The following is a 57,451-nucleotide window of genomic DNA, read 5'->3' on the forward strand; positions in this document are numbered from 1 at the left end:
GCCGTGGCCGTCCTCCTCGGCGTACCGCGCGCGCTGCTCCGCCGTCAGACGGGACAGCAGGCGTTCGGCCGCGCCGATCTTGTCCTGGATCCTCGCCTTGTGCCTGCGCAGGTCCGCCTGGTGGGCCTTGAGTTCGGCCAGGCGGCCGCCGGCCTCCTCCCGCAGCTGCGCGATCCGGCCGAGCTGCTGCTGGATGCCCGTGACGGCGGCGGCCTGCCGGTCGCCCGCGCGGTCGGCGATCGAGGCGCGTTCCAGGTACTGGTCCGGGTCGGACGTCAGGGCGAGCTGCACGGCCGGGTCGATGGCGCCGGTGCGGTACTGCGAGGTGGCGAGCGAACCGAGCGCGTTGCGCGCGGTGTTGAGGCGCTCGGTCCTGCGGGCGGCCTCGTCGCGCAGCGAGTCCAGCGCCTCGGTGGCGGCCCCCGCCTTCTCCTTCGCGCCGTTGTACTTCTCGGTGGCGATCTCGGCGTCGTGGTAGAGCCGGTCGGCCTTCGCCTTCACCTGAGCGGGGGTGAGGGCGGGCTCCGCGTGCCCGATGCCGTCGAACGCGGTGGCACTCGCCGCTCCGGCCAGCACGATCGTGAACGCGGTGCGGGTGGTGCTGCCGGTGAGCGTGCGTTGTCTGGGCTTTCGGTGCGTGGCCACGAGGGCGTCCACGTCCTTCCGTCCTGTACGTCGCTGTACGTCCAGCCGCTCGCATCCGGCGGCGCCCCGCACAGGGGGACGGACCGCCGCCGGACTCTCGGCGGGGCGGCCGACTGCCGTTCCGGGGCGGAGCGGCGGTGGGGAGTCGGCCACCTGGGGAAGGACGCTAAACGCGGCGGTCACGGGGCAGTGGCGGAATGACCGACAGTGGTCGAAACAGGCCGCCGTATGAACGGCGTTGAGAAGCAGGTCTGCTCCGGAAGCGAGCATTCCGCTGTTCCGCGACCGATACACCGATGGCGCGGCAGCCCGGCCGCCGGGCCTGCTATGGCCGGAGCTAGGCTCCGGTTCATGGACGTACTCATCAATGTCTTCGTCGGCCTGCACATCATCGGCATCGCCGCGCTGCTCGGCGGCTTCCTGACCCAGATGAAGGCGATGAGCGCCGGCGCCGCCCGCTTCACCCCCGCGATGCTGCACGGCGCGCTGACCATGCTCGTCACGGGCGTGGCGCTGGTGGGCCTCAACCAGGCGGACGACCAGACGGTGAACAACCTCAAGATCGGCGTCAAGCTCGCGGTCCTGGTGGTGATCCTCGGGCTGGTCTACGTGAAGCGCGACGAGGAGAAGGTGGAGAAGGCCCTGTTCGGAGCCGTCGGCGGACTGACCGTCGCCAACATCTTCATCGCGGTGCTCTGGACCTGACCCGGCCTGACCCGACCGGCTCGACCTGACCTGGCTGCCCCGGCGTGCCCTGGGCCGGCCCAGGCCGGTACCGCAGCCGCCCCGGCTCCCGCCGGTCGTGGCAGCCGGTGAGCCGTACCGCCACCGCGCCGGGCCTTGCGCCCGGGGCGGTGGCGGTACGCGCTCGGAACTACGCGGGGCGCACGCTGCCGTAGATCGGCATGTAGTAGATCGACTCCTCGCGGACGTTCGTGCCGGGCTTCGGGGCGTGGATCATCTTGCCGCCGCCGATGTAGACGCCGACGTGGCTGATGTCGTCGTAGAAGAAGACGAGGTCGCCCGGCTTGAGATCACCGGTCGCCACCCGGGTGCCGACGTTCACCTGGTCCCAGGTGGTGCGGGGGAGCGTGACGCCGGCGGCCTTCCAGGCGGCCTGGGTCAGGCCGGAGCAGTCGTAGGAACTGGGTCCCGCCGCGCCCCACACGTACGGCTTGCCGATCTGGGCGCGGGCGAAGGCGAGGACCTTCTCGGCCTTGGCGGCGTACGCGTCACCGGCGACGGGGGTCGTGCCGGTGCCGGTGCCGGTCCCGGTGCCCGTTCCGGTACCCGTACCCGCATCGCTCTCGTCGTTCTGGGCGGCTTCGCGCTCGCGGTCGGCCTCCGCCTCGGCAGCGGCTTCCGCCTTGGCCGCCGCCTTCGCCTCGGCCGCCGCCTTCGCCTCTGCCTCGGCCTTCGCCTCTGCCTTGCGCCGGGCCTCCGCCTCGCGCTTCTCCTCCAGCTCCGCGAGCCGGGCCTTCTCCCGCGCGGTCAGCCGCGACAGCAGGTCACGCGCCTCCGCGAGCTTCCTCTGCACGTCCTGCTTCGAGGACTTGAGGGAGTCCTGCGACTCGGCCAGGCTCTCCAGGCTCCTGGTGGCCTCGGCGCGCTGCCCGGACGCCTCCGCCTGCTGCTCCTGAAAGTCCGTGACGTCCGCCTTCTGGCGTTCCGTCATCCGGTCCATCAGCCGGTTCTGGTCGAAGTACGCCTGCGGGCTGTCGGCGAGGAGCAGCGCGGCGGTCGGCGTGACCGACCCCGACCGGTACTGCGCCGCCGCGTACGTGCCCAGCTTGCGCCGCGCGTCGTTCAGTCTCTCGGTGCTCCGGGCGACCGAGTCGAGCAGGCCGTCCACCGACTTCCGCTGCTTCTCGGTGGCTTCCTTGGCGAGGTTGTACTTCTGCGTGGCCGTGCCGGCCTGCCGGTAGAGGTCGTCGACCTTCTTCTGTACTTCCTCGACGGACGGCGTACGGGCCGACGGGTCGGAGGGCGCGGCTCCGGCCGACTGGGCGAGCAGACCGACTGAGGCGAGGGCCGCCGTCGTGACACCCAGGGCGGGTGCGGTGGTGCGTACCCGGGTACGCGGCTTGCGATGCGACGCCAAGGCCGGCATCTCCTTCCGTGGACCGCCTACCGGGTTAGCTGTCGGGTTCGGGCGGGACAGACGGAAGGTGCCCTACGGTCCGTGGGACTGCGGACCGATTCACCCCAGGTGATGCGCGTGGGTCCCCGGTTCCGAACCGCCCTGGGGCAGGCCGGATTCGGCGTGGGCCACCCGCTCCGGCGCTGTTCGCCGGCTGGGGTACGAGCAGCCCGAGTCGGCACGCTAGCCAACAGTCGTGACCGCTGGGAAGCCCGATGTTCGATATGCCCGATACGTGTTCGTTACCTGGCCGAGCCGGTTCCGTTGCGCGCCCCACGAGCCGGCTCGCGGGGTCCGGTCGCGGGGCGTGGGCAAGCTCACACGGGGTGAACGGGGGTGCGCCGGCGTGCGGTGCGGCGGCTCCGGCCGGTCGTCTCGCGCGGGCCCGGCGGAATCCGGGGCGGGCTGTCGGTGGTCCCGCCTAAGCTTGGTAGACGATGAGCAGCCTCTTTGACGACAGCTTCCTGGCCGACCTCCAGCACACGGAGTACGCGAAGGACACCGCCCCGCCGCCCCCCGAGGACCACGCCCCGGAGGAGGTCCCGCACGACCTGTTCGGGGGTGCCTTCGACGCGCCTCCGGCGCCCAGGGACGCGCACTACAGGGACGGCGCGCCGCGCCCCGTCGTGGACGCCGCCGCGCTGCTCGAAGGGCTGAACGAGGAGCAGCGCGCCGCCGTCGTGCACTCCGGGTCGCCGCTGCTCATCGTGGCCGGCGCGGGCTCGGGCAAGACCCGCGTCCTGACCCACCGCATCGCGTACCTGCTGGCCAAGCGGGGCGTGCACCCCGGCCAGATCCTCGCGATCACCTTCACCAACAAGGCCGCCGGCGAGATGAAGGAGCGCGTGGAGCAGCTCGTGGGCCCCCGCGCGGGCCACATGTGGGTCTCCACCTTCCACAGCGCCTGCGTGCGCATCCTGCGCCGCGAGTCGAAGAAGCTCGGCTTCACGTCCTCGTTCTCGATCTACGACGCCGCCGACTCGAAGCGCCTCATGGCGCTCGTCTGCCGCGATCTGGACCTCGATCCCAAGCGCTTCCCGCCGAAGGCGTTCAGCGCCAAGGTCTCGAACCTGAAGAACGAGCTGATAGACGAGGAGACGTTCGCCGGCCAGGCCGCCGACGGCTTCGAGAAGACCCTGGCCCAGGCGTACGCGATGTACCAGGCACGGCTGCGCGAGGCCAACGCCCTGGACTTCGACGACATCATCATGACCACGGTGCACCTGCTCCAGGCGTTCCCGGACGTCGCCGAGCACTACCGGATGCGCTTCCGGCACGTCATGGTCGACGAGTACCAGGACACCAACCACGCCCAGTACACGCTCGTACGCGAACTGGTGGGCCCCTCGGGTGAGGGCCGGGCCCCGGGCGAGCTGTGCGTCGTGGGTGACGCCGACCAGTCGATCTACGCGTTCCGCGGCGCGACGATCCGCAACATCCTCCAGTTCGAGGAGGACTACCCGGACGCGAAGACGATCCTGCTGGAGCAGAACTACCGCTCGACGCAGACGATCCTCACAGCGGCCAACGCCGTCATCGAGCGCAACGAGAACCGCCGGCCCAAGAACCTGTGGACGGAAGCCGGCGCAGGCTCCCTGATCACCGGGTACGTCGCGGACACCGAGCACGACGAGGCGCAGTTCGTCGCCGAGGAGATCGACCGGCTCACGGACGCGGGCGACGCGAAGGCCGGCGACGTCGCCGTCTTCTACCGCACGAACGCCCAGTCCCGCGTCTTCGAAGAGATCTTCATCCGCGTCGGGCTGCCCTACAAGGTCGTCGGCGGCGTGCGCTTCTACGAGCGCAAGGAGGTGCGGGACGTCCTCGCGTACCTGCGCGTCCTGGCCAACCCCGAGGACACCGTTCCGCTGCGCCGCATCCTGAACGTGCCCAAGCGCGGCATCGGTGACCGGGCCGAGGCGATGATCGACGCGCTGTCGCTGCGCGAGAAGATCAGCTTCCCGCAGGCGCTGCGGCGCGTCGACGAGGCGTACGGCATGGCCGCCCGCTCGGCGAACGCCGTGAAGCGTTTCAACACGCTGATGGAAGAGCTCCGTACGATCGTCGAGTCCGGCGCCGGGCCCGCCACGGTCCTCGAAGCGGTCTTCGAACGCACCGGGTACCTCGCCGAGTTGCAGGCGTCGACCGACCCGCAGGACGAGACGCGCATCGAGAACCTCCAGGAGCTCGCCGCCGTGGCCCTGGAGTTCGAGCAGGAGCGCGAGGGCGACGAGCCCGGGACGCTGGCCGAGTTCCTGGAGAAGGTCGCGCTCGTCGCCGACTCCGACCAGATCCCCGACGAGGACGAAGAGGGATCGGGCGTCATCACGCTGATGACCCTGCACACCGCCAAGGGGCTGGAGTTCCCCGTGGTGTTCCTGACGGGCATGGAGGACGGCGTCTTCCCGCACATGCGCGCCCTCGGCCAGACGAAGGAACTGGAGGAGGAGCGGCGGCTCGCGTACGTCGGCATCACGCGCGCCCGCGAGCGGCTCTACCTGACGCGCGCTTCCATGCGCAGTGCGTGGGGGCAGCCGTCGTACAACCCGCCGTCGCGGTTCCTCGAGGAGATCCCGGACACCTACCTGACCTGGAAGCGCAAGGGCGCGCAGGCGCCGGCCGGGCCGGTGTCGGGCGTCGCCTCGTCGCTGTCGGCCTCCCTGGCGTCCCGGTCGCGGGGCGGGGGCGGCGCCTCGGGGTTCGCCACGCGGCGGACGTCGGACAAGCCGGTGGTCGCGCTGTCGGTCGGGGACCGGGTGACGCACGACCAGTTCGGGCTCGGCACCGTGATGACGGTGACGGGGACCGGGTCGGACGCGCAGGCCACGATCGACTTCGGCGACGAGCGGCCGAAGAAGCTCCTGCTGCGGTACGCGCCGGTCGAGAAGCTGTAGAAGGCCCGGGAGGGCGCAAGCCCTCCGCCACCGCGCCCCGGGGCCTCGTCGCTCCGGGGCCGGGGGCTTCGCCCTGCGCCGGATCCGGCTTCGTGACTTCCGGGTTTCGCGCCCGGACCCGGGGGCACCCGGAGCTTGGGATCAGGTCGGGCTGAGGCCGTGACTGCGGAACCAGGGCAGGGGGTCGATCGCAGAGCCACCGCCGGGGCGCACCTCGAAGTGCAGGTGCGGGCCCGTGGAGTTGCCGGAGTTGCCCGCGTACGCGATGACGTCGCCGGCCTGCACCGAGCCGGAGCGGATCTTGGTGCTGCTGAGGTGGCAGTACCAGGTCTCCGTACCGTCGGGCGCGGTCACTATCGCCATGTTCCCGTAGGCGGTGTTGTACTGCGTGCGGACCGTGCCGTCCGTCGCGGCCATCACCGGGGTGCCGTACCCGACGGGGAAGTCGATGCCGGAGTGCACGGACATCCAGTTGATGCCGGCCTGGCCGTAGTACGCGCTGAGGCCGTGCTGCTCGACCGGGAGCGCGAACTTGGGGCGGGCGGCCTCCTTGCGGGCGGCCTCCTCGGCTCTGCGCTTCTTCTCGGCGGCCTGGCGGGCTTGGAGGTCGATACGTTCCTGCGTGCGGCTCGCGCGGTCGGCGAAGTCCTCGGCGTCCGTACTGAGGTTGGCCAGCTGGGTGTCGAGCTTGTTGTTGACCGCGACGGGCTTCACCGAGCCGGGGTCGGCCGCCGACGCCGTCGTGGTGGTGTCCTTCTTCTCCTCGGCCGGGGCGCCGCCGCCGACGCTGCCGACCGATGCGGCGGCGATGCCGGCCACGCCCATCACGCAGGCGGAGGGGACGGCGACGGTGAGGAGCGCGGAGCGCTTGGCCGGTGTACGGCGGCGGCCGCGGCCGCCGGAGGCACCGGTGCCGCGGCGGGCCGAGCGGGGGCCGGGGGCGGTGACGGACACGGCTTCCGCCGGGGCGTGTTCGAGGTCTGTTTCGGTTTCCGTGCCGGGTTCAGGCTCGTGTTCGGACTCGTACTCCGACGTGTATTCGTGTTCCGCGCCGGGCGTGTTGCCGAGCTCGTCCGGCGTCGCCTCGTGCGGTGCGTCGGACGCTTCCGGTTCGTAGTCCGCCAGGGCCTCGGCCAGGTCGACCTGCGGGAACTCGGCCGTCTCGTAGGAGACTTGCTGCGGCGAAACGGTCTCGTGCGCGCCGGTCTGGCCGCCGGAGTTCCAGGCGGTGGCGTCGTACGCGCCGGTGTCGTAGGCCGGCGTCGTCCACTGGCCGGTCGCCTGAGCGGTCTCGGCGGCCTGGGTGAACTGGGCGGCGTCGTACTGGCCCGTCTCGTACGTTCCCGTGCCGTACTGGCCTGTCGCCGACGCGTACTGGCCGGTGGGGAAGTGGCCGGTGTCGAACTGGCCTGTCTGGTTCCAGGTGTTGGAGTCCCACTGGCCGGTGGACTGCGCCGGGATGTCGGCCGCCGTCTGATAGGCCGCCGCCGGCCACGTTCCCGTGCCGTCGTAACCCTGGTGCGCGCCGTACGCGTCGTAACCGGCCGCCTGCTGGGCGCCGGTGGCGTCCCAGTGGCTGGTGTCGTACTGGCCGCTGTGGCCCGCCTCGTAGCCGCTTCCCTGGCCGGGGAGGTCTCCGAAGAGGGGGTCTGTCTGGAAGCTGCCGGTGGAGTAGCCGTCGTACCCGGCGTGGGCGTGCTGGTCGTCCACCAACTTCTCTCTCGCCTCGGCAATGCGGGACCTGTGGGGGCTGGGGTCCGGGTGGGGACCCCAGAGGCAAAGCAGTGGCGCGACTGTACCCGGCGGTAAGGGACGACGACAATCTTCGCCAGATTTTTCGCGTTCCGGAAACGGGCATTCGGCCGCCTTTCGGCGGACGACGGGCACAGCCTTTGTGCTGCGTTCGACCGGTGTTCGATAGCGGTGCCGGAATGTTCAGGCGACGGAGGCCGTGTCGGAGGCGCCCGCCGCCGTGTCCTGCTCCTCGAGTGCCTGCCGGATGCCCGCGGCGACCGCGGGATGGACCGGCAGCGCAAGGTGGCCGATTCCCGTCACCCGGATGTTGTGCACGAGGAGATCCGGGTGGCTGAGGCGTGCGGTGGTGACCGGGAGCATCAACTGGTCGAGATCGCTCCAGAAGCTGACGAACCGCGTGCGGCACGAAGGCGCCGGCCTGCGCAGCTCCTCGATCACGTCGGAGCCGGGGCGCATCTGCCGCACGAGCGGGTGCGCGCTCATCGGCGGGGCGACACCGGTGCCCGCGTGCGGGGTGCCCAGGGTGACGAGGGTGCGTACGCGCACGTCTCCGCCCAGCCGCTGGACGTAGTAGCGGGCGATCAGCCCGCCCAGGCTGTGGCCCACGATGTCCACGCGGGTGTGGCCCGTGCGCGATGAGATCTCCTCCACGTGGCGGCCGAGCAGCTCGGCCGCCGTACGGATGTCGCACGTGAGCGGCGAGTAGTTGAGGGACTCCAGGTGGTGCCACCCGTGCCGGGCCAGGGAGCGGCGCAGCACGACGAAGACGGAGCGGTTGTCCACGAAACCGTGGAGCAGCACGACGGGCGGGCGGTCCGGACCGGTGGCGGGAAGCTCGGCGGCTTCGGTCAGGGGTTGCCCGGGCTGTTCGGCGGCGGCTTCGGTCAGGGGTTGCGCGGGCTGTCCGGACCGGCCGGGCTGCACGCGCGCCGGACCGCAGGGCGCCGCCCGGTGGTGACGGCGCTCCTGGGCGATGCCGGAGGGGTACAGGACGAGGTGCCCGGCGAGGATCGCGACTTCGAGGGCGGTGGCTCTGAGCAGCGCGGCCGACAGGCGCAGCCGGGGCGGCCAGGGCGGAATGGAGAAGGGCAGGACCCTCATGGCGGACCTCCCGAACGGCGCGCGGGAGGCGGCTCCGTCCCCCGTGTGCCCTCATGGGGTGCCGTATCGAGGAACGCGGCGGCCGTTCCACCGCGCCGTGCGGCTGACGGCACGGTGGAACGGCGGCCTCGTCGCGGCTCCCCTCGCGGCCTCCCGGCTGCTGCGGCTGGTCGCCGTAGCGCCTGATGTGGCAGGAACGCCGCATAGCGAACATGTCCCATGTGTGATTTCCCCCTCCCTGCACACCGTGAAACGAGCGGGTGCGGGATGCTGTCGATAACGTTCGTTCACTTCCCCGTCCGCATCGGTGCGGGGCGCGTGCCAAAGACGGCGCAGTCGGTACATGGAGGCAGTGATGGGTGTGACCGGGCCGATCCGCGTGGTGGTCGCCAAGCCGGGACTCGACGGACACGATCGCGGGGCGAAGGTCATCGCGCGGGCCCTGCGCGACGCCGGTATGGAGGTCATCTACACCGGGCTTCACCAGACGCCCGAGCAGATCGTGGACACCGCCATTCAGGAGGACGCCGACGCCATCGGGCTGTCCATCCTCTCGGGTGCGCACAACACGCTCTTCGTGAAGGTCATCGAGCTGCTCAAGCAGCGCGACGCCGAGGACATCAAGGTCTTCGGCGGCGGCATCATCCCCGAGGCGGACATCGCGCCGCTGAAGGAGAAGGGCGTCGCGGAGATCTTCACGCCGGGCGCGACGACGCAGTCGATCGTCGAATGGGTCAACGCGAACGTCCGCCAGGCGGCCCAGGCGTAAGGCTCGCTGCTGGGGTGTCCGTCCGGGCCCGGGCCGGGCCCGGGACACCCTCGCAGGGGTGAGGCGCACCAGCGGCCCCCGCACCGGCTTCCGGCGCGGCCGCTCGAGGCGACGGGCGTCGGCTCAACGCATCGGGCCGGCCTGCTCGGGTCGGACCGCCGGGGTTGCCCGCTGGGGGTCGGCCCGCTCACTGCGGGGGCCGCTCGTTGCGGCCCGCTCGGCCTGGCGCGGCCCTGTGGGTCGACCCGGGCGGTGGTGATCGGCCGGGTCGAGCCGCCCCGCTCGGTTCAGGCGGTTCGGCCCCGGTCGGGTCAGTCCGCCTGCGGGTGCTCCGACAGTTCCGCGAGCATCGCGGCTCTCAGGCGCAGCGTGCCGACCAGGCGCTGGAACGCCTCCGACCAGTAGCCGGCCGCGCCGGGCGCCGCGTGCTCCTGCTCGTCCGGCGTCGTCGTGAGTATCTCGAGGCGGTCTGCCTCGCCGGGATCCAGGCAGCGCTCCGCCAGGCCCATGACCCCGCTGAAGCTCCAGGGGTAGCTCCCCGCGTCCCGCGCGATGTCCAGCGCGTCGACCACGGCGCGGCCCAGCGGCTCCGACCAGGGCACCTTGCACACCCCCAGCAGCTGGAACGCCTCGGACAGGCCGTGGGCCGCGACGAACGCCGCCACCCACTGGGCCCGTTCGCCGTCCGGCAGCGTGGCCAGCAGTTGCGCCCGCTCGGCGAAGGACGACGTACCGGGGCCGGTCGCCGGCGGGGCGGAGGGTGCGCCGAGCAGTGCGCGGGACCACTCGGCGTTCCGCTGGCGCACGGCCGCGCGGCACCAGGCGGCGTGCAGCTCCTCCTTCCACTCGTCGCTCACCGGCAGGGCGACGATCTCCTGCGGCGTACGGCCGCCCATCCGCTTCGGCCAGGCGTGCAACGGGGCGGACTCGACGAGCTGCCCCAGCCACCAGGAGCGCTCCCCGCGCCCGGCCGGAGGCTGCGGCGACACGCCGTCGCGCTGCATGTCCGCGTCGCATTCGTGCGGGGCCTCCACTGCGACGCGCTCGCCGCCGGCCGCCCGTCCGGAACGGTCCAGGCTGACGCAGCTCACGGCCCGCGCCGCCATCCGCGCCGCGAGAGCCGAGTCCGGCAGGGCGGAGAGCAGCTCGGCGGCGGTGGCCCGCACATTGCGGCTGCGGTCGGCCAGGGCCTGTTCCAGGAAGGGCTCGTCGGCGGCACACAGGCCCGAGCGCAGGGAGTCCAGGAACATCAGGCGGTCCTCGGCGCGCTCGGTGGGCCAGGTCCCGGCGAGCAGGGCGAGCGCGGCCGCCGGGTCCTGGGCGCGTACGGCGGTGAGGAGACCGACGCGCTCGGCGAACAAACCCTCCTCCCACAGGCGTCGCACCGCTGCCACGTCGTCGAGGTCGGGCAGCGCGCCGCCCCCGGACGCGCCGCGCAGCGCGAACCGCCAGTCCGGGTTCAGCCGGGCCAGCCACAGCCCGCGCGAGCCGGCGAAGGCGAGAGCCTGGGGGCGCAGGTCGGTACGGGCGCGGGCGGCGTCCAGCAGCGCGGGGAGCAACGCGGGCGGGGCCTGGAAGCCGCTCCGGTTCGCGGCGGCCAGCCACTGGGGGAGGAGCTCGGTGAGATCGGGCGCGGTGCCGCGCCTGCCCCCGGCCGCTGAGGGGGACGCGGAGCGGCCGGCCAGCAGTTGCGCGAGCCGGCGCAGGGCTGCCGGTGGCAGCTGGGGGCGAGGGTCGTGCGGTGCGGGCGTGGGGCGCGCCGCGGCGGACGCGGGGACCAGGGACGCCCTGCGCCGTACGGTCTGGTGTGCGGCGGCGTCCAGCAGCGCGATGGCGGCGTCCTTGCCGGGCACGGCGAGGCGCGGCGGCAGCGTGCGGCGGTCGGTGCCCAGCAGGGCGGTGGTGACGAGCTCGTCCCAAGCCGTCGCGGCGGCGGCTCCGGGAGCGTCGGGGCCGGCGCCGCACCGGTGCGCCTCCGTGGGCGCCGAACCTCCGGGTACGTCGACCCGTTCGGCGTGGTCGGGTCCGGCGTGGTCGCGCTCCGCGCCCTGGGGGGAGCGCCCCGGCGCGTCCCCGCCCGGCATCGTGGCATCTGACACGGTGGCGCGTCGTGCCGTGGTGGGCTGTGTGCTGTTCATGGGGCCCTCCTGCGGTCAGGCTTCGGTCAGCGGGACGGTTTCCGTGGAGCCGGCGGACCAGGCCGTCAGCGGGGTGAAGCCGCGGTGGCCGCACTCGCCGAAGACCGTGACGGGGCCGCCCCCGGACAGGGCGACGAGCTTCCACAGCCCCGGGCCGGCCAGTGCGGCGGGGGTGAGGGGCAGGGCGAAGCCGGCCTGTGCGTCGCCGAGTTGCCAGGAGTCGGCGGTGGGAGTCGGGACGACGCGGCCGAGCGTCACGGGGTACGAGTCGAGCCACGGGTCGTCGCGCAGGGCGGTCCCGTAAGCCCGGATCGCCGTGGTGGTGTCGACCCCCGGCGGTGGGGAGGCGAACGGTGCGGGCACCACGGACGGGTCGCTGCCCAGGTCGGCCCTGAGCCGGCCCGGGTGGAAGGTGAGCTCCGTGTCGAGCACCAGGCCGGGGGGCAGCGAGACGTCCGGCGCCCGGCCGACCGCGCCGAAGGACAGGAGCAGCGCCGTACGCCGGGACTCCTCTCCGTACAGCCATATGCGCCGCGTGACGAGCTTGCCGTCCGGGGTGTCGTACTGGGCGAGCACCAGCCAGCGGTCGCGGACCGGCGGGCCCTCGGCGGACGCGGTCAGGCCGACGCGGCTGCGCACGGTCGCGGCCAGTGGCTCCGGCAGCCGCTCGCGCGCCGGCCACGCCGCGTCCAGCAGATGCAGCAGCGCGCACTCCTCCAGCAGCCGCGCCGGCCAGCCCGGCCCCGACGCCGGTACGGCGCCCAGCTCCCGCACCCGGGCGGCTAGCCCCGGCGCCTGGGCGTCGACCATGCGGCGGGCCGTCTCCTCCCACAGCCCGTAGCCGCTCTGCTCGGCCGAGGCCAGACCGCCGCGCAGCAGGTCGGCCAGGCGCTGCTCCAACTCCGCGGCGCCCATGGTGATCCGCTCGGCGCGCTGCTCGGCCCGGCGCCGCGCCGCCCCGGGGTCAGCCGTCCGGTGCGCCGCGGTGTCCGAAACCGCCGCCTTCGCCCGGCGCGCCGCCAGCCACTCCTCGGCCCAGTCCGGCGGCTCCCCGTTCCGCACGGCCGGCTCGTCGGCCGCCCAGAGGAGCAGGAGCCCCAAGGCGTGCTTGCACGGGAACTTGCGGCTCGGACAACTGCACGTGCAGGCGGGGCTGCCGCCCGCCGTGTCGACCACCGTCCGGTAGGGCGTGCTGCCGCTGCCCTTGCAGAGCCCCCACACCGCCCCCGCGCCGCTGCTCCCCGCCTCCGACCAGGGTCCGGCCGTGCCGAGCCTGTTTCCCGTTCTGCGCGACGCGTCGTCAGGAGCCAAGGCCAGCACCTGTTCCGCAGTCCAGCGCACCCCCTGCTGATTCATGGAACAGACGCTACGGGGCACCACTGACAATCACCCCTACCTGCGCGTTTGCCGCCGGGCCCGCGCTTGACTCCCCTTCGGCATTGCGATTGGCTGCGATTCCTGACACGCGCTTAGATCCGGGGGGATCCCACATGAACCGCTTCATCCGTACCGCCGCCTGTGCCGTCGCGGTCACCGGCCTCACGTTCGGTCTGGGCGCCTGCGAGGCGACCGAGGCCGCGAAGGACGAGGCCGTCGAGCAGGTCGACAAGTCCATGGACGAGAAGTACGAGGTCACGTACGAAGTCACGGGCAAGGGCGTCGAGTCCATCGAGTTCGCCGGGGGCAAGGGCTCCGCCATGGACCCGAAGATGGAGTCGGTCAAGAACCCCACGCTGCCGTGGAAGAAGACGGTCACCCTCCGCGGCATCATGCCGCCGGCCGTGTCCCCGATCAGCATCCAGGACACCGCCGACCTGACCTGCAAGGTCGTCTACAAGGGCGAGACGATCAAGGAAGCGAAGGGTGAGAAGGCCCTGCTCGGCTGCATCGCGGTCTCGCCGATCGTGAAGTGACGCCCGCGGCGGGCTGATTGCGGGCTTTCCGCCCCTGACCTGCGGCGACGGCCGATTGTCAGTGGCGTGGTGCACGGTGGATCCACATCCGGGACATCTGGAGGGGGATCCATGACCGTGTCCGAGAACAAGGGCGAGGCCCTGCGGCCGCACGCCGAGGACGCCTTCGCCGACGAGCTCAAGGCGCTGGCCGCGGCCGACGACCGGCCGCGGCCAGCCAAGTGGCTGCTCTCACCGTGGGCCGTGGCGACGTACCTGCTCGGCGGGACCCTGCCGGACGGCACGGTGATCACACCCAAGTACGTCGGGCCGCGCCGGATCGTCGAAGTCGCCGTCACCACGCTCGCAACCGACCGCGCGCTGCTGCTGCTCGGCGTCCCCGGCACCGCCAAGACCTGGGTGTCCGAACATCTCGCGGCCGCTGTCAGCGGCGACTCGACCCTGCTGGTGCAGGGCACGGCGGGCACGCCCGAAGAAGCCATCCGGTACGGCTGGAACTACGCCCGGCTGCTCGCGCACGGGCCCAGCCGCGAGGCGCTCGTGCCCAGTCCGGTCATGCGGGCGATGGCCGACGGCATGACCGCGCGCGTCGAGGAACTCACCCGCATCCCGGCGGACGTGCAGGACACCCTGATCACGATCCTGTCGGAGAAGACGCTGCCCATCCCCGAGCTGGGGCAGGAGCAGCAGGCCGTCCGCGGCTTCAACCTCATCGCCACCGCCAACGACCGCGACCGGGGGGTCAACGACCTCTCCAGCGCGCTGCGCCGCCGGTTCAACACCGTCGTGCTGCCGCTGCCAGAGACGGCGGAGGCCGAGGTCGACATCGTGGCGCGGCGCGTCGACCAGATCGGGCGCTCGCTCGATCTGCCGCCCGCGCCCGACGGGTTCGACGAGATCCGGCGCGTCGTCACCGTCTTCCGCGAGCTGCGTGACGGCGTCACCTCCGACGGGCGTACGAAGGTGAAGTCGCCCTCGGGAACGCTGTCCACCGCCGAGGCGATCTCCGTCGTCACGGGCGGCCTGGCCCTGGCCGCGCACTTCGGCGACGGCGTGCTGCGGTCGGGCGACGTGGCGGCCGGCATCCTCGGCGCGGTTGTGCGCGACCCGGCGGCGGACCGCGTCGTCTGGCAGGAGTACCTGGAGACGGTCGTCCGCGAACGGGACGGCTGGAAGGACTTCTACCGCGCCTGCAGGGAGGTCTCGGGATGACACCACGCCCCCTGCTGCTGGGCGTGCGCCATCACGGGCCCCGTTCGGCCCGGGCGGTGCTCGCCGCACTCGACGCGGCGCGGCCCCCGGCCGTGCTGATCGAGGGGCCGCCCGAGGCGGACGCGCTGCTGCCGCTCGCCGCCGACGAGGCGATGCGTCCACCCGTGGCCCTGTTGGCGCACGTCACGGACGACCCCGGCCGGGCGGCGTTCTGGCCGCTGGCGGAGTTCTCCCCGGAGTGGGTCGCGCTCCGCTGGGCGCTCGGGCACGGCGTACCGGTGCGGTTCATCGACCTCCCGGCGGCCCACTCACTGGCGCTGACGGAGGAGCGGGAGACCACGGAGGACGCGGGGGAGCGGCAGGACACGGAGGACACGGAGGGGCAGACGGCGCCGGACGAGCAGCCGGCCGTCGCCCTGGATCCGATCGGCGCGCTCGCGGAGGCTGCCGGTTACGACGATCCGGAGCGGTGGTGGGAGGACGTGGTCGAGCACCGGGGGGCCGGGACCGCCGATCCGCTCGCGCCGTTCGAGGCGCTCGTGGACGCGATGGGCGCCCTGCGCGAGACGTACGGGGACGGAGGGCACAGCCGCGACCGCGTCCGCGAGGCGTACATGAGGCTGAAGCTGCGGGCCGCGCGCAAGGAGTTCGGCGACGACGTCGCCGTGGTCTGCGGCGCGTGGCACCTGCCGGCGCTCGGCGAGAAGGTGGCGACCGCGACCGCCGACCGCGCGGTCCTCAAGGGCCTGCCCAAGGTCAAGGCGGAGATGACGTGGGTGCCGTGGACGAACCGGAGGCTGGCCCGGCGCAGCGGGTACGGCGCGGGCATCGACTCGCCCGGCTGGTACGGCCACATCTTCGGCGCACGGGACCGGCCCGTCGAGCGCTGGATGACGAAGGTCGCCGGGCTGCTGCGCGACGAGGACCGGACCGTTTCGCCGGCCCACGTCATCGAAGCCGTACGGCTGGCCGAGACGCTCGCCGTCATGCGCGGCCGGCCGCTCGCCGGGCTCACCGAGACGACCGACGCGGTGCGGGCCGTGATGTGCGAGGGCTCCGACGTGCCGCTCGCTCTCGTGCACGACCGGCTCGTCGTCGGCGACGTGCTCGGTGAGGTCCCGGACGAGGCGCCCGCCGTGCCGCTGCAGCGCGACCTGACCCGCGCGCAGCGCGCGCTGCGGCTCAAACCCGAGCCACGGGAACGCGAGGTGGAGCTCGACCTGCGCAAGCCGACCGACGCGGCACGCAGCAGGCTGCTGCACCGGCTGCGGCTGCTGTCTGTCGGCTGGGGGGAGCCGGCGCAGGCGCGGGGGAGCACGGGCACGTTCCGGGAGACCTGGCGGCTGCGCTGGGAGCCCGAGCTGTCGGTGCGGGTCGCGGAGGCGGGCGTGTGGGGCACCACGGTGCTGTCCGCCGCCACCGCGAAGGCCGGGACCGACGCCGCTTCGGCCACCGTGCTCGCCGACGTCACCGCACTCGCCGAGCGGTGCCTCCTGGCCGAGCTGCCCGACGCCCTCCCGGTGGTCATGCGGGCCCTCGCCGACCGCGCGGCGCTGGACGCGGACGTCGGCCACCTCGCCCAGGCGCTGCCCGCGCTCGCCCGCTCGCTGCGGTACGGCGATGTGCGCGGGACCGGCACTGCGGCACTCGGCGAGGTCGCGGCCGGACTCGCCGAGCGGATCTGCGTGGGCCTGCCGCCCGCCTGCACGGGGCTGGACGCGGACGGCGCGGCGGAGATGCGCCGCCATCTCGACGGCGTCCACGCGGCCGTCGGCCTCCTGGCCGCAACCGCACCGGGCGAGCGCCACGACCTGAGGGCACGGTGGTCGGCGGTGCTGCGCCGACTCGCCGAACGCGACAGCGTGGGCGGGGTGATCCGCGGCCGTGCCGCGCGGCTGCTGCTGGACGACGGGCGCCTCGCGGAGGACGAGGCGGCGCGCCTCATGTCGCTGGCCCTGTCGCCGGGGACGCCGCCGGCCGACGCCGCGGCCTGGATCGAGGGCTTCGTCGGTGGTGCGTCCGGCGGCGGGATGCTGCTCGTGCACGACGAGCGGCTCCTCGGCCTGGTCGACGCCTGGCTGACCGGCGTGCCCGGCGATGCCTTCACTGGCGTACTGCCGCTGCTGCGTCGCACGTTCTCGGCGTACGAGCCGGGAGTGCGGCGCACCTTGGGGGAACTGCTCCGGCGCGGCCCGTCCGCCGCCGACCCGGCCCGGACGCAGGCCGGGGCGCCCGGCTTCGGCCCCGGCTACGACCAGGCACGGGCCGACGCGGTGCTGCCGGTGCTGGCCCTGATCCTCGGTGCGGCGGCCCCGGCGGACGAGGACCCGCCGGTGGCGCGCGCGACCGCGGTGGAGGGGGCCGCGCCGGGTCGACCGCCGGCCCGTCCGGCGCTCGCCGGCACGGCCGGTGGGCATACGGCCGCCGGCACCCGCTGCCTGGCGGCGGACCCACCCCGTGCCCCGGCGATACCAGCCGGGACGGCGGCGCGGCCCGCCGCGGGCCCGGCAGGGACGCGTCGGCCGGAGCGCCCCGAGGGCTTCGACGCGGGCGGCCCCGGCTCGGGTCGGCCGGAGCGCGTGGGGGGCTTCGGCGTGCGCGTGGGTGGGCCCGGTGACGGGGAGCGGCTGCGGCGGTGGCGGCTCGTGCTGGGCGGGGAGGCGGCCGACGGGACCGGGTGCGTCCTGGCCGGCCAGGACGCCGCCATGGACGGGGCGTTGGCCGCGCTGTACGGCGACGGGCGCGCAAGCGGCCGTCCGTCGGGCCGCACGGCCGGACTCGGCGCCTCCGCCCCGTCGGTCGCGCGCTGGCTCGGCGACATCCGTACGTACTTCCCGACATCCGTCGTCCAGGTCATGCAGCACGACGCCATCGAACGCCTGGGCCTGTCGGCGCTGCTTCTCGAACCCGAGATGCTGGAAGCCGTCGAGGCGGACGTGCACCTCGTCGGGACGCTCCTCTCGCTCAACAAGGCGATGCCCGAGACGACGCGGGAAACGGCGCGCGCCGTCGTCCGCAAGGTCGTACGGGACCTGGAGAAGCGAATCGCCACCCGCACCAGGGCCACCCTCACCGGCGCGCTCGACCGCAGCGCCCGCGTCAGCCGCCCCCGCCACCGGGACATCGACTGGGACCGGACCATCCGCGCCAACCTCAAGAACTACCTTCCCGAGTACCGGACGGTCGTCCCCGAGCGGCTCGTCGGATACGGGCGGGCGTCGCAGTCGGTGAAGAAGGAAATCGTCCTGTGCATCGACCAGTCCGGGTCGATGGCCGCCTCCGTCGTCTACGCGTCGGTCTTCGGCGCCGTCCTCGCTTCCCTGCGCGCGGTCGACACCCGACTCGTCGTCTTCGACACCGCCGTCGTCGACCTCACCGACCAGTTGGACGACCCGGTCGACGTACTCTTCGGCACGCGGCTCGGCGGCGGCACGGACATCAACCGCGCCCTCGCGTACTGCCAGTCGCGCATCACGCGGCCCGCCGAGACGGTCGTCGTACTGATCAGCGACCTCTACGAGGGCGGCATACGCGACGAGATGCTGAAGCGGGTCGCGGCGATGAAGGCGTCGGGCGTGCAGTTCGTGACCCTGCTCGCGCTCTCCGACGAAGGCGCCCCGGCATACGACAGGGAACACGCGGCGGCTCTGGCGGCCCTCGGCGCGCCCGCGTTCGCCTGCACGCCGGATCTCTTCCCGGAGGTGATGGCCGCGGCGATCGAAAAACGACCCCTGCCCGTACCGGATGTGGAGACCCATCAGTAACATCCGACTTGCGTGACCCCAGGAGGCTCATGCGAGCATCACCCTCTCGTCACATCCCCCCTCGATCCGTCCTCCCGATCCGTTCTGCCGATCCGTCCCCCTGTGCGAAGGCGCCGTTCTCCCTTGACCGCCCTGGTTGTCGCCCACCCCCTCGCCGCCCTGCGCGCACTGCGCCGGGCGGGGCGGCGGCGTGCGCTGCGGGTGGTGCTCTTCCTCGGGGGCCTGATGGCGTTGGGTTTCCTGTGGGGCGGACAGGCGTACGCCGTCGAGGCGCCGTTGCCGCACGGCTCAGCCGCCGCGGTCGACACGGTGGCGGCACCCGCCCCCGTGGCCCCAGAGGTTCCGGCCGTCGCGGGGGTCGTGGAGGCCCCCGTGGCTTCCGTGACCCCGGTGGACGTGCGGGCGCCGCGGCAGGACGCGGTGCCGGAGGTCGTCGAGCCGGTGGCCGAAGCCGTACGGACCGTCACCCGGCCCGTCGGCGAGCTGAAGGACGGCCTCGCCGGACACAGCCCGTCTCTTCCCGGAGTACCGGCGCCGCCCGCGCTGCCCGTACCCGCGCTCCCCGAACTGCCTGTACCCGAAGCGCCTTCGGGGCCCGAGGCGTCCACGCCGCCTTCCGGCGGGGCCGCGGACGCGTCCGCGGAGCCCGCCCAGACCGTGCGCGACGGCTCCGGCGACCAGCCGCCCCAGGCGGCCGGCCGAGGATCCGCGAGCGGCGCGGCGGCGGCGACGGCGGCCGGGCAGAGCGCGTACCCGTACGGCTCGTTCGTCCGGCAGCACGACGGCGCGGACGGTGGTCCGGGCCGCGCGGAGTGCGGCAAGGCGCCCGTGCCGGCGCCCTCCGGGCCGTGCGGCGAGGGGATGCGCCAGGCGGCCGGTGACGGCAACTCCGCCCGTTCCGGCGACAAGCCCGCGGCCGCGATCACGAGCGGCACCCGGTTCGGTCTGGTGCGCGGGGCCACGCTGCCGGCGACGGCCGCACCGACGTACGACCGACCGCACGACATCCTCGAATTCCCCGGCTAGGGCGGACCGTCCCCGCTCCATGACCTGCCGCGCGGGGGCGGGACAGGTCTGCCCGCCATCCGGAGTATCCGGAAAGCCGAATGAATTCGAAGGATCTGACGCAAGCATGAACAAGAACATCCGCCGTTCCATCGCCGTCGCCGCAACCGCCGGTGGCATGTGGGCCCTCGGCACCGCCGCCGCGAGCGCGGCCGAGCTGCCCGTCTCGGTGCCGCTGTCCTCCCCGGACTCCGCCTCCGACGTCATAGCGGACGTCGAGGACGCGACGGCGGAGGCACGGGGCGAAGCCACCGGCGCGGTCACCGGGGCCGCCACCCTGTCCCCGGCCGACGCCTCCGACGCCGTCGCCGACGCGGCCGGCGCGCCCCAGGCCGTCGCTGCCGACGTCTCCCACGCCGACGTCTCCCACGGCGTGGCCGTCGCCGCCGACGCCGTAGACGTCCGGGCCGCCGGTGTCGACGCCGAGATCGACTACCTCTTCGGGCCGCTGTCCGCGTTCGCCTCCGATGCGCGTCAGGCGCCGAGCGAGATCCGGAGCGAGGCCCCCGGCCACGTCCACGGAGCCGTCGCCGACGCCACCCCGCTCGCCCACGCCGTCGCCGAGGACACCCTGCCGCCCATCGCCGCCCGTGCCGTGCACGGCGTGCTGCCGGTCGCCGGTCAGGCGGTCGGTGACGCCGGCGGCCTCGCCCACGGTGCGGTCGGTGACGTGACGCCGTTCGCGGGCGGTGTCGTGGGAGGCGTCCAGCCGTTCGCCGGTGACGTCGTCTCCGAGGTCGGCCCGTTCGCGGGCGGCGTCCACGGCGCGGTCCAGCCCCTCGTGCAGACCGTGGCCGACCACGTCGAGCCGGTCGCGTACGGCGTCGGCGGCAGCGCCCACACCCTCGCGCACGGTGTCGTCGGCGACGTCTCGCCGTTCGCCGGCGGCGTCGTGTCCGACGTCCAGCCGTTCGCGCGGGACCTGTCCGGCACCGTCGTCGCCACCCCGCTCGCCGGCAACGCGGTCTCCGGCTCCCAGGACGCCGCCGACTCGGTCACCCCGGGCTACGCGGCGTACCTCGCCCAGGGCATCTGACAGCGCCGTTCGGCAGCGGCGGGCAAGGGCACCGGGCCGGCGGGTCCGGCGCCGCGCGGGCGGTCTCCATTGGGGTGGAGGCCGCCCGGTCCCGTTTCCCGCCCCGCCCCGAGGGGCGCGCGGTAGCACGTGCGCTCCGTGACCGGCTGTGACCGGTATCACCGCTCAGGTGTGATCTGCGATTTAGGGACCTGTGGTCCACGGGGATAACCTGCGAGACGGACATGCCGCGTACCGGACACCGTTACGCCTCCCTTGTGACAGCGCCGTCACGTTGCCCTTCGCGGCACGCCCATATGGAGACAACGCAACGAACCGCGATCACCAGAAAAGGGACGGACGCGCGTGGACCTGTTCGAGTACCAGGCGAGGGACCTCTTCGCCAAGCACGGTGTACCGGTGCTGGCCGGTGAAGTCATCGAAACGCCTGAGGCGGCGCGCGAGGCCACTGAGCGGCTGGGCGGCAAGTCGGTCGTCAAGGCGCAGGTGAAGGTCGGCGGCCGCGGCAAGGCCGGCGGCGTCAAGCTCGCCGCGACGCCGGACGAGGCCGTCGCCCGGGCGACGGACATCCTCGGGATGGACATCAAGGGCCACACGGTCCACAAGGTGATGATCGCCGAGACCGCGCCCGAGATCGCCGAGGAGTACTACGTTTCGTACCTCCTCGACCGCACGAACCGCACCTTCCTCGCCATGGCGTCCGTACAGGGCGGCATGGACATCGAGGAGGTCGCGGAGAAGACCCCCGAGGCCCTCGCCAAGGTCCCGGTCAACGCCAACGACGGCGTGACGATCGAGAAGGCCCGCGAGATCGTCGCCCAGGCGAAGTTCCCGGCCGAGGTCGCCGAGCAGGTCGCCGAGGTCCTGGTGACGCTGTGGGACACCTTCGTCGCCGAGGACGCGCTCCTCGTCGAGGTCAACCCCCTCGCGAAGGTCGCCGACGGCCGCATCATCGCCCTCGACGGCAAGGTGTCTCTCGACGAGAACGCCGAGTTCCGTCAGCCGGGCCACGAGGAGTTCGTGGACCACGCCGCAGCCAACCCGCTCGAGGCTGCCGCGAAGGCCAAGAACCTCAACTACGTCAAGCTCGACGGCGAGGTCGGCATCATCGGCAACGGCGCCGGCCTGGTCATGTCGACCCTGGACGTCGTCGCGTACGCCGGTGAGAACCACGGCAACGTGAAGCCCGCCAACTTCCTCGACATCGGTGGCGGCGCCTCCGCCGAGGTCATGGCGAACGGCCTGGAGATCATCCTCGGCGACCCGGACGTCAAGTCCGTGTTCGTCAACGTCTTCGGCGGCATCACCGCCTGTGACGAGGTCGCCAACGGCATCGTCCAGGCCCTGGAGCTGCTCAAGTCGAAGGGCGAGGAAGTCACCAAGCCCCTCGTTGTCCGTCTCGACGGCAACAACGCGGAGCTGGGTCGCAAGATCCTCTCCGACGCGAACCACCCGCTCGTTCAGCGCGTGGACACCATGGACGGCGCGGCCGACAAGGCCGCCGAGCTCGCCGCGGCTGCGAAGTAAGGGACGAGGGACTCCAACACCATGGCTATCTTCCTCACCAAGGACAGCAAGGTCATCGTCCAGGGGATGACCGGCGCCACGGGCATGAAGCACACCAAGCTCATGCTGGCCGACGGCACCAACATCGTCGGTGGCGTGAACCCGCGCAAGGCCGGCACGTCCGTCGACTTCGACGGCACCGAGGTCCCGGTCTTCGGCTCCGTCAAGGAAGCGATGGAGAAGACCGGCGCCGACGTGTCGGTCCTCTTCGTGCCGCCGGCCTTCGCGAAGGCCGCCGTCGTCGAGGCGATCGACGCCGAGATCCCGCTGGCCGTCGTCATCACCGAGGGCATCGCGGTCCACGACTCCGCCGCGTTCTGGGCGTACGCCGGCGCCAAGGGCAACAAGACCCGGATCATCGGCCCGAACTGCCCCGGTCTCATCACCCCGGGCCAGTCCAACGCCGGCATCATCCCGGGCGACATCACCAAGCCCGGCCGCATCGGTCTCGTGTCGAAGTCCGGCACGCTGACCTACCAGATGATGTACGAGCTCCGTGACATCGGCTTCTCCTCCGCCGTCGGCATCGGTGGCGACCCGGTCATCGGCACCACGCACATCGACGCGCTCGCCGCGTTCGAGGCCGACCCCGACACCGACCTGATCGTGATGATCGGTGAGATCGGTGGCGACGCCGAGGAGCGTGCCGCGGACTACATCGCGAAGAACGTGTCGAAGCCGGTCGTCGGCTACGTCGCGGGCTTCACGGCGCCCGAGGGCAAGACCATGGGTCACGCCGGCGCCATCGTCTCCGGTTCTTCTGGCACCGCACAGGCCAAGAAGGAGGCCCTCGAGGCCGCCGGCGTCAAGGTCGGCAAGACGCCGACCGAGACGGCCAAGCTGGCTCGCGCCATCCTGGCGGGTTAGTCCGTCGCCGCCGCTGCCGCCGCCTTCGCGCGCGGTGCGGTGGTGACCCGGTACGGGCCCGTATCCCCTGCTCAGGGGGTACGGGCCCGTCCGCGTTCGTATGCACCGGTCAGAGGACGGCCGTCTGCCGTCCGGTCAGCGGGTTTCCGGCACCAGGCGGGGCGGCCCCGTCACGGGCGCCTCGTGCAGCATGCTGCGCAGCTCCTCGTCCTGGGGGGTCAGTGGCTGCGGGCCGGCGCGCATGGGGACGCCGCGCACCGGTTCGCCGGGCGCCTGCGGGGGCTCGTACCGCGTGGGGGCTGTGACCAGGGTGAAACCCGTGGCGCTGACGATCATCGCCGTGAAGAAGAGTGCGGCGCGCGTCCAGAACCGGGTCCTGCGCTCGCTCCCCGTGCGTACGGCCCGGGCGGACTGCAGCGTGACCGGCGGCGTCGTGACCATCTCGGCCAGCCGGCCGAGTCGTTCCCTGAGCAGCGCGGACTGTTCGGCGGGGCCGCCGGCGTCGGCGAGTTCCGGCAGGCGGTGGGCGATCACGGCGCGCGCGTGGAGCAGACGGTTCGCCGTGGCGGGAGTGCTCGCCTCCGTCTCGGCCGCCGTGTCGGGCAGGTCGAGGCCGAGGCCGTCGTACAGCAGGAGTGTGCGGCGGTGGGCGGGCGGCAGCGACAGAAGCGCCTGGAGCAGGACCCGGCGGTCGCGGTCGGCGGGGCGGCGGTCGCGGCGTTTGTGCGCGCGGCGCAGGCGGTGCCAGGGGGAGAGCGCGTACTCGTACGCCGCTGCCCTCACCCAGCTCTCGGGGTGGCGGTCCCTGGCCACGGCGGGCCAGCGCTCCCAGGCCAGGCGGAAGGCGTACTCGACGGACTCGCGGGCCAGGTGCCGGTTGCCGGTGAGGACGTACGTCTGGCGCAGCAGGGCGGTGGCGCAGTCGGCGTAGAGGTCGTCGAACGCCTGGGCGGGGGTCGGTGCGGGCGGTGCGGATGCGGTGCCGGGGGGTGCTTCGGGGGCGGTGCCCGGGGGGTCGGTGACGGCTTCCGTGCCCAGGGGTGCGGTCGCGAGGGCTTCGGGATCGGTGCCGCGCCCGGGCGTCTCCTCGGACGCCGGACGTTCGGTTACGTCGGCCTCTTCGGGCGGGTTGCGTTCCACGCCCTGGGCGGAGCGCCCCGGCGCGTCTCCTCCCGCCACTGGGTCGAGTGGTCCGGGCTCGTCTCCCGGCACTGTGCCGAGCGGCGCGGCGTCGAGCTCGTCCCGGTAGCCGGCGAGCAGCTTGGCGTACGCCGCCCGCTTGCGGCGCTTGGGGTTCGAGCGGCCGGATTCCCACGCCTTGACCGTCTCGCGCGTGACGCCCAGGGCCGCCGCCACCTGCTCCTGCGTCAGCGCTTTCGCCTCGCGCAGCCTGCGGCGCTCCGTGGGAGAGGGCAGGGGGTCGGCGGGGGCGGTTTCAATGCTCTGCGTCACGAAAGTCCCCCCGCAGCGCTACTCCCGGCGAAAAAGTACATAAACGTATATTGAGCGACACGGCAGTCATTCGCCTGTTACACGGATTGAGCGCGTGTCGTTGACAGCATGGCCGGGTGACTCACGTGACCCCTCGCGGTACCTGGGTGCCGTCCCTCCCCAGCCGCTCCTCGGCGCAGGCCGCCTGCTGCGTGCGGGGGGTGGTCGCGGCGGGGCTCGGCCTCGGGTCCTTCGCCGTCCTGGTGACGGTGCTGTGGATCAGCTCGCCGCACCCCGACAGCGGCCCCGGCGGGGCCCTGCGGGTCGCCGCCGGCCTGTGGCTGCTCGCCCACGGCGTCGAACTCGTCCGCTACGACACCCTCTCCGGGCTCCCCGCGCCCGTCGGACTGACGCCGATGCTCCTCGTCGCGCTGCCGCTGTGGCTCACTCACCGTGCCGCGCGGGACGCGGTCGACGGGGACGGGGAGGAGGAGGGGGCGAACGGCTCGCGGGCCCCTGGTGGGGTCGCCTTCTTGGGAGTGGTAGGCGGCTACGCGGCGGTGGGCGCCGCCGTGTTCCTGTACGCGTACGGAGGGCCGCTGCCGGCGGAACTCGTGAGCGCGGCGCTTCACCTGCCCCTCGTCGCGGCCCTGGGAGCCCTGAGCGGAGTGTGGACGGGGGGCGGGCTGCCGCTCGCGGGATGGCCGCAGGGCGTGCGGGACGTGGTCGTGCGCCCCCGGTTCCGGGTCACCCTGCGCGCCGCCGGGGCGGGGGTCGTGGGACTGGCCGGCGGTGGGGGGCTGGTCGCACTGGCAGCGGTGGTGTGGCATGCCGGGGCGGCGCAGGCGGTGTTCTTCCAGCTCGCGGGGGACTGGTCGGGGCGCCTCGCGCTGGCGCTGCTGGTGGTGGCGCTGGCGCCCAATGCCGCCGTGTGGGGCGCGGCGTACGGACTCGGCCCCGGGTTCGCCCTCGGTACGGGCGCGACCGTCGCCCCCGTAGGAGTGCTGGGGACGCCGGCGCTGCCGCACTTCCCGCTGCTGGCGGCGCTGCCTGCCGGGACGGGGCCCACCCCCGTGCAGTGGGCGACGCTGGCCGTCCCGGTGGCGGCGGCCGGTGCGGTCGCCTGGTTCACCGTACGCACCGCCGCGCCGCCCTTCGCCGTACGGGAGGAGGCATGGAGCGCCCGGGACACGGCCGCCGCCGCGGCTCTGGCGGGCGTGGGGTGCGGGGCGGGGGCGGCGGTACTCGCGGCCCTGGCCGGGGGGCCGCTGGGCGTGCGGGCACTGTCGGAGTTCGGGCCGGTGTGGTGGCTGACGGGCGGCGCGGCGGCGGTGTGGACCGTGGCGCTGGGCGTCCCGGCCGCGCTGATCCTGCGCGCATGGCGGTTGCGCGACCGGACGCCTCGCTCCTGGCGGAGGGCGGCGAAGGCGGAGGCCGCCGGTGGGGCGCCGGTGGAGAGCGCGGTGCGCACGGCCGGTGCGGTGGGGGCCGGCGGGGAGGAAGCCGGTGCGGCGAGGTGCCGGTGGTGGCGTCGGGGGAGGCCCGGAGCGGAGGCGGAGCGGCCCGCGTCCGGCGACGAGGCCGCGGCGAGCGACACGAGGCGCAGGTGGTGGCGGCCGCGCCGCGCAGACGGCGGGGACAGCGGTACGGCGGGTTCCGCGCCGTGGTGGCGGCCCGGCGGGACCGGCGGCGACCCCGGACCGTACGACAGCGAGGCCGACTTCCTGCCGGTCGGCGACCCCGGCGCCACGGTGGGCGCCGACTGGCACGACAGCGGCTCGCGCGAGGTGAGATGGGCGGCCCTGAAGGAAGCGTCCGGCGGGCTGATGACCGCGTTCCCGGCGGCCTCCACGAGCCCGGAGGAGCAGGGGCCCACGAAGGCGCGGCCCGCCGACCCGCCCCGTGCGGACCGGCCCGGCATGCCGGCCGACCCCCCGGCGGACCCGCCCGGCGTACCAACCGAGCCGCCCCCGACAAACCCGCCCGGCGTACCCGTCGAACCACCCCCGGCCGACCCGCCCGGCGTGCCGGACGAGCGGCCACCGGCGGGCCCGTCCGGCGCAGGGCCGCGGTAGCGAGCCGGCCGAAACCAACTGACAAACCCGCCCGGCATGCCAGCCGACCCGCCCGGCGTACGTGCCGAACCGCGCCCGTCCCACCCGCCCGGCGTGCCTGCCGGGCCGCGGTAGCGAGCTACTCCTTCACGCCGAAGACCGGCCGCAGGGGCTTCGGCAGCAGGTCGTTGCAGGACGCCTGCGCCGACTGCGTCAGGGAGTCCTGCACGCAGGTGTAGTAGTCGCGGTAGACCAGCTGGACCGTGAACGTCGTTGCCACGATCACCAGCGCCAGCACCGCCGTGACCAGGCCACTCACCGCCGCCGTCGTCAGCGGCCTGCCGCCGGACGCCGGCGCGGCGGACGCGGGCGCGTCGGTGGCCGCGGCGCCGCCCCGGCCGCGGCCGGGCTTCGCCCGCAGCGCGCTGACACCCCAGTACAGGGCCAGCGCCCCGAGCAGCAGCGCGACCTCGGGAAGGTCGAAGAGCGCGAAGAAGAAGGCCCACATGCCGGACAGCAGCGCGTAGCGCGCCCGGCGCTGTGCGGGGTCCGTGGGATCCCAGCGCAGCCCGGGGCCGCTGCCGCCCGGTCCCTCGGGGTCGGCCGGGCGCTTGGGCCCGCCGAACCCGCCGCTCTGGCGGCCCGGCTGGCGGGGACTCCACTGGCCGGTCGGCGGGCCGTCCTGCCGCTCCCCGTCGTCGTCCTGACCGCCGTCGTTCGCCGGCTTGCGCGGCTGCCACGGCTGGTCGGGCTGCCCCTCGGGCGGCGGCGCGAAGGGGTTGTCGTCGCCCTGCGGCGACGGCGGCGGGGTCGACGAGGACTGGCGTTCCCGCAGCAGCAACTGAGAACCCCGCTGTCCGGCGTGCGTCGCGGAAAGCGGCAGGCGGAGAGCCTCGCGGCGGCGTCGGTCCGTCATCTGGTGAACGTCTTCCCCTCAGACCCGGTGCACAGAGGGTCTTGTGTGTCGATCTGTTCCCGTCCGGAGACGGATTGTCCCAGTCCGCAGAACGAACCTGTCCCCTGACGCTACCTCCCGGCCACGGACCCGTCCCGTGGGGGCCGCTCGGTGTGCCGGTATCGTTGCCGACGGTTGACGCCTTCGTAGAGTTCCCCGTATCGGGGGACGCGACTCGTTCGTACGACCCTACAAACCGCACCATCCGCGAGAAAGAGACCCACTGTGGCCTCCCCGCCTGCTTCCCCCCGCCCCCCCGGCACGCCCGCCCGCCTCGTCGTGCTGGTCTCCGGTTCCGGCACGAACCTCCAGGCCCTGCTCGACGCCATCGGCGACGACCCGGCGGCGTACGGCGCGCAGGTCGTGGCCGTCGGCGCGGACCGGGACGGCATCGCGGGGCTGGAACGTGCCGAACGCGCGGGACTGCCGACCTTCGTCCGCCGCGTGCAGGACTACGGCACCCGCGAGGAGTGGGACGCGGCGCTGGCCGAGGCCACGGCGGCGTACGAGCCGGACCTGGTCGTGTCCGCCGGCTTCATGAAGATCGTGGGGAAGGAGTTCCTCGCGCGCTTCGGGGGCCGCTGCGTGAACACCCACCCCGCCCTGCTCCCCAGCTTCCCGGGGGCCCACGGCGTACGGGACGCTCTCGCGTACGGCGCGAAGGTCACCGGATGCACGGTTCACTTCGTCGACGACGGCGTCGACACCGGCCCGATCATCGCGCAGGGCGTGGTCGAGGTCCGGGACGAGGATTACGAAGACGGTGGTGCCGCTCTGCACGAGCGCATCAAGGAAGTCGAGCGACGGCTGCTCGTCGATGTCGTGGGGCGCCTGGCCCGTAACGGCTTTCACATTGAGGGACGAAAGGTAGTTATCCAGTGACCGCCGAAGGTACGAAGCGGCCCATCCGCCGCGCGTTGGTCAGCGTCTACGACAAGACGGGCCTCGAGGAGCTGGCCCGCGGCCTGCACGAGGCGGGCGTCACCCTGGTCTCGACCGGCTCCACCGCCGGGAAGATCGCCGCGGCCGGCGTCCCGGTCACCAAGGTCGAGGAGCTCACCGGCTTCCCCGAGTGCCTCGACGGCCGGGTCAAGACGCTGCACCCGCGCGTGCACGCCGGCATCCTCGCCGACCTGCGGCTCGACGCGCACCGCGCGCAGCTGGAGGAGCTCGGCGTGGAGCCCTTCGATCTCGTGGTCGTCAACCTCTACCCGTTCAAGGAGACCGTCGCCTCCGGCGCCACGGCCGACGAGTGCGTCGAGCAGATCGACATCGGCGGCCCGTCGATGGTCCGCGCCGCCGCCAAGAACCACCCCTCCGTCGCGGTCGTCACCAGCCCCGAGCGGTACGCCGACGTCCTCGACGCGGTCAAGGGCGGCGGTTTCGACCTCACCACCCGCAAGCGCCTCGCCGCCGAAGCCTTCCAGCACACGGCGGCGTACGACGTCGCCGTCGCGTCGTGGTTCGCCGCCGACTACGCGGCGGCCGACGACAGCGGCTTCCCCGACTTCCTCGGCTCGACGTACGCGCGCAAGAACGTGCTGCGGTACGGCGAGAACCCGCACCAGCCGGCGGCCCTCTACACCTCCGGCACGGGCGGCCTCGCGGAGGCGGAGCAGCTGCACGGCAAGGAGATGTCGTACAACAACTTCACGGACACGGAGGCCGCGCGGCGCGCCGCCTACGACCAGACCGAGCCGTGCGTCGCGATCATCAAGCACGCCAACCCGTGCGGCATCGCCGTCGGCGCGGACGTCGCCGAGGCGCACCGCAAGGCGCACGCCTGCGACCCGCTGTCCGCCTTCGGCGGTGTGATCGCCGTCAACCGCCCGGTGTCCGTGGAGATGGCCGAGCAGGTCGCCGAGATCTTCACCGAGGTCATCGTCGCCCCCGGCTACGAGAACGGCGCCGTCGAGGTGCTGGCCCGCAAGAAGAACATCCGCGTGCTCGTCTGCCCCGACGCCCCGTCCGACGAGGTCGAGGTCAAGGCGATCGACGGCGGCGCGCTGCTCCAGGTCACCGACCGGCTCCAGGCCGAGGGCGACGACCCGTCGACCTGGACGCTCGCCACCGGCGAGGCGCTGTCCGACGGCGAACTCGCCGAGCTGGCCTTCGCCTGGCGCGCCTGCCGCGCCGTGAAGTCCAACGCGATCCTGCTCGCCAAGGGCGGCGCGTCCGTCGGCGTCGGCATGGGCCAGGTCAACCGCGTCGACTCCGCGAAGCTCGCGGTGGAGCGCGCGGGCGAGGAGCGCGCCAAGGGTGCGTACGCCGCCTCCGACGCGTTCTTCCCGTTCCCGGACGGCCTGCAGATCCTGCTGGACGCGGGCGTCAAGGCCGTCGTCCAGCCCGGCGGTTCCGTCCGTGACGAGCAGGTCGTCGAGGCCGCCGAGAAGGCCGGCGCCACGATGTACTTCACCGGCACGCGCCACTTCTTCCACTGACGCGGAACGCGCGAGAGGCCGCGACCCCGCCGGGTCGCGGCCTCTCGCGCGTGCGTTGCGTTACTTCTTGATCACGATGGTGCCGGAGGCACGGTCGTGCCAGCCCTGCAGCTTGCCCGAGTTGTCGAAGAACGGCGAGAGGTAGACCAGGAGCTGGCCGATACCGCACAGGAGCGCGCCCGCCATCGGGATGATCCAGCGGATGAAGCCGCCGCCGAGGCCCGGGACCGAGCCCGTGTTCTCCTTGACGACCTTCAGGCCGAGGGCCAGCTTGCCGACCGTGGCGCCCAGGAAGGAGATCATCAGCCACTCGTAGAGCAGCGTGGCCAGGAAGAAGATGAGGATGATGCCGAAGAACGCGGCCATCATGCCACCGGCCGCCTCGGCCTGGTTGTTGACGCAGTCCTGGTACGCCGGGGTCAGCGGGTCGAGGCCGGTGCAGTTCTCCACGCTCTCGGCGGCGCCGACCGCTCCCGCGACGCCGACGGCGCTGAGGATGAAGTACAGCACCGAGATGATGACGGCGTCGATGACGCGCGCGCCGAAACGGCGGCCCATCGTGGCGACCTGGACGGTGCCCAGAACCGGGACGTTGATCAGACCGTTGTTGGCCTGAAGGGTGCCCGGCTGCTGCGGGTACGCGCCGTAGGGCTGACCCGGCTGCTGGGCGCCCTGCTGCGGGTAGCCGTAACCCTGCTGCGGGGGCACGCCCTGCGGAGCCTGCTGCGGGTAGCCGTAGCCGGGCTGGCCCTGCGGGGGCTGCTGCGGCTGCTGGCCGTACGGGTTGTTCGGGTCGCCGAAACTCATGGCGGTGTTCCTCCGTTGGAAGTGCTGGGGACGTCGCGGCCCGAGCGGAGGAACGTCACAACACAAAACCAGCGGTGCCCCCCCGCCGCTGTCCGCGGCACTGCGCGGATCATCGTTGTAGGACACTCGTGTCTTTGTCCAGTCGAGTTCCACATGCGTTGTGCAAGTGCAACCTCGGCCAAGGCGGCCTGATTGGAATCGAGGCGGGTCCATCCGCGAGGATGGGGGCATGACTGCCCAGATTCTCGATGGCAAGGCCACCGCAGCCGCGATCAAGTCCGACCTGACCGCCCGCGTGGCGGAGCTGAAGTCCAAGGGCGTCGTCCCCGGGCTCGGCACCCTGCTGGTCGGTGACGACCCGGGCAGCAAGTGGTACGTCGCGGGCAAGCACCGCGACTGCGCCCAGGTCGGCATCGCGTCGATCCAGCGCGAACTGCCCGCGACCGCCTCCCAGGAGGAGATCGAGGCGGTGGTGCGCGAGCTCAACGAGAACCCGGAGTGCACGGGTTACATCGTCCAACTCCCGCTCCCCAAGGGCATCGACACCAACCGCGTCCTGGAGCTGATGGACCCGGCGAAGGACGCCGACGGCCTGCACCCGATGAGCCTCGGCCGGCTCGTGATCGGCGAGCCCGGCCCGCTGCCCTGCACGCCGTACGGCATCGTCCAGCTCCTGCGCCACCACGACGTGGAGATCAAGGGAGCGAACGTCGTGGTCGTCGGCCGCGGCATCACCATCGGCCGCCCGATGCCGCTGGTCCTGACCCGCAAGTCGGAGAACGCCACGGTGACGCAGTGCCACACCGGTACGCGTGACCTCTCCGCCCACCTCCGGCAGGCGGACATCATCATCGCCGCCGCCGGTGTGCCGCATCTCATCAAGCCCGAGGACGTCAAGCCGGGCGCGGCCGTACTCGACGTCGGCGTCAGCCGGGACGAGGACGGCAAGATCGTCGGCGACGTCCACCCGGGCGTCGCAGAGGTCGCCGGCTGGGTCGCCCCCAACCCGGGCGGCGTCGGCCCGATGACCCGCGCCCAGCTGCTGGTCAACGTCGTCGAGGCGGCCGAGCGCGCGGCCGCCGACGCGGCCACGGGCTGAGCGGGAAGGAACCGCCTCCGATGGGTGCTGCTACGAGTCCGGACGAACCGGCCGTCGCCGGTGACGCCCCCGGCGACGTCCCCAACGACGCCCCCGGCGATGCCGTGCACGCCGGCGCAGGTGCGGGCACGGCCGCCGGTGCCGGTGTTGGTACGGGCCCGCACGTCGCGAGCCGGACGGGCGGGACCGACGAGACCCCCGGGGCCGGCGGGTCCAACGAGACCCCCGGGACCGACGAGACCCGCGGGACCGGCAGGGCGGGCGAGGCGGAGGAAGCGGCCGTCAAGCCCGAGACGGACACCGCCACTTCCACACCCGAGTCCGTCCCGGCACCGGCACCCGAGTCCGTAGGTGCGCCGGCGCGGGAGTCCGCACCGGAAGCGGTGGCGGAGCCCGCACCCGAACCGGCGCCTGACTCCGCGCCCGCATCGGACCCCGCGCCCGAACCCGAACCCGCGGCGAAGGGTGTAGTCAGCGCCCCCGGTCCGGAGGGCCCCGTCCGCACTACGCGGCGCTTCCCCCTGTTCACCCGGGACACCGCGCGTCCCGAGGGAGGCGGACGTGCCGCCCCCGGGGACGCGGCGGCTCCCGTCCGGCAGTGGCCGTTCCTCGTGGTGCTCGGCGCGACCGCGCTGGGGTTGTTGCTCGTGGCGGTCGACGCGTTCGGGATCGGCTTCCGTATCGGCACGCTGGTGATCGGTCTGTCGCTGCTCTCCGCCGCCGTACTCCGCCGGTTCATCCCCTCGGTGGGCATGCTCGCCGTGCGTTCGCGCTTCACCGACATGGCGACGTACGGCCTGCTCGGCTTCGCCATCGTCATGCTCGCGCTGATGGCGCAGCCCAGACCCTGGCTGGAGATCCCGCTCCTGGAGTCGGCGGTCCGCTTCACGGTCCGCTGAACCGGCGTGGCGTCCGACGCCCGCCCTCTCCCCCGAGGAAGGACGGGCGTCGGACGGCTTTCAGCGTCAGGGACGCGTCAATTCCGATCAAGAGCTGTCGGGTCCCTGTGGCACGGAGGTGACCATTCCGTCATCGCGTGATCACTGCGTGACAGAAGGGGCTACGGATCGCGCCGCCCCCCGGCGGTGGGACACTGTTCCCGGGAATCGGGTGGGGGCGCGCAAGGGGCGCGCCGGACGCCCGGATGCTCCCGTGCGCTCCTGCCCCAGGAACTGACATCCTGGTTTCGCGCATCCCTCCTGTTGGCCCGGAACGCGGGCGGCGGAGGGGCGCGTGGCGGGGGAGCGCGAGAGCACGGGGCACATCAGGCACATACGGGGGGACAAGGGGGGAAGCAATGCCTCGTTGGAAAGCTCTACCGGAGGATCTCGATCCGCAGGTCAAGGAGTTCGCGAGCCAACTGCGCCGGCTGGTTGACCGCAGCGGGCTCAGCGTCGCCGCGGTGGCGGACCGGACCGGGTACAGCAAGACGTCCTGGGAGCGCTACCTGAACGGGCGGCTGCTCGCGCCCAAGGGCGCGGTTCTCGCGCTCGCCGAGGTGACCGGCACGAACGCGGGCCATCTGACCACCATGTGGGAACTCGCGGAGCGCGCCTGGAGCCGTTCCGAGATGCGCCACGACATGACGATGGAAGCGATTCGCATCTCGCAGGCGCGCGCCGCGCTGGGCGAGTTCGACCAGACCCCTGCGCCCGCCAAGGGAGCCCGCCAGGGCCGCCGCACCGCGACGGACCCGAACGGTCCGGCCGCAGGCGGCGGCTTCGCCGGCACGGCCATGGGCCCCGGCGCGGACTCCCTCGGTTCGGGCACCGGCCCGGGTGCCGCCCCGGCCTCGGGCGCGGGCGGCCCAGGCCGCGGAACGCCCGGGCGTACGCCGACGGGCACGCCGCAGGACTTCGTCATATCCCCCCAGCAGCACCAGCGCCAGCCCCGGCAGCAGAACGGCAGGGGACCGGGGGCGGGATCCGGGCCTGGTTCGCCGGACGGCCACCGCAGGCGCCGGAAGGCCACTATGTTCCTCGCAGGCGTCGTGGGCGCGCTGCTGGTGATAGCGGCCGCCGTATTCCTGACCGACTTCGGCGGCACGGACAAGGACCCCGTAGCGAAGGACAAGCCGAAGGCCGAACCGGCCACTTCGGCCCCCGAGCTGCCCGCCGGCGTCAAGTGCAGCGGCAACGACTGCACCGGTGAGGACCCCGAGACCATGGGCTGCGGCGGCGAGTTCGCCAAGACGACGGCCAGCGCGACGGTGGGGACCGCCTTCGTCGAGGTCCGGTACAGCAAGACGTGCGGGGCGGCGTGGGCCCGTATCACGCAGGCCACGGTCGGCGACAAGGTGGACATCACCTCGGACGCCGCTGTCGGGGCGGGCGGCAGCGACAAGCCCAAGGCTCAGAACGGCCTGGTCGACGCCGACAAGGACGCCTACACCCCCATGGTGGCCGTCACCAAGGCCACTGACGCCAAGGCGTGCGCCACCCTCGCGACGGGCGTGAAGGGCTGCACCACGCAGCAGTAGGGCTCGGGAGCACGACCGCCTGAGTGTTGATCAGCAGCTCATCAGCAGGCCGGCACTCATGAGCGGGCGGTGAAGAAGGTCGAGGAGTCGCGAAGCTTCTTCACAAACCGTGAAGGCATGTGAAGACCGAGAAGAGGCGAAAGGACGGGGGAATGCGCGCGCCGGAACGGGGCAAGCGCAAGTTATCCCCCCACGGGTGAACACCACCCCGGTCGGACGGCCGCCCGCGCTCCCCCCCCTGGCGCGGGCGGCCGCCCGGCGTTCGGGGGTTATGTGCGCCGCACCACACGGGGTCGGGAGACCGGGGCTGCCAGGGTCGGATAGCCTGACCGCTGGATATCTCTTCACGTCAAGATTCAGACGCCGAACAGACGCCTGGGCGTGGCGGAGATATTCAGCAACGAGGGGCAGGGACCCCCACCGCCAGCTGTCTTACGGAGATCGCCATGACCCGCACTCCCGTGAATGTCACCGTCACCGGCGCGGCCGGACAGATCGGTTACGCGCTGCTCTTCCGCATCGCCTCCGGCCACCTGCTCGGCGCGGATGTGCCGGTCAAACTGCGTCTCCTGGAAATCCCGCAGGGCCTGAAGGCCGCCGAGGGCACCGCCATGGAGCTCGACGACTGCGCCTTCCCGCTGCTCCAGGGCATCGAGATCACCGACGACCCGAACGTCGGCTTCGACGGCGCGAACGTAGCCCTCCTCGTCGGCGCCCGCCCGCGCACGAAGGGCATGGAGCGCGGCGACCTGCTGTCCGCCAACGGTGGCATCTTCAAGCCCCAGGGCAAGGCCATCAACGACAACGCCGCGGACGACATCAAGGTGCTCGTCGTCGGCAACCCGGCCAACACCAACGCGCTCATCGCGCAGGCGGCGGCCCCGGACGTACCGGCCGAGCGCTTCACGGCGATGACGCGCCTGGACCACAACCGCGCGCTGTCGCAGCTCGCGAAGAAGACCGGTTCCACGGTCTCCGACATCAAGCGCCTCACCATCTGGGGCAACCACTCGGCGACGCAGTACCCGGACATCTTCCACGCGGAGATCGCCGGCAAGAACGCCGCCGAGGTCGTCAACGACGAGCAGTGGCTGGCCGACACCTTCATCCCGACCGTCGCCAAGCGCGGCGCGGCGATCATCGAGGCGCGCGGCGCGTCCTCGGCGGCCTCGGCCGCCAACGCGGCCATCGACCACGTGCACACGTGGGTCAACGGCACGGCGGCCGGCGACTGGACGTCCATGGGCATCCCGTCGGACGGCTCGTACGGCGTGCCGGAGGGCCTCATCTCCTCCTTCCCGGTCACCTGCAAGGACGGCAAGTACGAGATCGTCCAGGGCCTGGACATCAACGAGTTCTCCCGCGCGCGCATCGACGCGTCGGTGCAGGAGCTCAAGGAAGAGCGCGACGCGGTACGCGAGCTCGGCCTGATCTGAGGCCAGACGCGACGCAGCGAGCGTTTTGATGCGCTGATGTGTCAACGCCCCCGGTAGTCGATGGAATCGGCTGCCGGGGGCGTTGTTGTTGCTGCGGGGGTGGGGCGGGGGTACTCGAACCACTGGTTGGTTCTGGGGGGTTTGGGGCCGCCCCCGGGCGCTTGAGCGTCGGTGGGCCGGGGTGGCCCGCAAGGAAAAGTTGCAGCTATGAGGAGGCCGGCGAACGCTCTGGACAGCCTGGCCGGACTGGCTCGACGCGCTCGGGCCTCCGACGCCACCCTCCAGAAAGGCGGCCCCCACATCAGAAGCAATCACCGCCCCCGGCCCAACAAAGCCCCCATCTCCTGGCCGCCGTGTCAGCCCTTTCCGACCGAACAGCCTTTCTGGAGGCGGTTGTTCGTGTAGTGAAAGGGGGCATGGTGCCTCCCACCGCTGCGGGTGAGGCGCCCCTGTTGCTGTGGGCGGAGGTCTTCCTCGACGACGATTGTCGGGACGCGGCGATCGACGAGTTGGCATCGGTGACACGAACACCGTCACCACGACGAACAGCAACAACAACGACAGCAACAGCAACAACAGCGGCAGTGCAGACGACAACGATGGGGGAGCGGGCAATGGGAAATTCTGACGAGCAGCCGTCAATCCATGTCGGAACCGTGAGTAACAGCGCCATCGGCATCGGGAACGGCAACACCGTCAGCAACACCAACAACGTCTCCGTGCCGTCCCGCGACCCGGCGCAGGAGGAGCTGCTCCTCGCCGTACGCGAACTTCGGGCGGACCTGGACCGGCTCGTCGCCACCGACGCCACCGTCGTACTCGACGCCGAGCTCGTCTCCACCGAGGAGGAGATCGAGGGCGCGGGCGAGGCCACCCCCGGCCGCCTCGCCCGGCTGCGTGACGCGCTGGTGGCGGCGGGTCCGAGCGTCGACTTCCTGGCCTCCGGGGCCGCCGCCGTCGCTGCGGTCGGCGCGTTGCTGGGCGGTTGAACGGACGGTCGCGCCGTACTGGAACGACGAGGCGCGGCGCTGCGAGAGCGGCGACCCCCGTCACCGTCCCCGAACCCTTCGTGCGCTGCGTCCACGCACGTGCCGCCTGCGGCGGAGTGCGGCCGGCGGGCCTCGGTGAGCCCGGTGGGCGGCCCTCTCGGGAGTTGGCGGGGCTGGATTTCGCCGTTTGCCGCCGCGGCAGCAGTCGTCGTGCTCGCGTCGAGAGCGGTAGCCGCGTGGTGCACGGTGGGCGTCGCGGCAGGCGGGGCGAGCGCGCGTCGGCGGCGGCGGGCGGCGTGGTGTTGCGCGGGCTCCGCGTCGGCGGGGATGGACTGCGGGCCGTACTGGTCGCCGGGGCGGCCGGGGGAGTGGTCGCGGCGGCGTGAGGTGCTGGGGGCGATAGTCGAACGCTTGCCGTTGAATGACATATTCTGACCGTTTTTGACTGGCATTGTTCGTGATGTAGGGCACTTTCGGCCATGTGCTGCGCATGGATATCGCCTTTGGGGGGAGGGCTCCCGGTCGCCGGTCTTTACCGGCTGTACATATCGGGAACGGAAGGCGAAACGCGACGTGTCGGGACAACAGACCATCCATGTGGGCGGGAAGTGGCAGGCAGCCGCTTCCGGCGCCACGCGCGAGATCATCGACCCCGCGGACGCCAAGCCCTTCGCCGTCGTCGCCGAGGGGGGTGCCGCGGACGTCGATGCCGCCGTGGCGGCCGCCCGTACGGCGTTCGACTCCGGTGAGTGGCCCCGTACCCCGGTGGCCGAGCGCGCCGCGCTGCTGCGGCGCGTCGGTGAGCTGCTCCAGCGTGACCGCGAGGAGATCGCACTCCTCGAGAGCCGCGACGCGGGGAAGACCCTGGAAGAGGGCCGGGTCGACGTCGACTGCGTGAGCGACGCCTTCCGGTACTTCGCCGACCTGGTCGTGGGTGAGGGCGGCGGCCGCGTCGTGGACGCCGGTTCGCCGGACATCCACAGCGTCGTCGTCCACGAGCCGGTCGGCGTCTGCGCGCTCATCGCGCCGTGGAACTACCCGCTGCTCCAGGCGAGCTGGAAGATCGCCCCGGCGCTGGCCGCGGGCAACACCTTCGTGCTCAAGCCCAGCGAGATCACCCCGCTGACGACCGTCGCGCTCGTCGAGCTGCTCGTCGAGGCGGGACTGCCCGCCGGTGTCGCCAACCTGGTGACCGGCCCCGGCGACCCCGTCGGCGCGCGGATGTCCGAGCACCCCGACGTCGACCTCGTGTCGTTCACGGGCGGCCTCGCCAGCGGGACGAAGGTCATGCAGGCCGCCGCAGTCACCGTGAAGAAGGTCGCGCTGGAGCTGGGTGGGAAGAATCCCAACGTCGTCTTCGCCGATGCCTGTGCGACGGATGAGGGCTTCGACGCCGCCGTCGACCAGGCGCTGAACGCCGCGTTCATCCACAGCGGCCAGGTCTGCTCGGCCGGTTCCCGGCTGATCGTCGAGGAATCGGTGCGCGAGCGCTTCGTCGCCGAGCTCGCCCGCCGGGCCGCGCGGATCCGCCTCGGGCGGGGTACGGCCGACGGTGTGGAGTGCGGACCGCTCGTCTCCGCGCAGCAGTTGGCGAAGACGGAGATGTACGTCGCCTCCGCGCTGGAGGAGGGCGCGGTGCTGCGCTCCGGCGGCGCCCGTCCCGAGCCGTCGGACGTACGGCCCGAGGGCGGGTACTTCTACGCGCCGACCGTCCTCGACCAGTGTCACCGCGAGATGCGCGTCGTACGGGAAGAGGTCTTCGGGCCGGTCCTGACGGTCGAGACCTTCCGCACCGAGGACGAGGCCGTCGCCCTGGCCAACGACACCGAGTACGGGCTGGCCGGCGGCGTGTGGACGGCCGACGCGGGGCGCGCCCGGCGCGTCGCGGGGCGGCTGCGGCACGGCACCGTGTGGATCAACGACTTCCACCCGTACCTGCCGCAGGCCGAGTGGGGCGGCTTCGGCAAGTCCGGTGTCGGGCGCGAGCTCGGGCCCTCGGGGCTCGCGGAGTACCGGGAGGCCAAGCACATCTACCAGAACCTGGACCCGCGCCCGGTGCGCTGGTTCGCGGGCTGAGGCGTTCCACCCGTCCGCCCTTCCCGCAGCCGGGGCCCCCGCCCCGGACCACCGGTCCTCGAACCCCGGACCGGACGGACCAGCCGGCCTGACGACCGAGGCCGCACGAAACCGGCCTGACGACCGAGGCCGCATGAAAGAGGAGCAGTAACCCATGCCCGTATACGACTACGTCGTCGTCGGGGGCGGCACCGCAGGTTCGGTGATCGCATCCCGGCTGACCGAGGACCCGTCGGTCCGCGTCGCCGTCATCGAGGGCGGGCCGACCGACGTCGACCGCCCCGACGTCCTCACCCTGCGGCGCTGGATGGGCCTGCTGGGCGGTGAACTCGACTACGACTACCCGACCACCGAGCAGCCCCGGGGCAACTCCCACATCCGGCACAGCCGCGCCCGGGTCCTGGGCGGCTGCTCCTCGCACAACACCCTCATCGCCTTCCAGCCCCTGCCGTCCGACTGGGACGAGTGGGAGACCGCGGGCGCCAGGGGCTGGGGCGCCGAGGCCATGGCGCCGTACTTCCACAAGCTGCGCAACAACATCGTGCCGGTCGGCGAGAAGGACCGGAACGCCATCGCCCGCGACTTCGTCGACGCCGCGCAGGACGCCATAGGCGTGCCGCGTGTCGAGGGGTTCAACAAGCAGCCGTTCCACGAGGGCGTCGGCTTCTTCGACCTCGCCTACCACCCCGAGGACAACAAGCGCTCGTCCGCCTCGGTCGCGTACCTGCACCCGTTCCTCGACCGGCCGAACCTCCACATCATGCTGGAGACCTGGGCGTACCGGCTGGAGCTGGACGGGAACCGGGCGACCGGGGTGCGGGTCCGTACGAAGGACGGCGAGGAGGTCCTCGTCGAGGCGAGCCGCGAAGTGCTGGTCTGCGCGGGCGCGGTGGACACCCCCCGGCTTCTGCTGCACTCCGGCATCGGGCCGAGGGAGGACCTGGAAGCGCTCGGGATTCCCGTCGTGCACGACCTGCCGGGCGTCGGCGAGAACCTGCTCGACCACCCGGAGTCGGTCATCGTCTGGGAGACGGACGGGCCGATACCCGAGAACTCCGCGATGGACTCCGACGCGGGCCTGTTCGTACGGCGCGACCCGGCGAGCCGCGGCCCGGACCTGATGTTCCACTTCTACCAGATCCCGTTCACCGACAACCCGGAGCGCCTCGGCTACGAGCGGCCCGAGCACGGCGTGTCGATGACCCCGAACATCCCGAAGCCGCACAGCCGCGGGCGCCTCTTCCTGACCAGCGCCGACCCGGCCGTGAAGCCCGCGCTGGACTTCCGCTACTTCACGGACGAGGACGACTACGACGCCCGGACGCTCGTCGACGGCATCCGCATCGCCCGTGAGATCGCCAAGGCCGAGCCGCTCGCCAAGTGGCTGAAGCGCGAGGTCTGCCCCGGCCCCGAGGTCACCTCCGACGAGGACATCAGCGCGTACGCCCGTAAGGTCGCGCACACCGTGTACCACCCGGCGGGCACCTGCCGCATGGGTGACTCCGAGGACGAACTCGCCGTAGTGTCACCCGACTTGAAGGTCCGCGGCCTCGAAGGCGTCCGTATCGCCGACGCCTCCGTGTTCCCGACGATGCCCGCCGTGAACCCGATGATCGGGGTCCTGATGGTCGGGGAGAAGTGCGCCGAACTGCTTGCAGAAACCACAACACCGGGAGGTGATGCGTGATGACCGCTGCCGAACACACGAACGCCGAACCGGTCTTCTCCGTACGAAACCTGTGGAAGGTCTTCGGTCCGAAGGCCGACCGCGTGCCGGCGAACGCCGAGTACGCCGAACTGTCCGCCGAGGAACTGCGGGCCCGCACCGGCTGCACCGCCGCCGTGCGTGACGTCTCCTTCGACGTGCGCAAGGGTGAGGTCTTCGTCGTCATGGGGCTCTCGGGCTCCGGCAAGTCGACCCTCGTACGCTGCCTCACCCGGCTCATCGAGCCCACCTCCGGCGCCGTCGCCATCGACGGCGAGGATGTCCTGTCCATGGACAAGTCGCGGCTGCGTGAACTGCGCCGGCACCGCGCCTCCATGGTCTTCCAGCACTTCGGCCTGTTGCCGCACCGCTCGGTCCTCGACAACGTCGCCTACGGCCTGGAGATCCAGGGCATGGGCCGGGCGGAGCGCCGTGCCAAGGCCGCCGAGGTCGTCGAGAAGGTCGGCCTCGCGGGGATGGAGGAGCGCCGTCCCGGACAGCTCTCCGGCGGGCAGCAGCAGCGCGTGGGCCTCGCCCGCGCCCTCGCCGTCGACCCCGAGGTGCTTCTCTTCGACGAGCCGTTCAGCGCCCTCGACCCGCTGATCCGCCGCGACATGCAGGAGGAAGTCGTCCGCCTGCACCGCGAAGAGGGCCGCACCATGGTCTTCATCACCCACGACCTCAGCGAGGCGCTGCGGATCGGCACCCGGATCGCGCTGATGCGCGACGGCCGGATCGTGCAGCTCGGCACCCCCGAGGAGATCGTCGGCGCACCCGCCGACGACTACGTGCGGGACTTCGTCCGCGACGTGGCGCGCGAGCAGGTCATGACCGTGCGCACGGCCATGCGCCCCGCCGCAGACTTGGCCGAGACCGAGATCGGCGCCTCCGTCGCCCCCGACGCCACCGTCTCCGCCGCCATCGAGGCCGTCGCCCGTACCGGCGCGCCCGCCCGCGTCATGGAGGACGGACGCTGCATCGGCGTCGTCGACCACCAGAGGCTGCTCGCGGTCGTCGCGGGCCTCGGCTCCGCGGACCCGAAGGCGGTCGCCGCATGACGGCGGCCGTCACCACGCCCCCGAAGGAGACGGCGGCACGGAAGGCGGTGCCGGGCCCCGGCCGCCTCGCCGCCGCCCTGCGTCACCGCGCGGGCCGCAAGCTCCTGCCGCTCGCCGTCGCCGCGTTCGTGCTCGTACCGCTGGGCGCCGTGCTGTGGGGCGGCGGCAGCTGGCCCGCCGGCCTGACCGTCGACGTGTCCGGCCCGCTCGACGACGCCAACGCGTGGGTCATCGACAACCGCGAGTCCCACCCCCTGTTCCTGTACTTCCTGCTGCACCTGTCCAACACGGCCACCGACGCCGTCGACGCCGTCTACACCGGCCTCGACGCGCTCGGCTGGGTCGGCTTCGCCGTGCTCGCGGTGCTGTTCGCATGGCGCGCCGCCGGACTCGACCGGCGCGGCGCGAAGACGGCGGGCATCGCAGCCGTCGTCTTCGCCGTGTGCGGGCTGCTCGGCATGTGGGACGCCACGCTGCTCACCATCGCGCTGATGGTCGTCGCCGTCGCGGTCGCCTCCGTGCTCGGCATCCTGCTCGGTCTCGCGGCCGGGCTCTCCGACCGCTTCCACCGGATGCTGCGCCCGGTGCTCGACACCATGCAGGTCATGCCGGCCTTCGCGTACCTGCTGCCGTTCGTGCTCGTCTTCGGCACCGGCACGCCCGCGGCCCTCTTCTGCACGGTCATCTACGCCGCCCCGCCGATGGCCCGCCTCACGGCGCTCGGCCTGCGCGGCGCCGACGCCGGGGTCCTGGAGGCATCGGCCTCGCTCGGCGCGAACGGTTGGCAGCGGCTGTGGACGGCCCGGCTGCCGCTCGCCCGCAAGGAGATGCTGCTCGGCCTCAATCAGACGATCATGATGGCGCTCTCGATGGTCGTCATCGCGGCCCTCGTCGGCGCCGGCGGTCTCGGCGAAGAGGTGTACTCGGCGCTGTCCACGGTCGACGTCGGCAAGGCGCTCGCGGCCGGCATCCCGATCGTGCTCATCGCCGTCTGGCTCGACCGCACGACCGCCGCGGCCGGCGAACGCATCGGCGCCTCGGCGCCGGGCGGCTCGCCGCTGCTGCACGGCTGGCGCGCCTGGGCTCTCGTCGCGGTCGTCACGGCGGCCGCTGCCGCCGCCGGCCGCGCGCTGCTCGCGCGGACCTGGCCGGAAGGCTGGACGTACGACATCTCCACGCCCGTCAACAGGGCGCAGGACTGGATCACCGACCACCTCGCCTCGGGCGTCCCGGTGCTCGGCGGCACCGAGGTGTGGTCACAGAACTTCACGCTGTGGGTGCTCAACCCGCTGCGCGACGGGCTGGTGTGGCTGCCCTGGTGGGCCCTGCTGCTGGTGGTCGCCGGTCTCGCCTGGCTGGTCGGCTCCTGGGCGACCGCGCTGACCTCGACGCTCGCGCTGGGCGCCGTGGGCGTTCTCGGCGTGTGGACGAAGTCCCTGGACACGCTCTCCCAGGTGATCGCGGCCCTGTTCGTGACGCTGCTGCTGGGCTTCGCGCTCGGCATCGCGGCGGCGCGCGCGGGCCGGTTCGAACGGTGGATGCGCCCGGTGCTCGACGCGATGCAGACGATGCCGCAGTTCGTTTACCTGATCCCGGTGGTCGCCCTGTTCGGCGTCACGCGCGCCTCCGCGATCATCGCGGCCGTCGTGTACGCGCTGCCCGCCGTGGTCCGCATCACCACCCAGGGGATCAGGGAGGTCGACCCGTCCGCCCTGGAGGCGGCGCGCTCCCTGGGCGCCGGACCCCGGCAGCAACTCCTCCAGGTCCAGTTGCCGCTGGCCCGCCCGGCGCTTCAGCTCGCCGTCAACCAGGGCGTCGTGCTGGTCCTCGCCGTGGTCGTCGTCGGCGGCCTCGTCGGCGGTGGTGCGCTCGGATACGACGTGGTCAAGGGCCTCTCACGCGGCGAGATGGGTGTCGGCATGACGGCCGGCGCCGCGATCGTCTGCCTCGGTCTCGTACTGGACCGCCTCACCCAGCCCGGCGCGGGCCGCTCGCGCCGTCGTGACGAGGGCTGACCGCCCCGCCTCCTGCCTCAATCCTGCGAACGAAGAGAGTCACCCCCACCATGCGCATGAAGACGCGGAACACCCGCACAGCCGTCGCCGCCACCGCCGTTCTCGGCCTGCTCGCCCTCAGCGCGTGCGGCGCCGCCGAGACCGGCAAGAGCCAGGAGGCCGGCGACAAGAAGACCGTGAAACTGACGGTCCCCTCGTGGGTCGGCGCCCAGGCCAACACCGCGGTCGCGGCGTACCTCCTGGAGAAGGAGCTCGGCTACACCGTCAAGACCCAGCAGATGGGTGAGGTACTCGCGTGGGACGCGCTGTCGAAGGGCGACATCGACGGGATCCTGGAGGACTGGGGCCACCCCAAGGAGGAGAAGCAGTACGTCGACACCAAGAAAACCGTAGTCAAGGGCGGCGATCTCGGTGTCACCGGGCACATCGGCTGGTTCGTGCCGAAGTACTTCGCGGACGAGCACCCGGACGTCACGGACTGGAAGAACCTCAACAAGTACGCCGACGAGTTCAGGACCGCGGAGAGCGGTGACAAGGGCGAGATCCTCGAAGGGTCGCCCGACTACGTCACCAACGACGACGCGATCATCAAGAACCTCAAGCTGAACCTCAAGACGAACTACTCGGGTTCCGAGGCCAGCCAGATCACGGCCATGAAGAAGTACGCAAAGGCGAAGAAGCCCTTCCTGACGTACTGGTGGACGCCGCAGTGGCTGAACGCCGAGATCGACATGGTCGAGGTCAAGCTGCCGGAGTACAAGGAAGGCTGCGACGCCGACCCGAAGAAGGTCGCCTGCGCGTACCCGAACACGCCGCTCCAGAAGTTCTTCAACGCGGACTTCGCGAAGAACGGCGGCAAGGCGGCCGAGTTCCTGAAGAACTTCAAGTGGACGACCGAGCAGCAGAACGAGGTCGCCCTGATGATCGCCGACGAGAAGCTGTCGCCGGAGGCCGCGGCCGAGAAGTGGGTCAAGGCGAACGAGTCGACGTGGAAGACCTGGATGCCGAAGAAGTAGGCGGGCGCCGAACACGCTCGAGGGGCCCGTCGCAGCCGCGGCGGGCCCCTCGTCCTGCTGCCGTGCGGTGGCCGGTCAGTGGGTGAAGGCGCCCGGGGTGTAGTGGCCGGCGACCATGCGGGTGCTCACGCCGAAGCGGTTCCACGCGTTGATGACCGTGACGGCGGCGATCAGGCGGGCCAGTTCGGCCTCCTCGAAATGCTCGGCGGCCCGCGCGTAGACCTCATCGGGGACGAAGCCGTCGGTCAGGACGGTGACGGCCTCGGTGAGTTCGAGCGCCGCCGCCTCCTTCTCCGTGTAGAAGTGCCGGGACTCCTCCCAGGCGCTCAGCTGGACGATCCGCTCGACCGATTCGCCGGCCGCCAGCGCGTCCTTGGAGTGCATGTCGATGCAGAAGGCGCAGCGGTTGATCTGCGAGGCGCGGATCTTGACCAGTTCCAGAAGGACCGGGTCGAGGCCCTTCTTCGCTGCGGCGTCGAGCGTGATCATGGCCTTGTAGACGTCCGGGGCGAGCTTCGCCCATTCCAGGCGCGGCGGGTGCTCGGGCGCGTTCTCGTGGGCCGTCGGGTGGGTGGCGTGCGTCGCTGTCGTCATGGGAACGACGCTACGGGGGCGTTGGCGCACCGCTATGGTCCATTCCCGTGACGGATTCGTGGGCCACTTACGGTGTCGACCTGCATGTGGAGCTCGGCGCCTCCGGGCTGCGGACGGGCCTGACGGACGCCCTGCGCGAAGCCGTCCGCACGGGCAGGCTGGCCCCCGGGACACGGCTGCCGTCCTCCCGGTCGCTCGCCGCCGACCTGGGCGTCGCCCGCAACACCGTCGCCGGGGCGTACGCCGAACTGGTCGCCGAGGGCTGGCTCACCGCCCGCCAGGGCTCGGGCACCCGCGTCGCGCGGCGGGCCGTGCCGCGCGAGCAGCCGGTCGCCCCCGCCGTGCCGCGCCGGGGCGCGCGGCGCGAGGCGGCGTACAGCCTCATGCCGGGCAGCCCCGACCTCGCGTCCTTCCCGCGGGCGGAGTGGCTCAGGGCCGCCAGGCGCGCGCTGACGGCCGCGCCGCACGACGCGTTCGGCTACGGCGATCCGCGGGGGCGCGCCGAGCTGCGGACCGCCGTCGCGGAGTACCTCGCGCGGGCGCGGGGCGTGCGGGCCGCGCCGGAGCGGGTCGTCGTCTGCTCGGGCTTCCTGCACGGACTGATGCTCGTCGCGAAGGTGCTGGCCCGGCGGGGCGTACGGGGGGTGGCGGTGGAGTCGTACGGGCTCCCGTTCCACCGGGAGGTCTTCTCCGAGGCGGGCCTCGGCACCCCGGCGCTGGGACTGGACGCGCACGGATCGCGCACCGGCGAGCTGGGGGAGCTGCCGGACGCGGGAGCGGTGCTGCTGACGGCGGCCCACCAGTTCCCGACCGGGGTCGCGCTGCGGCCGGACCGGCGCTCGGCCGCCGTCGACTGGGCGCGCTCCACCGGCGGGCTGATCCTGGAGGACGACTACGACGGCGAGTTCCGCTACGACCGGCAGCCGGTCGGCGCCCTCCAGGGCCTCGATCCGGAGCGCGCCGTCTACCTGGGGACGGCGAGCAAGTCGCTCGCACCGGGGCTGCGGCTGGCCTGGATGGTGCTGCCCGGGGCGCTGGCGGAGGAGGTGGCGGCGGCGAAGGGCGTGGTCGACTGGATGTCCGGCTCCCTGGACCAGCTCACGCTCGCGGAGTTCATCCGCTCCGGCGCGTACGACCGTCACGTGCGCGCGATGCGGCTGCGCTACCGGCGGCGGCGCGACCAGCTGGTGCAGGCGCTGGCGGAGCGGGCGCCCGGCGTACGGGTGACCGGGATCGCGGCGGGGCTGCACGCCGTCCTGGAGCTGCCGGCCGGGACGGAGCGCTCGGTGGTGCAGGCGGCCGCGTGGCAGGGGCTGGCGCTGGCGGGTCTCGGCAGCTTCCGCCATCCGTCGGTGCGGGGGGACCGGGACGCGCTGGTCGTGGGGTACGCCACACCGCCGGACAGCGCGTGGAGCGGCACCCTGGACGCCCTGTGCCGAGCGCTGCCGTGAGGGGCGGGGGTCGCACGGCCGCCGGGAGAGGGGGGAGCCCCGGCCGGACGGGGGAGACCGACCGGGGCTCGTGCGTGGGCGGGCCCGTCGGCCGCCTTGCGGCGGCGCGTCCCTTCCCACGTAAAGATGAACGATAAACCATTGCGGAGAGTTCCCGTCGCGGGCCTCAGTCCCGTACGGAAGACGCCGGGGGCGTCTCGTCCGTCACCTGCTCGGCGGCCGCCTCCCCGAACCTCGCGAGGGCCAGCGCACCCGCCACCGCCACCGCGAAGCCCACGGCCGCCGGCACCGCCAGACCCTCCCGTGTGCGGTCGCCGAGCCACACCACGCCCACCACGGCGGGCCCGATCGTCTCGCCGACCACCATGCCCGCCGTCGCCGTGGTCACCGAGCCGCGCTGGAACGCCGACGTGAGGAGGAGGAACGCCGTGCCGCCGGCCAGCAGGAGCGCGTACACGGCCGGATTGACCACGAGCGCCGACGGCGCCAGGTCGTCGATCAGCCGCACGGACACCGACACCACCCCGAAGCCCGTGCCCGCGCCGAACCCGAGCACCAGGGCGCGGGCCCGGCCCGGCAGGCGGCCCGCCACCGCGCCGGCGAACAGCACGGCGAAGGCGACGCCGAGCAGGGCGTACCGCAGGGCCGGCGGGCCGTCGCTTCCGCCCTCCGCGCCGACGGAGAGCCCGATCATCGCCAGGCCCGCGCAGACCACGGCCACCGCGGTCCACTCCAGGCCCCTGAGGCGGACGCTCAGGACGCGCGCGGCGACCACCGCCGTCACGGCGAGGCTCGCGGCCTGGGACGCCTCGACAGCGTAGATCGGGATGGTGAGCAGCGCGACGATCTGCAGCGCGAAGCTCAGGCCGTCGAGCGCGAGACCCACGAGATAGCGCCACTGGCGCATGGCGCGCAGCTGCAGCGTCACGTCGACCCCGCTGCCGGTGCCGGGCTGCGCGGCGCGGGCCGCGACGGCCTGGAGTACGGAAGCCGTACCGATGCAGACCGCCGACGAGAGGGCGCAGATCATCCCAAGGAGCACGAAACCGACTCTAGAGGGGGGACGATCGCGCACCCGGTTCCGGCGGCGGCGGCGGGCCCTCTAGTCTGTCGGGCGGTTCTGAGAATCTGTTCGATCGACGGGGGAGTGGCCGGGACATGGCGGTTGGACGACGCAAGCTGAGGTCGGGCACGGTCCTGCTCGGCGGCATGGGCGTCCTCGCGGCGACGCTCACTGCCTGCGGGTCGGAGCCGGACCGGCGGTGCGTGGACCCGGTCACGCAGGAAGTGCTGCCGGACTACAAGTGCGACGACGACGGCAACAGCACCGGCAGGTACTACTACGGCGGCCGCGTCAGCGACGGCAAGGTCACCGACGGCAGCTTCGACAAGTCCGCGGTCGACCGGGGCGGCTTCGGCTCCTCCGGCTCCGGCGGCGGCTGACAGGGCCTCCGGGGCCCGGGTACGCAGGCACGAACCGATGAAGCGACACACGATCGAACCCCGCCCCGGCTGGCAGCGGACCGTCGAGGAGCAGGGCCTCGTCTACCCGCTGACCCGCTTCCCCGACGGGTCGCTGCGCCCGTACTGGGACGAGAGCGCGTACTACGCGTTCTCGCTCCCCGAGGTCGAGGCGATGGAGGAGGCCGTCGAGGAACTGCATGCCATGTGCCTGGCCGCCGCCGCGCACATCGTCGAGCACGACCGCTTCGCCGACCTCGGCATCACGGACCCGCGGCTGGCCTCCCGCGTCGCCGCCTCGTGGCGGCGGCGCGCCGAACTCCCGTCGGTCTACGGGCGGTTCGACCTCCGGTACGACGGCACGGGCCCCGCCAAGATGCTGGAGTACAACGCCGACACGCCCACCTCGCTGGTGGAGGCCGCCAGCCCGCAGTGGTTCTGGATGGAGGAGCGCTTCCCCGGCGCCGACCAGTGGAACTCCCTGCACGAGCGGCTCGTCGACGCGTGGAAGCACCAGGCGCACCTCCTGCCGCCCGGGCCGCTGCATTTCGTCCACTCGGACGGCGACGAACTCGGCGAGGACCTGATGACCGTCGCCTACCTGCGCGAGACCGCGCAGCAGGCGGGACTGGAAACCGAGGCGCTCTCCGTCGAGCAGATCGGCTGGGACCGGCTCTCGGGCCGCTTCGTCGACGGCCGGCTGCGCTTCATCCGCAGCTGTTTCAAGCTCTACCCCTGGGAATGGCTGACGACCGACCGCTTCGGCCCGCACGTCGTGAACACCCTCGACAACGGCGGCGGCACCGGCACCACCATGTGGATCGAGCCGGCCTGGAAGATGCTGCTCTCCAACAAGGCGCTGCTGGCGATCCTCTGGGAGCTCTACCCCGGCCACCCGAACCTGCTCGCCGCCTACCTCGACGGCCCGCGCGAACTGGCGGCCCCCGGCGGCCCCGGGTACGTAGCCAAGCCGCTGCTCGGCCGCGAGGGCGCGGGCGTCACGGTGCACGCGCCGGGCGGGGAGCCGGGCGCCGCCGCCGCGGACGGCCCGGGCTTCTGCTACCAGGAGTTGGCGCCCCTGCCGGACTTCGACGGCAACCGGGTGGTGCTCGGCGCGTGGGTCGTCGAGAACGAGGCGGCGGGCCTCGGCATCCGGGAGTCCTCGGGCCTCGTCACGGACGAGTACGCCCGGTTCCTGCCGCACGTCATCCTCTGACGGACCGCCCGCCGCGTCCGGCGTTCGCCGGGGCATCCCCCGGCGAACACCGGACGCCGGCGTGGGCGGCGACCTGCGCCGCCCGCCTCCCGACGCCGGCCCCGCCTAACCGGCCAGGACCGCGCCCAGCTGGTCGAGACCCCAGTCCAGGTCCTCCTTGCTGATCACCAGGGGCGGGGCGATCCGGATCGTCGAGCCGTGCGTGTCCTTGACCAGGACGCCCCGGTCCATCAGCTTCTCGGAGATCTCCCGGCCGGTGCCGTGCGACGGCGTGACGTCCACGCCCGCCCACAGCCCGCGCCCGCGCACCGCCTCGACCGCGCCGCCGCCCACCATCAGGCCCAGCTGCTGGTGCAGGTGGTCGCCGAGCTCGGTGGCGCGCTGCTGGAACTCGCCGGTGCGCAGCATGGCGACGACCTCGAGCCCCACCGCGCAGGCCAGCGGATTCCCGCCGAACGTCGAACCGTGCTCGCCCGGCCCGTACACGCCCAGCACCTCGGCCGACGACACGACGGCGGACACCGGCACGACTCCGCCGCCGAGCGCCTTGCCCAGGACGTACATGTCGGGGACGACGCCCTCGTGCTCGCAGGCGAAGGTCTTTCCCGTACGCCCGAGGCCGGACTGGATCTCGTCGGCGACGAAGAGAACGTTCCGCTCGCGGGTCAACTCCCGCACGCCCGCCAGGTACCCGGCCGGCGGCACCAGGACGCCGGCCTCGCCCTGGATCGGTTCGAGCAGGACGGCCACGGTGTTGTCGGTCATCGCCGCGTCGAGCGCCGTCAGGTCGCCGTACGGAACGATCTCGAACCCGGGCGTGTACGGGCCGAAGTCCGCCCGTGCCTCGTGGTCCGTGGAGAAGCTGACGACGGTCGTCGTACGGCCGTGGAAGTTGTTCGCCGCGACGATGATCTTCGCCGTGCCGTCGAGCACGCCCTTGACCTTGTAGCCCCACTTGCGGGCCGTCTTCACCGCCGTCTCCACGGCCTCGGCGCCGGTGTTCATCGGCAGCACCATGTCCATGCCGCACAGGTCGGCGAGCTGGGAGCAGAACTCGGCGAAGCGGTCGTGGTGGAAGGCCCGGGAGGTCAGTGTCACCCGGTCGAGCTGTGCCTTGGCGGCCTCGACGAGGCGGCGGTTGTTGTGGCCGAAGTTGAGCGCGGAGTACCCGGCGAGCATGTCGAGGTAGCGGCGCCCCTCGATGTCGGTCATCCAGGCGCCGTCCGCCGACGAGACGACGACGGGCAGAGGATGGTAATTGTGCGCGCTGTGCGCCTCGGCAGAGGCGATGGCGGCTTGGGTGGTCGACACGGGTTCTCCGATCGTCGAAACAAATCCATCCGGCGAGGGGCGGCAAAGCCGCCCCTTTCTATCGTCGCTCGCATGCCGGACGAAGAAACCATGCGCGGCGGTGCGGCCGCTAGGGTGTCGGTACGCACGGCGACTGGCGTACGCGGAACGGACCGCGGGGAAGCCGTACGGGAACATCAGCACGAGGTGCCGCCCGCCTGGGCACCCCGGGATCACGACCGGACACCGACCGTCGCCCCGGAGGACACGATGAATCTCCCGCTCAGCCGCCCTGCGCGGCTCCCGCTCAGCCACCCCGCCCTGTCGGCGACGGACCCCGAACTGGCGGCACTCGTCGGCGCCGAGGAACAGCTCCAGGCCGACACCCTGCGCCTGATCCCGAGCGAGAACTACGTCTCGCAGGCTGTTCTCGAAGCCTCCGGCACCGTGCTGCAGAACAAGTACAGCGAGGGCTACGCGGGCCGGCGCTACTACGAGGGCCAGCAGAACATCGACCAGGTCGAGCGGCTCGCCACCGACCGCGCCAAGGCCCTGTTCGGCGTCGAGCACGCCAACGTCCAGCCCTACTCCGGCTCGCCCGCCAACCTCGCCGTCTACCTCGCCTTCGCCGAGCCCGGCGACACCGTGATGGGCATGGCCCTGCCGATGGGCGGCCACCTCACCCACGGGTGGGGCGTCTCGGCCACCGGCAAGTGGTTCCGCGGCGTCCAGTACGGCGTACGCCAGGACACCGGGCTCATCGACTTCGACGAGGTGCGCGACCTCGCGCTCAAGGAGCGCCCGAAGCTGATCTTCTGCGGGGGCACCGCCCTCCCCCGGACCATCGACTTCGCGGCGTTCGCGGAGATCGCCCGGGAGTCCGGCGCGGTCCTGGTCGCGGACGTCGCCCACATCGCCGGACTGATCGCGGGCGGCGCGCACCCGTCACCGGTCCCGCACGCCGACGTCGTCTCCACCACCACGCACAAGACCCTGCGCGGCCCGCGCGGCGCGATGCTGATGTCCCGCGAGGAGCACGCCAAGGCCATCGACAAGGCCGTCTTCCCCGGCCTCCAGGGTGGTCCGCACAACCAGACCACGGCCGCCATCGCCGTCGCCCTGCACGAGGCGGCCCAGCCCTCCTTCCGCGACTACGCGCACGCGGTCGTCGCCAACGCCCGGGCGCTGGCGCAGGCGCTGCTCGCCCGCGGCTTCGAGCTGGTCTCCGGCGGCACCGACAACCATCTGATCCTGATGGACCTCACCCCCAAGGACGTGCCGGGCAAGGTGGCGGCCAAGGCCCTCGACCGGGCCGGCATCGTCGTCAACTACAACACCGTCCCGTACGACCCGAGGAAGCCGTTCGACCCGTCCGGCATCCGTATCGGCACGCCGTCCCTCACGTCGCGCGGACTCACCGCCGACCACATGCCGGCCGTCGCCGAGTGGATCGACCGGGGCGTCACCGCCGCCCGCACCGGCGACGAGGAGGCACTCGCCGCGATCCGCGCCGAGGTCGCGGACCTCATGGCCGCCTTCCCGGCGCCGGGCCTCGCGACGGGCTGACCGGAAGCCGCCGGCGTGCGGCTCCGGGCCCGGCGCCACAGGGCCCGGGGCCCACGTCCGCCACGCGCCGGCGAAGCGGCGGGCGGGCCGCCTCCCGGTGTGTGGCGGTCCGTCGGCCGACCCGCCGGGCCCGCTGTGTTTCTCGTCTCATTCGCGACAATCCGCAGCAACCACGGACGGAAGGCCGGACCGTCCTCGCAGCGCCCCGGCCACCCGCACGCCTCGCGGCAGGCCGCCCGCACCGCGTCCTCCCGCTCAGCCGCAGCTTGGAGGGCCACGGCGGCCCCGCGCGCGATTCCCGCGCGGGCGCGCACCGGTTCCCCGTACGCCCCGGGCCTCCCGGCCGCCCCGCGCGCGAGCACCGCGGCCGCGTCGGCGCCGGTGCGGCTGACCTCCGGGGCCGCCTCCCGCCTCCTCACCCTCTTGACGCACCGGAGAGCCGAGTTGCGTTCCACACCTGAGAGAATGAGTTCATGGCCTCTGATCGTCCTCGCGTGCTCTCCGGCATCCAGCCCACCGCAGGCTCGTTCCACCTCGGCAACTACCTTGGCGCCGTACGCCAGTGGGTCGCCCTGCAGGAATCCCACGACGCCTTCTACATGGTCGTCGACCTGCATGCGATCACGGTCCCGCAGGACCCCGCGGGGCTGCGCGCCAACACCCGGCTAGCCGCCGCCCAGCTGCTGGCCGCCGGTCTGGACCCGGACCGCTGCACGCTGTTCGTCCAGAGCCACGTGCCCGAGCACGCCCAGCTCGGCTGGGTCATGAACTGCCTCACCGGCTTCGGCGAGGCCTCCCGGATGACGCAGTTCAAGGACAAGTCCGCCAAGCAGGGCTCCGACCGCGCCACTGTCGGCCTCTTCACGTACCCGATCCTCCAGGTCGCGGACATCCTGCTCTACCAGGCCCACCAGGTCCCGGTCGGCGAGGACCAGCGCCAGCACATCGAGCTGACCCGCGACCTCGCCGAGCGCTTCAACGGCCGCTTCGGCGACACGTTCACGATCCCGGCGCCGTACATCCTCAAGGAGACGGCGAAGATCTTCGATCTCCAGGAGCCGGCGATCAAGATGAGCAAGTCGGCGTCGACGCCGAAGGGCCTCATCAACCTGCTCGACGAGCCCAAGGTGACCGCCAAGAAGATCAAGAGCGCGGTCACGGACACGGACACCGTGATCCGCTACGACGCCGTGGAGAAGCCGGGCGTCAGCAACCTCCTCACCATCTACTCCACGCTCACCGGCGAGACCGTCGACGAGCTGGAGAAGAAGTACGAGGGCAAGATGTACGGCGCGCTCAAGACGGACCTCGCCGAGGTGGTCGTGGACTTCGTCACTCCGTTCCGCACGCGCACCCAGGAATACCTGGACGACCCGGAGACGCTGGACTCGATCCTGGCCAAGGGTGCGGAGAAGGCCCGCACGGTCGCCGCCGAGACCCTCGCACAGACCTACGAGAAGGTCGGTCTGCTGCCCGCCAAGCACTGAGCACGGGACGCGGGCCGGAACTCCGGACCAAGGACTCTGGTCACAGGGCCTCCGCGCCCGCCACACTGCACACTGGCAGGACACACAGGCGCCACACAGGACGCACCGGACGACGGAGGAGAACGACGTGGGGACCGTAACGCTCGGCGTTTCGATCGCGGTCCCGGAGCCGTACGGCAGCCTGCTCCAGGAGCGGCGCGTGAGCTTCGGGGATCCCGCCGCACACGGCATCCCCACGCATGTCACCCTCCTCCCGCCGACCGAGGTCGACGCGGCGCTGCTGCCGGCCGTCGAGACGCACCTCGCGCAGGTCGCGGCGTCCGGGCGCTCCTTCCCGATGCGGCTGTCCGGCACGGGTACGTTCCGCCCGCTGTCCCCGGTCGTCTTCGTGCAGGTCGTCGAGGGCGCTGCGGCCTGCTCCTGGCTCCAGAAGCGGGTCAGGGACGCGTCCGGGCCGCTGGTGCGCGAGCTCCAGTTCCCGTACCACCCGCACGTCACGGTCGCCCACGGCATCTCCGAGGAGGGGATGGACCGGGCGTACGAGGAGCTGGCCGACTACGAGGCGCAGTGGGCGTGCGCCGGGTTCGCGCTGTACGAGCAGGGCTCCGACGGGGTGTGGCGCAAGCTCCGGGAGTACGTGTTCGGGGGCGGGGCGGCGGGCGTCGTACCGGCCCAGAACTCACCGGTCGACCAGCCCGCGGCCCCCTCGCTCCGCTCCTGACCCCGCCGGGCCGCGCTCAGACCGGCAGACGCCGGAACAGCGGCCGCGGCACGTGGCGCAGCGCCGTCATCACCGCACGCAGCGTCCCCGGCACCCACACCGTCTCCGAGCGCCGCCGCAGCCCCACCTCGATCGCCGTGGCCACCGCTTCCGGCGTGGTGGCCAGCGGGGCCTCGGGCAGGCCCGCCGTCATCTTCGAGCGGACGAATCCGGGGCGTACGACCATCACGTGCACGCCCGTGCCGTGCAGCGCGTCGCCCAGGCCCTGCGCGAAGGCGTCCAGGCCGGCCTTGCTCGACCCGTAGATGAAGTTCGCACGGCGGGCCCGCTCGCCCGCCACCGACGACAGCACGACCAGGGAGCCGTGGCCCTGGCCCTGGAGCGCCTTGGCGCACACCAGGCCGGCCGACACCGCGCCCGTGTAGTTGGTCTGCGCGACCCGGACAGCCGACAGGGGCTGCTCCTCGTCGTGCGCCTGGTCGCCGAGCACACCGAAGGCCAGCAGGACCATGTCGATGTCGCCCTCGGTGAAGACCTTGCCGAGCTTCTCCTCGTGCGCCACGGGATCCAGCGCGTCGAAGGCGACGGTACGGACCTCGGCGCCCAGCACCCGCAGCCCGGCGGCCGCCGTTTCCAGCGAGGGGGAGGGGCGGCCGGCCAGCCAGACCGTACGGGTGCGCCGGGCGATCAGGCGACGGGCCGTCGCGAGCCCGATCTCGGACGTGCCGCCGAGGACGAGCAGGGACTGGGGGGTGCCGAAGGCGTCCTTCATTGATGCGCTCCTGGGGCTGGACGGCGACGGCCGCGACCGTCGGTCAGAGGGAAAGGCGGCGGGAGAGGTCCGACGTGAAGACGCCCCCCGGATCGAGCTCCGCGCGCAGCGCCCGGAACCGGGGCAGCCGCGGATACATCGCGGCGAGCAGTTCCGGCCGCAGCCGGGAGTCCTTCGCCAGGTAGACGCGGCCGCCGGCCGTGACGACCTCCTCGTCGAGCGCGTCGAGGAACGCGCCGAGCCCCGGCAGGCCGGCCGGGATGTCCAGCGCGAGGGTCCAGCCGGCCACCGGGAAGGACAGCCAGCCCGGATCGCCGTCGCCGAACCGCTTGAGCACGGCGAGGAACGACGGGCAGCGCCGCCGCGAGATGCGGCCGACGATCCGGTGCAGGGCCTCCTCCTGCCCGTACCCGACGGCGAACTGGTACTGGACGAAGCCGCCGCGCCCGTAGATCCGGTTCCAGTGCGGGACCCCGTCCAGCGGATGGAAGAAGGCCGACAGCTTCTGCAGCTCGCCGGTCCGGGCGCGGGGGGCCCTGCGGTACCAGAGCGTGTTGAACAGCCCCACGGACGCGCGGCCGAGCAGCCCTTCCGGTACGAAGCGGGGTGCGGCCGGCAGCCTGCCCGGCCGGAACGCGAGCGGCTCCCGGCGGGCGCGCGCCGGGAGCGCGTCCAGGGGGGCGTGCTCCCCCCGGGTGAGTACGGAGCGCCCCATGGCCGCGCCGCGCGCGAGCAGGTCGATCCAGGCGACCGAGTAGCGGTAGCGGTGGTCGGTGGCGGTGAGGCGGGCCATCAGGTCGTCGAGGTCGGCGGCCCGTTCGGTGTCGACGCTCATCAACGAGGTCTGCACGGGGTGGAGTCGGACGGTCGCCGAGAGGATGACGCCGGTCAGGCCCATGCCGCCCGCCGTGGCGTCGAAGAGGTCGGTGCCGGCGGGAACGGTGCGCACCTCGCCGTCGGCGGTGAGCAGTTCGAGCGAGAGGACGTGACGGGAGAAGGACCCCGAGCCGTGGTGGTTCTTGCCGTGGATGTCGGCGCCGATCGCGCCGCCCACGGTCACGTACCGCGTCCCGGGCGTCACCGGCACGAACCAGCCGAGCGGCAGCAGGACTTCCATCAGCCGGTGCAGGCTCACGCCCGCGTCGCACTCCACGACACCGGCCCGGGCGTCGATCGCGCGGATGCGGTCGAGGCCGGTCATGTCGAGGACGGAGCCGCCCGCGTTCTGCGCCGCGTCGCCGTACGCCCGGCCGAGTCCGCGCGCGATGCCGCCACGCGCGCCGTGCGCCGCGCAGTCGAGCACCGCGGCCGCCGCCTCTTCGTACGAGCGCGGCCGGACCACGCGGGCGGCGGTGGTCGGGGCCGTGCGGCCCCAACCGGTCACTTCCACTGGGGCGGTGTCGACAGGCATGACAAGGACCGTATCGCCCCTAAACATCACTATGACGTAAATCGCCTGTTGTGCTGGGCGAACGGGTGATTGGTGGTGTGTCGAAGGCAATTAGCATGACTAGTCTGCTTAATCCGAGCAGCGTTGCCCCTTGCCTGCGCCCGGCCGACCGGCCGGGCCGCCGCTAGGGAAGAGGGGTGACAGATGCGAGAGGTTGATCGCCGTCTGCTGTCGGCCATGCGGGACTGCGGCACGGACCCACGCGTGGCGGCCGCCGCCCGGGGGCTCTCGTGGTGCGGCGAGCACGGCGCCGTGTGGATCGCGGCCGGTCTGGTCGGCGCGGGGGCCGACCACGAGCGCCGCCGCGCCTGGCTGCGGGGCACGGCGCTGATCGGTACGGCGCACCTGGCGAGCATGGCCCTCAAACTGGCCGTACGCCGCGCCCGCCCCCGACTCGCCGCGCTGGAGCCGCTGGTGAGCACCGCGGGGCGGCACTCGTTCCCCAGCTCGCACGCGGCGTCGGCCGCCGCCGCGGCGGTGGCCTTCGGGGCGCTGCGCCCCGCCGGCCGCCGGCTCGTGCCGCCGCTGGCGGCCGCGATGTGCGTGTCCCGGCTGGTGGTCGGGGTGCACTACCCGACGGATGTGGTGGCCGGCGCCCTGCTGGGCGGGATCACCGCGGGGCTCGGCGCGGCCTGGATGACGGAGCCGTCCGCCACCGCACGCGCGGCCGCCACCGCTGCCGCCGACGGCGCGAGCGCCACCGCCCGCGCCACCACCGCCCCCGCTGCCGCCGACGGCGCGAGCGCCACCGCCTCGGCGCGGGCCGCCGTCCCCGTGGGCGTGGCCCCCCGCCCGACCGTGGCCGAAGGAGGCGCCGCCCATGCCTGAGCGCAGCAGCAGTACCACCAGCACCCACAGCCCCACCCAGCACGGCCCGAGCACGCGCGGCCCCCAGACCCGCAGCACCCGACCCACCGGCGCCCGCACCGCCCCGGCCAGTCACCCCGCCACCGCCGTCATCGGCCAGCCCCGCCGCGCCGCGCCGCCGAGAGCGCCGGGACGGCGGCCGCTCAGCCT

At 72.7% G+C, this 57,451-nt stretch carries 46 protein-coding genes, 1 pseudogene and 2 riboswitches (2 of these 49 running past the window's edge); of the genes and pseudogenes, 33 read left to right on the forward strand and 14 right to left on the reverse strand.

The annotated features are described in order from the left end of the window. Positions 1 to 645, reverse strand: partial view of a C40 family peptidase gene (locus tag AC07FK_RS13615; RefSeq protein ID WP_479105049.1) — the 5' portion only. Its footprint begins 432 nt before the window's first position; the window shows 645 of its 1,077 coding nt (coding positions 1–645); its start codon is at positions 643 to 645; the stop codon falls past the left edge of the window. Between the two features lie 351 nt (positions 646 to 996). Here AC07FK_RS13615 and AC07FK_RS13620 point away from each other — a divergent pair, with 351 nt between their 5' ends. Continuing rightward, positions 997 to 1,350 carry a hypothetical protein gene (locus tag AC07FK_RS13620; RefSeq protein WP_479105050.1) on the forward strand — a complete coding sequence of 118 codons (354 nt, stop codon included), beginning with the start codon at positions 997 to 999 and terminating at the stop codon, positions 1,348 to 1,350. A 169-nt stretch (positions 1,351 to 1,519) separates the two neighbouring features. Here the strand turns inward: AC07FK_RS13620 and AC07FK_RS13625 are convergent, their stop codons facing one another. Next, complete coding sequence (locus AC07FK_RS13625; protein WP_479105051.1) at positions 1,520 to 2,746, reverse strand: C40 family peptidase; 1,227 nt, start codon at positions 2,744 to 2,746, stop codon at positions 1,520 to 1,522. A 7-nt stretch (positions 2,747 to 2,753) separates the two neighbouring features. Continuing rightward, a riboswitch (cyclic di-AMP (ydaO/yuaA leader) is annotated at positions 2,754 to 2,919 on the reverse strand. Between the two features lie 303 nt (positions 2,920 to 3,222). On the opposite strand from AC07FK_RS13625, the gene pcrA reads away from it, so the two are divergent. Beyond that, positions 3,223 to 5,679 carry a DNA helicase PcrA gene (gene pcrA / locus AC07FK_RS13630; protein WP_479105052.1) on the forward strand — a complete coding sequence of 819 codons (2,457 nt, stop codon included), beginning with the start codon at positions 3,223 to 3,225 and terminating at the stop codon, positions 5,677 to 5,679. A 141-nt stretch (positions 5,680 to 5,820) separates the two neighbouring features. On the opposite strand, the gene AC07FK_RS13635 is transcribed toward pcrA, so the two are convergent. Next, positions 5,821 to 7,389, reverse strand: a complete 1,569-nt coding sequence (locus AC07FK_RS13635) for a M23 family metallopeptidase (protein WP_479105053.1) — start codon at positions 7,387 to 7,389, stop codon at positions 5,821 to 5,823. Between the two features lie 225 nt (positions 7,390 to 7,614). Then, positions 7,615 to 8,535, reverse strand: a complete 921-nt coding sequence (locus AC07FK_RS13640) for an esterase/lipase family protein (RefSeq protein WP_479105054.1) — start codon at positions 8,533 to 8,535, stop codon at positions 7,615 to 7,617. 355 nt (positions 8,536 to 8,890) lie between these two features. On the opposite strand from AC07FK_RS13640, the gene AC07FK_RS13645 reads away from it, so the two are divergent. After that, a complete protein-coding gene (locus AC07FK_RS13645; protein ID WP_453407585.1) occupies positions 8,891 to 9,304 on the forward strand; it encodes a coenzyme B12-dependent isobutyryl CoA mutase small subunit in 414 nt (137 codons plus the stop codon). 311 nt (positions 9,305 to 9,615) lie between these two features. Here AC07FK_RS13645 and AC07FK_RS13650 read toward each other — a convergent pair whose 3' ends face one another. After that, positions 9,616 to 11,442, reverse strand: coding sequence for a DUF5691 domain-containing protein (locus AC07FK_RS13650; protein WP_479105055.1), 1,827 nt, complete (start codon positions 11,440 to 11,442; stop codon positions 9,616 to 9,618). Between the two features lie 15 nt (positions 11,443 to 11,457). Further along, on the reverse strand, positions 11,458 to 12,798 hold the full coding sequence (locus AC07FK_RS13655; RefSeq protein ID WP_479105056.1) for an SWIM zinc finger family protein: 1,341 nt from the start codon (positions 12,796 to 12,798) through the stop codon (positions 11,458 to 11,460). Positions 12,799 to 12,932: 134 nt separating this feature from the next. Between AC07FK_RS13655 and AC07FK_RS13660 the strand changes: the two genes are divergently transcribed. The 8 genes and pseudogenes from AC07FK_RS13660 (at position 12,933) to sucD (ending at position 22,865) form a co-directional block, all read left to right on the forward strand. Then, positions 12,933 to 13,355 (forward strand): hypothetical protein, encoded by a 423-nt coding sequence (locus tag AC07FK_RS13660; RefSeq protein WP_479105057.1) that lies wholly within the window; start codon positions 12,933 to 12,935, stop codon positions 13,353 to 13,355. A gap of 111 nt (positions 13,356 to 13,466) precedes the next feature. Next, entirely contained in the window at positions 13,467 to 14,567 is a 1,101-nt protein-coding gene (locus AC07FK_RS13665) for an ATP-binding protein (RefSeq protein ID WP_479105058.1), read from the forward strand. Further along, positions 14,564 to 16,909, forward strand: a pseudogene (locus AC07FK_RS13670) (DUF5682 family protein); the annotation flags it as partial. The gene AC07FK_RS13665 and the pseudogene AC07FK_RS13670, both read left to right, overlap by 4 nt. A gap of 633 nt (positions 16,910 to 17,542) precedes the next feature. Then, positions 17,543 to 18,331 (forward strand): VWA domain-containing protein, encoded by a 789-nt coding sequence (locus AC07FK_RS13675; RefSeq protein ID WP_479105453.1) that lies wholly within the window; start codon positions 17,543 to 17,545, stop codon positions 18,329 to 18,331. A gap of 123 nt (positions 18,332 to 18,454) precedes the next feature. Continuing rightward, entirely contained in the window at positions 18,455 to 19,357 is a 903-nt protein-coding gene (locus AC07FK_RS13680) for a hypothetical protein (protein WP_479105059.1), read from the forward strand. Positions 19,358 to 19,463: 106 nt separating this feature from the next. Then, complete coding sequence (locus AC07FK_RS13685) at positions 19,464 to 20,432, forward strand: hypothetical protein (RefSeq protein WP_479105060.1); 969 nt, start codon at positions 19,464 to 19,466, stop codon at positions 20,430 to 20,432. A gap of 345 nt (positions 20,433 to 20,777) precedes the next feature. After that, positions 20,778 to 21,959 (forward strand): ADP-forming succinate--CoA ligase subunit beta, encoded by a 1,182-nt coding sequence (sucC, locus tag AC07FK_RS13690; protein WP_479105061.1) that lies wholly within the window; start codon positions 20,778 to 20,780, stop codon positions 21,957 to 21,959. Positions 21,960 to 21,980: 21 nt separating this feature from the next. Beyond that, positions 21,981 to 22,865, forward strand: coding sequence for a succinate--CoA ligase subunit alpha (gene sucD, locus AC07FK_RS13695; protein WP_069927371.1), 885 nt, complete (start codon positions 21,981 to 21,983; stop codon positions 22,863 to 22,865). A 135-nt stretch (positions 22,866 to 23,000) separates the two neighbouring features. On the opposite strand, the gene AC07FK_RS13700 is transcribed toward sucD, so the two are convergent. Continuing rightward, positions 23,001 to 24,317 (reverse strand): helix-turn-helix domain-containing protein, encoded by a 1,317-nt coding sequence (locus AC07FK_RS13700; protein ID WP_479105062.1) that lies wholly within the window; start codon positions 24,315 to 24,317, stop codon positions 23,001 to 23,003. A 125-nt stretch (positions 24,318 to 24,442) separates the two neighbouring features. Here AC07FK_RS13700 and AC07FK_RS13705 point away from each other — a divergent pair, with 125 nt between their 5' ends. Further along, positions 24,443 to 26,371: a cell division protein PerM gene (locus AC07FK_RS13705; RefSeq protein WP_479105063.1), complete on the forward strand. Its 1,929-nt coding sequence runs from the start codon at positions 24,443 to 24,445 to the stop codon at positions 26,369 to 26,371. 118 nt (positions 26,372 to 26,489) lie between these two features. Here AC07FK_RS13705 and AC07FK_RS13710 read toward each other — a convergent pair whose 3' ends face one another. Further along, positions 26,490 to 27,266, reverse strand: coding sequence for a hypothetical protein (locus AC07FK_RS13710; protein ID WP_479105064.1), 777 nt, complete (start codon positions 27,264 to 27,266; stop codon positions 26,490 to 26,492). A gap of 264 nt (positions 27,267 to 27,530) precedes the next feature. Between AC07FK_RS13710 and purN the strand changes: the two genes are divergently transcribed. Both purN and purH read left to right on the forward strand, forming a co-directional pair. Further along, a complete protein-coding gene (gene purN, locus AC07FK_RS13715) occupies positions 27,531 to 28,187 on the forward strand; it encodes a phosphoribosylglycinamide formyltransferase (RefSeq protein WP_479105065.1) in 657 nt (218 codons plus the stop codon). Beyond that, positions 28,184 to 29,746 carry a bifunctional phosphoribosylaminoimidazolecarboxamide formyltransferase/IMP cyclohydrolase gene (gene purH, locus AC07FK_RS13720; protein WP_479105066.1) on the forward strand — a complete coding sequence of 521 codons (1,563 nt, stop codon included), beginning with the start codon at positions 28,184 to 28,186 and terminating at the stop codon, positions 29,744 to 29,746. Before purN ends, purH begins: the two co-directional genes overlap by 4 nt. Before the next feature lie 60 nt (positions 29,747 to 29,806). Here purH and AC07FK_RS13725 read toward each other — a convergent pair whose 3' ends face one another. Beyond that, positions 29,807 to 30,553, reverse strand: a complete 747-nt coding sequence (locus AC07FK_RS13725) for an RDD family protein (protein ID WP_479105067.1) — start codon at positions 30,551 to 30,553, stop codon at positions 29,807 to 29,809. 229 nt (positions 30,554 to 30,782) lie between these two features. Here AC07FK_RS13725 and AC07FK_RS13730 point away from each other — a divergent pair, with 229 nt between their 5' ends. The 11 genes from AC07FK_RS13730 to AC07FK_RS13780 all read left to right on the forward strand — a co-directional run bounded on the left by AC07FK_RS13730 (position 30,783) and on the right by AC07FK_RS13780 (position 44,426). Then, positions 30,783 to 31,652, forward strand: a complete 870-nt coding sequence (locus AC07FK_RS13730; RefSeq protein ID WP_479105068.1) for a bifunctional methylenetetrahydrofolate dehydrogenase/methenyltetrahydrofolate cyclohydrolase — start codon at positions 30,783 to 30,785, stop codon at positions 31,650 to 31,652. 20 nt (positions 31,653 to 31,672) lie between these two features. Then, positions 31,673 to 32,551, forward strand: a complete 879-nt coding sequence (locus AC07FK_RS13735; protein ID WP_479105069.1) for a DUF3017 domain-containing protein — start codon at positions 31,673 to 31,675, stop codon at positions 32,549 to 32,551. Positions 32,552 to 32,949: 398 nt separating this feature from the next. Further along, positions 32,950 to 34,131, forward strand: coding sequence for an XRE family transcriptional regulator (locus tag AC07FK_RS13740; protein WP_479105070.1), 1,182 nt, complete (start codon positions 32,950 to 32,952; stop codon positions 34,129 to 34,131). A 446-nt stretch (positions 34,132 to 34,577) separates the two neighbouring features. Continuing rightward, complete coding sequence (locus tag AC07FK_RS13745) at positions 34,578 to 35,567, forward strand: malate dehydrogenase (RefSeq protein ID WP_138897210.1); 990 nt, start codon at positions 34,578 to 34,580, stop codon at positions 35,565 to 35,567. A 656-nt stretch (positions 35,568 to 36,223) separates the two neighbouring features. Beyond that, the gene (locus AC07FK_RS13750; protein ID WP_479105071.1) at positions 36,224 to 36,556 is read left to right on the forward strand and encodes a hypothetical protein; all 333 of its coding nucleotides are present in this window, start codon (positions 36,224 to 36,226) and stop codon (positions 36,554 to 36,556) included. A gap of 239 nt (positions 36,557 to 36,795) precedes the next feature. Beyond that, the gene (locus tag AC07FK_RS13755) at positions 36,796 to 36,942 is read left to right on the forward strand and encodes a hypothetical protein (RefSeq protein ID WP_479105072.1); all 147 of its coding nucleotides are present in this window, start codon (positions 36,796 to 36,798) and stop codon (positions 36,940 to 36,942) included. Between the two features lie 187 nt (positions 36,943 to 37,129). Beyond that, on the forward strand, positions 37,130 to 38,632 hold the full coding sequence (locus AC07FK_RS13760) for an aldehyde dehydrogenase family protein (RefSeq protein ID WP_479105073.1): 1,503 nt from the start codon (positions 37,130 to 37,132) through the stop codon (positions 38,630 to 38,632). A 154-nt stretch (positions 38,633 to 38,786) separates the two neighbouring features. Beyond that, on the forward strand, positions 38,787 to 40,319 hold the full coding sequence (locus tag AC07FK_RS13765) for a GMC family oxidoreductase (RefSeq protein WP_479105074.1): 1,533 nt from the start codon (positions 38,787 to 38,789) through the stop codon (positions 40,317 to 40,319). Next, positions 40,319 to 41,395 carry a quaternary amine ABC transporter ATP-binding protein gene (locus AC07FK_RS13770; RefSeq protein ID WP_479105075.1) on the forward strand — a complete coding sequence of 359 codons (1,077 nt, stop codon included), beginning with the start codon at positions 40,319 to 40,321 and terminating at the stop codon, positions 41,393 to 41,395. The genes AC07FK_RS13765 and AC07FK_RS13770 overlap by 1 nt, the downstream gene beginning before the upstream one ends. Beyond that, complete coding sequence (locus AC07FK_RS13775) at positions 41,392 to 43,410, forward strand: ABC transporter permease (protein WP_479105076.1); 2,019 nt, start codon at positions 41,392 to 41,394, stop codon at positions 43,408 to 43,410. The genes AC07FK_RS13770 and AC07FK_RS13775 overlap by 4 nt, the downstream gene beginning before the upstream one ends. Before the next feature lie 56 nt (positions 43,411 to 43,466). After that, positions 43,467 to 44,426, forward strand: a complete 960-nt coding sequence (locus AC07FK_RS13780; protein WP_479105454.1) for an ABC transporter substrate-binding protein — start codon at positions 43,467 to 43,469, stop codon at positions 44,424 to 44,426. Between the two features lie 75 nt (positions 44,427 to 44,501). Here AC07FK_RS13780 and AC07FK_RS13785 read toward each other — a convergent pair whose 3' ends face one another. Continuing rightward, positions 44,502 to 45,020, reverse strand: a complete 519-nt coding sequence (locus tag AC07FK_RS13785; protein WP_479105077.1) for a carboxymuconolactone decarboxylase family protein — start codon at positions 45,018 to 45,020, stop codon at positions 44,502 to 44,504. Positions 45,021 to 45,067: 47 nt separating this feature from the next. Here AC07FK_RS13785 and pdxR point away from each other — a divergent pair, with 47 nt between their 5' ends. After that, the gene (pdxR, locus tag AC07FK_RS13790; protein WP_479105078.1) at positions 45,068 to 46,471 is read left to right on the forward strand and encodes a MocR-like pyridoxine biosynthesis transcription factor PdxR; all 1,404 of its coding nucleotides are present in this window, start codon (positions 45,068 to 45,070) and stop codon (positions 46,469 to 46,471) included. A gap of 166 nt (positions 46,472 to 46,637) precedes the next feature. Here the strand turns inward: pdxR and AC07FK_RS13795 are convergent, their stop codons facing one another. Next, positions 46,638 to 47,501 (reverse strand): DMT family protein, encoded by an 864-nt coding sequence (locus AC07FK_RS13795; RefSeq protein ID WP_479105455.1) that lies wholly within the window; start codon positions 47,499 to 47,501, stop codon positions 46,638 to 46,640. Between the two features lie 128 nt (positions 47,502 to 47,629). On the opposite strand from AC07FK_RS13795, the gene AC07FK_RS13800 reads away from it, so the two are divergent. Then, positions 47,630 to 47,914 (forward strand): hypothetical protein, encoded by a 285-nt coding sequence (locus AC07FK_RS13800; protein ID WP_479105079.1) that lies wholly within the window; start codon positions 47,630 to 47,632, stop codon positions 47,912 to 47,914. Between the two features lie 37 nt (positions 47,915 to 47,951). Further along, on the forward strand, positions 47,952 to 49,148 hold the full coding sequence (locus tag AC07FK_RS13805; RefSeq protein ID WP_479105080.1) for a glutathionylspermidine synthase family protein: 1,197 nt from the start codon (positions 47,952 to 47,954) through the stop codon (positions 49,146 to 49,148). 105 nt (positions 49,149 to 49,253) lie between these two features. Here AC07FK_RS13805 and rocD read toward each other — a convergent pair whose 3' ends face one another. Beyond that, positions 49,254 to 50,459 (reverse strand): ornithine--oxo-acid transaminase, encoded by a 1,206-nt coding sequence (rocD, locus tag AC07FK_RS13810; protein WP_479105081.1) that lies wholly within the window; start codon positions 50,457 to 50,459, stop codon positions 49,254 to 49,256. A gap of 119 nt (positions 50,460 to 50,578) precedes the next feature. After that, positions 50,579 to 50,669, forward strand: a riboswitch (ZMP/ZTP riboswitch). Between the two features lie 39 nt (positions 50,670 to 50,708). Here rocD and AC07FK_RS13815 point away from each other — a divergent pair. The 3 genes from AC07FK_RS13815 to AC07FK_RS13825 all read left to right on the forward strand — a co-directional run bounded on the left by AC07FK_RS13815 (position 50,709) and on the right by AC07FK_RS13825 (position 54,212). Continuing rightward, complete coding sequence (locus AC07FK_RS13815; RefSeq protein WP_479105082.1) at positions 50,709 to 52,004, forward strand: serine hydroxymethyltransferase; 1,296 nt, start codon at positions 50,709 to 50,711, stop codon at positions 52,002 to 52,004. A 473-nt stretch (positions 52,005 to 52,477) separates the two neighbouring features. Next, positions 52,478 to 53,491 (forward strand): tryptophan--tRNA ligase, encoded by a 1,014-nt coding sequence (gene trpS / locus AC07FK_RS13820; RefSeq protein WP_479105083.1) that lies wholly within the window; start codon positions 52,478 to 52,480, stop codon positions 53,489 to 53,491. Positions 53,492 to 53,618: 127 nt separating this feature from the next. Continuing rightward, positions 53,619 to 54,212, forward strand: a complete 594-nt coding sequence (locus tag AC07FK_RS13825) for a 2'-5' RNA ligase family protein (RefSeq protein WP_479105084.1) — start codon at positions 53,619 to 53,621, stop codon at positions 54,210 to 54,212. 16 nt (positions 54,213 to 54,228) lie between these two features. Here the strand turns inward: AC07FK_RS13825 and AC07FK_RS13830 are convergent, their stop codons facing one another. Together AC07FK_RS13830 and AC07FK_RS13835 are read right to left on the reverse strand one after the other, a co-directional pair. Then, entirely contained in the window at positions 54,229 to 54,984 is a 756-nt protein-coding gene (locus AC07FK_RS13830; RefSeq protein ID WP_479105085.1) for a decaprenylphospho-beta-D-erythro-pentofuranosid-2-ulose 2-reductase, read from the reverse strand. A gap of 43 nt (positions 54,985 to 55,027) precedes the next feature. Further along, entirely contained in the window at positions 55,028 to 56,395 is a 1,368-nt protein-coding gene (locus tag AC07FK_RS13835; protein WP_479105086.1) for an FAD-binding oxidoreductase, read from the reverse strand. Between the two features lie 183 nt (positions 56,396 to 56,578). Here AC07FK_RS13835 and AC07FK_RS13840 point away from each other — a divergent pair, with 183 nt between their 5' ends. Together AC07FK_RS13840 and AC07FK_RS13845 are read left to right on the forward strand one after the other, a co-directional pair. Beyond that, positions 56,579 to 57,262: a phosphatase PAP2 family protein gene (locus AC07FK_RS13840; RefSeq protein WP_479105087.1), complete on the forward strand. Its 684-nt coding sequence runs from the start codon at positions 56,579 to 56,581 to the stop codon at positions 57,260 to 57,262. Next, on the forward strand, positions 57,255 to 57,451 hold the beginning of the coding sequence (locus AC07FK_RS13845; protein WP_479105088.1) for a decaprenyl-phosphate phosphoribosyltransferase. The gene runs 883 nt beyond the window's last position; only the first 197 of its 1,080 coding nucleotides appear in the window; the start codon lies at positions 57,255 to 57,257; its stop codon lies beyond the right edge, outside the window. Before AC07FK_RS13840 ends, AC07FK_RS13845 begins: the two co-directional genes overlap by 8 nt.

The sequence above is a fragment of the Streptomyces sp. NPDC046122 genome (assembly GCF_056429965.1).

Excerpts from the sequence above, each read along its gene's own strand:
- trpS (WP_479105083.1), top strand. The coding sequence starts at position 52,478 with ATGGCCTCTGATCGTCCTCGCGTGCTCTCCGGCATCCAGCCCACCGCA.
- AC07FK_RS13775 (WP_479105076.1), top strand. The coding sequence starts at position 41,392 with ATGACGGCGGCCGTCACCACGCCCCCGAAGGAGACGGCGGCACGGAAG.
- AC07FK_RS13765 (WP_479105074.1), top strand. The coding sequence starts at position 38,787 with ATGCCCGTATACGACTACGTCGTCGTCGGGGGCGGCACCGCAGGTTCG.
- AC07FK_RS13840 (WP_479105087.1), top strand. The coding sequence starts at position 56,579 with ATGCGAGAGGTTGATCGCCGTCTGCTGTCGGCCATGCGGGACTGCGGC.
- AC07FK_RS13650 (WP_479105055.1), bottom strand. The coding sequence starts at position 11,442 with ATGAACAGCACACAGCCCACCACGGCACGACGCGCCACCGTGTCAGAT.
- AC07FK_RS13835 (WP_479105086.1), bottom strand. The coding sequence starts at position 56,395 with ATGCCTGTCGACACCGCCCCAGTGGAAGTGACCGGTTGGGGCCGCACG.
- AC07FK_RS13815 (WP_479105082.1), top strand. The coding sequence starts at position 50,709 with ATGAATCTCCCGCTCAGCCGCCCTGCGCGGCTCCCGCTCAGCCACCCC.
- AC07FK_RS13805 (WP_479105080.1), top strand. The coding sequence starts at position 47,952 with ATGAAGCGACACACGATCGAACCCCGCCCCGGCTGGCAGCGGACCGTC.
- AC07FK_RS13640 (WP_479105054.1), bottom strand. The coding sequence starts at position 8,535 with ATGAGGGTCCTGCCCTTCTCCATTCCGCCCTGGCCGCCCCGGCTGCGC.
- sucD (WP_069927371.1), top strand. The coding sequence starts at position 21,981 with ATGGCTATCTTCCTCACCAAGGACAGCAAGGTCATCGTCCAGGGGATG.
- AC07FK_RS13655 (WP_479105056.1), bottom strand. The coding sequence starts at position 12,798 with ATGAATCAGCAGGGGGTGCGCTGGACTGCGGAACAGGTGCTGGCCTTG.
- AC07FK_RS13830 (WP_479105085.1), bottom strand. The coding sequence starts at position 54,984 with ATGAAGGACGCCTTCGGCACCCCCCAGTCCCTGCTCGTCCTCGGCGGC.
- AC07FK_RS13770 (WP_479105075.1), top strand. The coding sequence starts at position 40,319 with ATGACCGCTGCCGAACACACGAACGCCGAACCGGTCTTCTCCGTACGA.
- AC07FK_RS13620 (WP_479105050.1), top strand. The coding sequence starts at position 997 with ATGGACGTACTCATCAATGTCTTCGTCGGCCTGCACATCATCGGCATC.
- AC07FK_RS13780 (WP_479105454.1), top strand. The coding sequence starts at position 43,467 with ATGAAGACGCGGAACACCCGCACAGCCGTCGCCGCCACCGCCGTTCTC.
- AC07FK_RS13730 (WP_479105068.1), top strand. The coding sequence starts at position 30,783 with ATGACTGCCCAGATTCTCGATGGCAAGGCCACCGCAGCCGCGATCAAG.
- AC07FK_RS13675 (WP_479105453.1), top strand. The coding sequence starts at position 17,543 with ATGCCCGAGACGACGCGGGAAACGGCGCGCGCCGTCGTCCGCAAGGTC.
- AC07FK_RS13660 (WP_479105057.1), top strand. The coding sequence starts at position 12,933 with ATGAACCGCTTCATCCGTACCGCCGCCTGTGCCGTCGCGGTCACCGGC.
- pcrA (WP_479105052.1), top strand. The coding sequence starts at position 3,223 with ATGAGCAGCCTCTTTGACGACAGCTTCCTGGCCGACCTCCAGCACACG.
- AC07FK_RS13645 (WP_453407585.1), top strand. The coding sequence starts at position 8,891 with ATGGGTGTGACCGGGCCGATCCGCGTGGTGGTCGCCAAGCCGGGACTC.
- AC07FK_RS13665 (WP_479105058.1), top strand. The coding sequence starts at position 13,467 with ATGACCGTGTCCGAGAACAAGGGCGAGGCCCTGCGGCCGCACGCCGAG.
- AC07FK_RS13735 (WP_479105069.1), top strand. The coding sequence starts at position 31,673 with ATGGGTGCTGCTACGAGTCCGGACGAACCGGCCGTCGCCGGTGACGCC.
- AC07FK_RS13725 (WP_479105067.1), bottom strand. The coding sequence starts at position 30,553 with ATGAGTTTCGGCGACCCGAACAACCCGTACGGCCAGCAGCCGCAGCAG.
- AC07FK_RS13685 (WP_479105060.1), top strand. The coding sequence starts at position 19,464 with ATGAACAAGAACATCCGCCGTTCCATCGCCGTCGCCGCAACCGCCGGT.
- AC07FK_RS13795 (WP_479105455.1), bottom strand. The coding sequence starts at position 47,501 with ATGATCTGCGCCCTCTCGTCGGCGGTCTGCATCGGTACGGCTTCCGTA.
- AC07FK_RS13745 (WP_138897210.1), top strand. The coding sequence starts at position 34,578 with ATGACCCGCACTCCCGTGAATGTCACCGTCACCGGCGCGGCCGGACAG.
- AC07FK_RS13785 (WP_479105077.1), bottom strand. The coding sequence starts at position 45,020 with ATGACGACAGCGACGCACGCCACCCACCCGACGGCCCACGAGAACGCG.
- AC07FK_RS13710 (WP_479105064.1), bottom strand. The coding sequence starts at position 27,266 with ATGACGGACCGACGCCGCCGCGAGGCTCTCCGCCTGCCGCTTTCCGCG.
- AC07FK_RS13800 (WP_479105079.1), top strand. The coding sequence starts at position 47,630 with ATGGCGGTTGGACGACGCAAGCTGAGGTCGGGCACGGTCCTGCTCGGC.
- AC07FK_RS13740 (WP_479105070.1), top strand. The coding sequence starts at position 32,950 with ATGCCTCGTTGGAAAGCTCTACCGGAGGATCTCGATCCGCAGGTCAAG.